Annotated in this window: 54 protein-coding genes and 1 pseudogene (2 of these 55 cut by a window edge); 30 read left to right on the top strand and 25 right to left on the bottom strand. The window is 65.5% G+C overall.

The genetic code is table 11. The features are described 5' to 3' along the window. Positions 1 to 218: the final stretch of a potassium channel family protein gene (locus tag AC1MCD_RS04920; RefSeq protein WP_498676384.1), read on the top strand. The gene continues 676 nt to the left of window position 1, outside the view; the window shows 218 of its 894 coding nt (coding positions 677–894); its start codon lies beyond the left edge, outside the window; its stop codon occupies positions 216 to 218. A gap of 84 nt (positions 219 to 302) precedes the next feature. Here the strand turns inward: AC1MCD_RS04920 and AC1MCD_RS04915 are convergent, their stop codons facing one another. The 7 genes from AC1MCD_RS04915 to AC1MCD_RS04885 all read right to left on the bottom strand — a co-directional run bounded on the left by AC1MCD_RS04915 (position 303) and on the right by AC1MCD_RS04885 (position 7,048). Further along, complete coding sequence (locus AC1MCD_RS04915) at positions 303 to 1,070, bottom strand: amino acid ABC transporter ATP-binding protein (RefSeq protein ID WP_498676382.1); 768 nt, start codon at positions 1,068 to 1,070, stop codon at positions 303 to 305. After that, entirely contained in the window at positions 1,067 to 2,104 is a 1,038-nt protein-coding gene (locus AC1MCD_RS04910) for an amino acid ABC transporter permease (protein ID WP_498676380.1), read from the bottom strand. Before AC1MCD_RS04910 ends, AC1MCD_RS04915 begins: the two co-directional genes overlap by 4 nt. A gap of 6 nt (positions 2,105 to 2,110) precedes the next feature. Further along, positions 2,111 to 3,016, bottom strand: coding sequence for an ABC transporter substrate-binding protein (locus AC1MCD_RS04905; protein ID WP_498676379.1), 906 nt, complete (start codon positions 3,014 to 3,016; stop codon positions 2,111 to 2,113). 14 nt (positions 3,017 to 3,030) lie between these two features. Continuing rightward, on the bottom strand, positions 3,031 to 4,311 hold the full coding sequence (locus AC1MCD_RS04900) for an alpha-hydroxy acid oxidase (RefSeq protein WP_498676377.1): 1,281 nt from the start codon (positions 4,309 to 4,311) through the stop codon (positions 3,031 to 3,033). A gap of 66 nt (positions 4,312 to 4,377) precedes the next feature. Further along, positions 4,378 to 4,521: an MFS transporter small subunit gene (locus tag AC1MCD_RS04895; RefSeq protein ID WP_498676374.1), complete on the bottom strand. Its 144-nt coding sequence runs from the start codon at positions 4,519 to 4,521 to the stop codon at positions 4,378 to 4,380. Between the two features lies 1 nt (position 4,522). Next, positions 4,523 to 5,914 (bottom strand): OFA family MFS transporter, encoded by a 1,392-nt coding sequence (locus AC1MCD_RS04890; RefSeq protein WP_498676372.1) that lies wholly within the window; start codon positions 5,912 to 5,914, stop codon positions 4,523 to 4,525. A gap of 138 nt (positions 5,915 to 6,052) precedes the next feature. Then, positions 6,053 to 7,048 carry a squalene cyclase gene (locus AC1MCD_RS04885; protein WP_498676370.1) on the bottom strand — a complete coding sequence of 332 codons (996 nt, stop codon included), beginning with the start codon at positions 7,046 to 7,048 and terminating at the stop codon, positions 6,053 to 6,055. Between the two features lie 127 nt (positions 7,049 to 7,175). On the opposite strand from AC1MCD_RS04885, the gene AC1MCD_RS04880 reads away from it, so the two are divergent. Next, the gene (locus AC1MCD_RS04880; protein ID WP_498676368.1) at positions 7,176 to 7,937 is read left to right on the top strand and encodes a short-chain dehydrogenase/reductase; all 762 of its coding nucleotides are present in this window, start codon (positions 7,176 to 7,178) and stop codon (positions 7,935 to 7,937) included. Here the strand turns inward: AC1MCD_RS04880 and AC1MCD_RS04875 are convergent. Beyond that, positions 7,934 to 8,440: a GNAT family N-acetyltransferase gene (locus AC1MCD_RS04875; protein WP_498676366.1), complete on the bottom strand. Its 507-nt coding sequence runs from the start codon at positions 8,438 to 8,440 to the stop codon at positions 7,934 to 7,936. The genes AC1MCD_RS04880 and AC1MCD_RS04875 overlap by 4 nt on opposite strands. 27 nt (positions 8,441 to 8,467) lie before the next feature. Then, positions 8,468 to 9,082, bottom strand: a complete 615-nt coding sequence (locus AC1MCD_RS04870; RefSeq protein WP_498676364.1) for an SOUL family heme-binding protein — start codon at positions 9,080 to 9,082, stop codon at positions 8,468 to 8,470. A gap of 105 nt (positions 9,083 to 9,187) precedes the next feature. Between AC1MCD_RS04870 and AC1MCD_RS04865 the strand changes: the two genes are divergently transcribed. Further along, positions 9,188 to 9,940: an ArsR/SmtB family transcription factor gene (locus AC1MCD_RS04865; protein WP_498676361.1), complete on the top strand. Its 753-nt coding sequence runs from the start codon at positions 9,188 to 9,190 to the stop codon at positions 9,938 to 9,940. A gap of 97 nt (positions 9,941 to 10,037) precedes the next feature. On the opposite strand, the gene AC1MCD_RS04860 is transcribed toward AC1MCD_RS04865, so the two are convergent. Both AC1MCD_RS04860 and AC1MCD_RS04855 read right to left on the bottom strand, forming a co-directional pair. Then, a complete protein-coding gene (locus AC1MCD_RS04860; protein WP_498676359.1) occupies positions 10,038 to 11,201 on the bottom strand; it encodes a methyltransferase in 1,164 nt (387 codons plus the stop codon). A 140-nt stretch (positions 11,202 to 11,341) separates the two neighbouring features. Beyond that, positions 11,342 to 12,856 (bottom strand): MFS transporter, encoded by a 1,515-nt coding sequence (locus AC1MCD_RS04855; protein WP_498676358.1) that lies wholly within the window; start codon positions 12,854 to 12,856, stop codon positions 11,342 to 11,344. Between the two features lie 443 nt (positions 12,857 to 13,299). Here AC1MCD_RS04855 and AC1MCD_RS04850 point away from each other — a divergent pair, with 443 nt between their 5' ends. The 3 genes from AC1MCD_RS04850 (at position 13,300) to uraH (ending at position 14,948) form a co-directional block, all read left to right on the top strand. Continuing rightward, the gene (locus AC1MCD_RS04850) at positions 13,300 to 13,950 is read left to right on the top strand and encodes an AmiS/UreI family transporter (protein ID WP_498676356.1); all 651 of its coding nucleotides are present in this window, start codon (positions 13,300 to 13,302) and stop codon (positions 13,948 to 13,950) included. Positions 13,951 to 14,112: 162 nt separating this feature from the next. Beyond that, a complete protein-coding gene (gene uraD, locus AC1MCD_RS04845) occupies positions 14,113 to 14,610 on the top strand; it encodes a 2-oxo-4-hydroxy-4-carboxy-5-ureidoimidazoline decarboxylase (protein WP_498676354.1) in 498 nt (165 codons plus the stop codon). Continuing rightward, entirely contained in the window at positions 14,607 to 14,948 is a 342-nt protein-coding gene (gene uraH / locus AC1MCD_RS04840) for a hydroxyisourate hydrolase (protein WP_498676352.1), read from the top strand. The genes uraD and uraH overlap by 4 nt, the downstream gene beginning before the upstream one ends. 24 nt (positions 14,949 to 14,972) lie before the next feature. Here uraH and AC1MCD_RS04835 read toward each other — a convergent pair whose 3' ends face one another. Next, the gene (locus AC1MCD_RS04835; protein WP_498678188.1) at positions 14,973 to 15,653 is read right to left on the bottom strand and encodes an SDR family oxidoreductase; all 681 of its coding nucleotides are present in this window, start codon (positions 15,651 to 15,653) and stop codon (positions 14,973 to 14,975) included. A gap of 335 nt (positions 15,654 to 15,988) precedes the next feature. Between AC1MCD_RS04835 and aceE the strand changes: the two genes are divergently transcribed. After that, positions 15,989 to 18,769, top strand: a complete 2,781-nt coding sequence (aceE, locus tag AC1MCD_RS04830; protein WP_498676350.1) for a pyruvate dehydrogenase (acetyl-transferring), homodimeric type — start codon at positions 15,989 to 15,991, stop codon at positions 18,767 to 18,769. Positions 18,770 to 18,953: 184 nt separating this feature from the next. On the opposite strand, the gene AC1MCD_RS04825 is transcribed toward aceE, so the two are convergent. After that, positions 18,954 to 19,136, bottom strand: coding sequence for a hypothetical protein (locus tag AC1MCD_RS04825; protein ID WP_498676348.1), 183 nt, complete (start codon positions 19,134 to 19,136; stop codon positions 18,954 to 18,956). Between the two features lie 375 nt (positions 19,137 to 19,511). Here AC1MCD_RS04825 and pucL point away from each other — a divergent pair, with 375 nt between their 5' ends. Further along, positions 19,512 to 20,420 (top strand): factor-independent urate hydroxylase, encoded by a 909-nt coding sequence (gene pucL / locus AC1MCD_RS04820; RefSeq protein WP_498676346.1) that lies wholly within the window; start codon positions 19,512 to 19,514, stop codon positions 20,418 to 20,420. Between the two features lie 137 nt (positions 20,421 to 20,557). Continuing rightward, positions 20,558 to 22,066 carry a nucleobase:cation symporter-2 family protein gene (locus tag AC1MCD_RS04815; protein ID WP_498676344.1) on the top strand — a complete coding sequence of 503 codons (1,509 nt, stop codon included), beginning with the start codon at positions 20,558 to 20,560 and terminating at the stop codon, positions 22,064 to 22,066. 151 nt (positions 22,067 to 22,217) lie between these two features. Here the strand turns inward: AC1MCD_RS04815 and AC1MCD_RS04810 are convergent, their stop codons facing one another. After that, entirely contained in the window at positions 22,218 to 22,973 is a 756-nt protein-coding gene (locus AC1MCD_RS04810; protein ID WP_498676342.1) for an IclR family transcriptional regulator, read from the bottom strand. Positions 22,974 to 23,180: 207 nt separating this feature from the next. Between AC1MCD_RS04810 and AC1MCD_RS04805 the strand changes: the two genes are divergently transcribed. The 5 genes from AC1MCD_RS04805 (at position 23,181) to AC1MCD_RS04785 (ending at position 30,124) form a co-directional block, all read left to right on the top strand. After that, complete coding sequence (locus AC1MCD_RS04805; RefSeq protein WP_498676340.1) at positions 23,181 to 24,635, top strand: NAD-dependent malic enzyme; 1,455 nt, start codon at positions 23,181 to 23,183, stop codon at positions 24,633 to 24,635. 37 nt (positions 24,636 to 24,672) lie between these two features. Continuing rightward, positions 24,673 to 26,286 (top strand): malate synthase A, encoded by a 1,614-nt coding sequence (gene aceB, locus AC1MCD_RS04800; protein WP_498676338.1) that lies wholly within the window; start codon positions 24,673 to 24,675, stop codon positions 26,284 to 26,286. Positions 26,287 to 26,289: 3 nt separating this feature from the next. Beyond that, the gene (locus AC1MCD_RS04795) at positions 26,290 to 27,567 is read left to right on the top strand and encodes a DUF6986 family protein (protein ID WP_498676336.1); all 1,278 of its coding nucleotides are present in this window, start codon (positions 26,290 to 26,292) and stop codon (positions 27,565 to 27,567) included. A 14-nt stretch (positions 27,568 to 27,581) separates the two neighbouring features. Next, entirely contained in the window at positions 27,582 to 28,394 is an 813-nt protein-coding gene (locus tag AC1MCD_RS04790; RefSeq protein WP_498676334.1) for a bifunctional allantoicase/(S)-ureidoglycine aminohydrolase, read from the top strand. 221 nt (positions 28,395 to 28,615) lie between these two features. Next, positions 28,616 to 30,124 carry an HNH endonuclease signature motif containing protein gene (locus AC1MCD_RS04785; protein ID WP_498676332.1) on the top strand — a complete coding sequence of 503 codons (1,509 nt, stop codon included), beginning with the start codon at positions 28,616 to 28,618 and terminating at the stop codon, positions 30,122 to 30,124. Positions 30,125 to 30,163: 39 nt separating this feature from the next. Here AC1MCD_RS04785 and AC1MCD_RS04780 read toward each other — a convergent pair whose 3' ends face one another. Further along, on the bottom strand, positions 30,164 to 31,234 hold the full coding sequence (locus AC1MCD_RS04780; protein WP_498676331.1) for a Rieske (2Fe-2S) protein: 1,071 nt from the start codon (positions 31,232 to 31,234) through the stop codon (positions 30,164 to 30,166). Positions 31,235 to 31,285: 51 nt separating this feature from the next. After that, positions 31,286 to 31,585, bottom strand: a complete 300-nt coding sequence (locus tag AC1MCD_RS04775; protein ID WP_498676329.1) for a putative quinol monooxygenase — start codon at positions 31,583 to 31,585, stop codon at positions 31,286 to 31,288. A gap of 318 nt (positions 31,586 to 31,903) precedes the next feature. Between AC1MCD_RS04775 and AC1MCD_RS04770 the strand changes: the two genes are divergently transcribed. From AC1MCD_RS04770 to AC1MCD_RS04730, 9 genes are all read left to right on the top strand, one after another. Next, a complete protein-coding gene (locus AC1MCD_RS04770) occupies positions 31,904 to 32,707 on the top strand; it encodes a hydroxypyruvate isomerase family protein (protein ID WP_498676328.1) in 804 nt (267 codons plus the stop codon). 108 nt (positions 32,708 to 32,815) lie between these two features. Next, a complete protein-coding gene (locus tag AC1MCD_RS04765) occupies positions 32,816 to 33,694 on the top strand; it encodes a 2-hydroxy-3-oxopropionate reductase (protein ID WP_498676325.1) in 879 nt (292 codons plus the stop codon). Positions 33,695 to 33,842: 148 nt separating this feature from the next. Further along, positions 33,843 to 35,621: a glyoxylate carboligase gene (gene gcl / locus AC1MCD_RS04760; RefSeq protein ID WP_498676322.1), complete on the top strand. Its 1,779-nt coding sequence runs from the start codon at positions 33,843 to 33,845 to the stop codon at positions 35,619 to 35,621. Positions 35,622 to 35,623: 2 nt separating this feature from the next. Then, positions 35,624 to 36,832, top strand: a complete 1,209-nt coding sequence (locus AC1MCD_RS04755) for a glycerate kinase (RefSeq protein ID WP_498676320.1) — start codon at positions 35,624 to 35,626, stop codon at positions 36,830 to 36,832. Further along, the gene (allB, locus tag AC1MCD_RS04750; protein ID WP_498676318.1) at positions 36,825 to 38,168 is read left to right on the top strand and encodes an allantoinase AllB; all 1,344 of its coding nucleotides are present in this window, start codon (positions 36,825 to 36,827) and stop codon (positions 38,166 to 38,168) included. The genes AC1MCD_RS04755 and allB overlap by 8 nt, the downstream gene beginning before the upstream one ends. A 104-nt stretch (positions 38,169 to 38,272) precedes the next feature. Beyond that, positions 38,273 to 38,857, top strand: coding sequence for a winged helix-turn-helix domain-containing protein (locus AC1MCD_RS04745; protein WP_498676317.1), 585 nt, complete (start codon positions 38,273 to 38,275; stop codon positions 38,855 to 38,857). Positions 38,858 to 38,910: 53 nt separating this feature from the next. Next, on the top strand, positions 38,911 to 39,411 hold the full coding sequence (bcp, locus tag AC1MCD_RS04740) for a thioredoxin-dependent thiol peroxidase (protein ID WP_498676316.1): 501 nt from the start codon (positions 38,911 to 38,913) through the stop codon (positions 39,409 to 39,411). Between the two features lie 142 nt (positions 39,412 to 39,553). Continuing rightward, positions 39,554 to 40,477 carry an NADP-dependent oxidoreductase gene (locus AC1MCD_RS04735; protein ID WP_498676314.1) on the top strand — a complete coding sequence of 308 codons (924 nt, stop codon included), beginning with the start codon at positions 39,554 to 39,556 and terminating at the stop codon, positions 40,475 to 40,477. A gap of 54 nt (positions 40,478 to 40,531) precedes the next feature. Continuing rightward, entirely contained in the window at positions 40,532 to 41,554 is a 1,023-nt protein-coding gene (locus tag AC1MCD_RS04730) for an LLM class flavin-dependent oxidoreductase (protein ID WP_498676312.1), read from the top strand. Between the two features lie 69 nt (positions 41,555 to 41,623). Here the strand turns inward: AC1MCD_RS04730 and AC1MCD_RS04725 are convergent, their stop codons facing one another. Then, positions 41,624 to 42,130, bottom strand: a complete 507-nt coding sequence (locus AC1MCD_RS04725; protein ID WP_498676310.1) for a GNAT family N-acetyltransferase — start codon at positions 42,128 to 42,130, stop codon at positions 41,624 to 41,626. Positions 42,131 to 42,329: 199 nt separating this feature from the next. Between AC1MCD_RS04725 and AC1MCD_RS04720 the strand changes: the two are divergent. Next, positions 42,330 to 42,746 (top strand): annotated as a pseudogene (locus AC1MCD_RS04720) (SRPBCC family protein); the annotation flags it as partial. 288 nt (positions 42,747 to 43,034) lie between these two features. Here the strand turns inward: AC1MCD_RS04720 and chcB2 are convergent. Continuing rightward, positions 43,035 to 43,796 (bottom strand): cis-4-hydroxycyclohexanecarboxylate dehydrogenase, encoded by a 762-nt coding sequence (chcB2, locus tag AC1MCD_RS04715; protein ID WP_498676309.1) that lies wholly within the window; start codon positions 43,794 to 43,796, stop codon positions 43,035 to 43,037. A 2-nt stretch (positions 43,797 to 43,798) separates the two neighbouring features. Further along, positions 43,799 to 45,514 (bottom strand): 4-oxocyclohex-2-ene-1-carboxylate 5-dehydrogenase, encoded by a 1,716-nt coding sequence (gene chcC2 / locus AC1MCD_RS04710; protein ID WP_498676308.1) that lies wholly within the window; start codon positions 45,512 to 45,514, stop codon positions 43,799 to 43,801. Between the two features lie 131 nt (positions 45,515 to 45,645). Here chcC2 and AC1MCD_RS04705 point away from each other — a divergent pair, with 131 nt between their 5' ends. The 5 genes from AC1MCD_RS04705 to AC1MCD_RS04685 all read left to right on the top strand — a co-directional run bounded on the left by AC1MCD_RS04705 (position 45,646) and on the right by AC1MCD_RS04685 (position 50,791). After that, complete coding sequence (locus AC1MCD_RS04705) at positions 45,646 to 46,431, top strand: IclR family transcriptional regulator (protein ID WP_498676306.1); 786 nt, start codon at positions 45,646 to 45,648, stop codon at positions 46,429 to 46,431. A gap of 106 nt (positions 46,432 to 46,537) precedes the next feature. Beyond that, a complete protein-coding gene (locus AC1MCD_RS04700; RefSeq protein WP_498676302.1) occupies positions 46,538 to 47,299 on the top strand; it encodes an SDR family NAD(P)-dependent oxidoreductase in 762 nt (253 codons plus the stop codon). An 83-nt stretch (positions 47,300 to 47,382) separates the two neighbouring features. After that, positions 47,383 to 49,065, top strand: a complete 1,683-nt coding sequence (chcC1, locus tag AC1MCD_RS04695; RefSeq protein WP_498676299.1) for a 4-oxocyclohexanecarboxylate 2-dehydrogenase — start codon at positions 47,383 to 47,385, stop codon at positions 49,063 to 49,065. A 1-nt stretch (position 49,066) separates the two neighbouring features. Next, entirely contained in the window at positions 49,067 to 49,396 is a 330-nt protein-coding gene (locus AC1MCD_RS04690) for a Dabb family protein (RefSeq protein ID WP_498676296.1), read from the top strand. A gap of 9 nt (positions 49,397 to 49,405) precedes the next feature. Then, a complete protein-coding gene (locus tag AC1MCD_RS04685) occupies positions 49,406 to 50,791 on the top strand; it encodes an MFS transporter (RefSeq protein WP_498676294.1) in 1,386 nt (461 codons plus the stop codon). A 69-nt stretch (positions 50,792 to 50,860) separates the two neighbouring features. Here the strand turns inward: AC1MCD_RS04685 and AC1MCD_RS04680 are convergent, their stop codons facing one another. Together AC1MCD_RS04680 and AC1MCD_RS04675 are read right to left on the bottom strand one after the other, a co-directional pair. Then, positions 50,861 to 51,184, bottom strand: coding sequence for a 2Fe-2S iron-sulfur cluster-binding protein (locus tag AC1MCD_RS04680; RefSeq protein ID WP_498676292.1), 324 nt, complete (start codon positions 51,182 to 51,184; stop codon positions 50,861 to 50,863). Positions 51,185 to 51,214: 30 nt separating this feature from the next. Then, the gene (locus tag AC1MCD_RS04675) at positions 51,215 to 52,492 is read right to left on the bottom strand and encodes an NAD(P)/FAD-dependent oxidoreductase (protein WP_498676289.1); all 1,278 of its coding nucleotides are present in this window, start codon (positions 52,490 to 52,492) and stop codon (positions 51,215 to 51,217) included. Positions 52,493 to 52,520: 28 nt separating this feature from the next. Here AC1MCD_RS04675 and AC1MCD_RS04670 point away from each other — a divergent pair, with 28 nt between their 5' ends. Next, positions 52,521 to 52,733 (top strand): hypothetical protein, encoded by a 213-nt coding sequence (locus AC1MCD_RS04670; protein WP_498676287.1) that lies wholly within the window; start codon positions 52,521 to 52,523, stop codon positions 52,731 to 52,733. Positions 52,734 to 53,189: 456 nt separating this feature from the next. Here the strand turns inward: AC1MCD_RS04670 and AC1MCD_RS04665 are convergent, their stop codons facing one another. From AC1MCD_RS04665 to AC1MCD_RS04650, 4 genes are all read right to left on the bottom strand, one after another. Then, a complete protein-coding gene (locus AC1MCD_RS04665; RefSeq protein ID WP_498676285.1) occupies positions 53,190 to 53,984 on the bottom strand; it encodes an IclR family transcriptional regulator in 795 nt (264 codons plus the stop codon). Positions 53,985 to 54,123: 139 nt separating this feature from the next. Further along, a complete protein-coding gene (locus tag AC1MCD_RS04660) occupies positions 54,124 to 55,377 on the bottom strand; it encodes an RNA polymerase sigma factor (RefSeq protein ID WP_498676283.1) in 1,254 nt (417 codons plus the stop codon). Further along, complete coding sequence (locus AC1MCD_RS04655) at positions 55,377 to 55,709, bottom strand: YciI family protein (RefSeq protein ID WP_498676281.1); 333 nt, start codon at positions 55,707 to 55,709, stop codon at positions 55,377 to 55,379. Before AC1MCD_RS04655 ends, AC1MCD_RS04660 begins: the two co-directional genes overlap by 1 nt. A gap of 285 nt (positions 55,710 to 55,994) precedes the next feature. Then, a protein-coding gene (locus AC1MCD_RS04650; protein ID WP_498676279.1) for a hypothetical protein crosses the window boundary here: on the bottom strand, positions 55,995 to 56,304 show its 3' end. Its footprint extends 362 nt past the window's final position; only the last 310 of its 672 coding nucleotides appear in the window; the start codon falls outside the window, past its right edge — the gene reads right to left on this strand; the stop codon is at positions 55,995 to 55,997.

The following is a 56,304-nucleotide window of genomic DNA, read 5'->3' as shown; positions in this document are numbered from 1 at the left end:
CCACGGTGGCCTACGCCCAGCAGCTGGCATCCCAGGCGCAACGCAGCGAGAACGCTGAACTGCAGTTCGCCGGACGGATGCTCCACGCGGCCCTCGAAGGACTCGCGGAGGTCCTGCGCGGCAAATTCGGCCACGCAGGAACCACATCCGCCGATGTGTTCGACAGCTACGAGCTGCACCACCGGCACGTGCGGCGCGGGGATCCGGGCGCAAAATAGCCGGCATCCGGCACCCGCGGCGCCGGTCCGTTGCCTTGCACGCGGGTTCTGGGCGAGCGGATCCTGGCGGCCGCGCAGCCGCCGTCAGAGAACCTTTGAAAGGAACTCCTTGGTCCGCTCGTGCTGCGGATTGCTGAGGACCTGCCGGGGCGGGCCGGCCTCCACCACCACGCCCTCGTCCATAAACACCAGGGTGTCCGCCACTTCGCGGGCGAAGCCCATCTCGTGGGTGACCACCAGCATGGTCATGCCGCTCTTGGCCAGTTCCTTCATCACCTCCAGCACCTCCCCCACCAGTTCCGGGTCCAGGGCACTGGTGGGCTCGTCGAAGAGCATCAGCTTCGGGTCCATGGCCAGGGCGCGGGCAATGGCCACCCGCTGCTGCTGCCCGCCGGACAGGTGCGCCGGGTAGGCGTCCCCCTTGTCCCCCATCCCCACGCGCTCCAGCAGTTCTTTGGCCCGGGCGGTGGCCTTCGCCTTGGACAGGCCTTTCACTCGCATCGGGGCAAGGACGATGTTCTCCAAGGCCGTCAGGTGCGGAAACAGGTTGAACCGCTGGAACACCATCCCGATTTCCCGGCGCTGGAACGCCGCTTCGGAGAGCTTCAGTTCGTACAGCTTTTCCCCCTTTTGACGGTAGCCAACCAGCTGGCCGTCCACGGAAAGCCGGCCGCCGTCGACGCGTTCCAGGTGGTTGATGCAGCGCAGGAACGTCGACTTGCCCGAGCCGCTGGGCCCGACGATGCAGAGCACCTGGCCGCGGCCAACCTCCAGGCTGATGCCGCGCAGCACCCTGTTCGTGCCGAAATTCTTGGAGACCTTCTCGGCCAGCACCATCGGCACACCCGTCATCCTTTTCCTCCAAAATCATTGCCGAGCGGGGCACCCGGTGTGCCGGGCTCCCCGGGAACCGCCGGCGCCGCGCCCGCCGCCGGAAGTTCCGACGTCGTCCTCTGCTTGCTGCTGCTGGCCCGCCCGGTGCCGCGGGAGAACCGCTTTTCAATGAAGTGCTGCCCCACCATCAGGACCGATGTGAAGAGCAGGTACCAGAGGGACGCCACAATCAGCAGCGGGACGGGCGTGAACGTCACCGCGGAAATGCCGCGGGACACCCCGTACAGGTCGATGCTCAAGGGGATTGCGGCCACCAGTGACGTGGTCTTCAGCATCGAGATCACCTCGTTGCCGGTGGGCGGAATGATGATCTTCATGGCCTGCGGGACCACCACGAACCGCATGGTCTGGCCCCACGACAGGGCCAGGGCCGTGCCCGCTTCCTCCTGGCCGCGGTCCACGGACAACAGTCCGGCACGCACGATCTCGGACATGTACGCTGCCTCGTTCAGGCCCAGCCCGATCACGGCGGTGATGAAAAGGTTGGTGAAGATCCCGTTCGGGATGGTGACCCACGGCTGCATGAACGGAATGCCCAGGGTGAACACCGGATAGATCAGGGACACCAGGCCCCAGAAGACCAGCTGCACGTAGACCGGGGTCCCGCGGAAGATCCAGATGTACAGCCAAGCAACGTTCTTCAGCACCGGGTTGGGTGAGAGGCGCATGATGGCCAGCACCAGGCCGATGACGATCGCCCCGATCATCGCGTAGACGGTCAGGGACAGCGTCACCCATGCCGCATGGCTGATCCGGCGGTCGAAGATGAACTTGCCCACGTCCGCCCAGCCGTAGTCCGGGCGCTGGGCGGCGTCCAGCACAAACACCGCCAGCCCGAGCACCAAGAGCACGGCAACCAGGATCCGCCAGGGGTGGCGCAGCGGAATCGCGACGATCGTCTCGGGCGGCGCGTCGTCCCCGGCGCTCCCGCTGCCGGTCCGCGGCCCCCTGTCGGGGCCCGACTCAAGCCTGTCGGATTCCGGCGCGCTCATGATCGCTTACCCCTTGGCTGCCACGTTGAGGGCGGCCGTCTTGACTCCGCCGGACTCCACTCCCCACTTGGACAGGATCTTGTTGTACGAACCGTCATCGATCAGTGTCTGCAGCGCCTTCTGCAGGGCGGGCGTGAAGTCGCTGCCCTTGGCCACGGGGATGCCGTACGGGGCCACCTCGAAGGCGTCGCCCGCGGTCTGCAGCTTGTCCTTGGTCTTGGAGATCGCGTAAAGGGTCACCGGCGAATCGGCGCTCATGGCGTCCACCTGGCCCACCGCCAGGGCGTTTGTTGCCTGGTCCTGCGCGTCGAACCGGAAGATCTCGATGGCGGGCTTGCCGGCGTCGGTGCAGGCCTTTGACTTCTTGGGCACTTCATCGGTGTCCTCGTACGTGGTTGCCTGCACGGCCACTTTGAGTCCGCAGGCGTTGTTGGGGTCAACGGTCTTGCCCTTGGCGGTGGCCCACTGGATACCGGCAGAGTAGTAGTTGACGAAGTCCACCTGCTTTTCACGTTCCAGGGTGTCCGTGAACGAGGACATTCCCATGTCATCCTTGCCCGCGCGCACGGCAGGCAGGATGTTGTCGAAGGTGCCGATGTCGAAGTTGACCTTCACGCCCATCACCTTGCCCAGGGCGTTGGTGAGGTCAACCGACCAGCCCGCCGGCGCACCGTTATCGTCCTTGAACTCGTTGGGCGGGTAGTTGTTGGCCATGCCGACGTTCAGCACGCCGGCGCTCTTGATTTTCTCCGGGAGCATCGCGGCGACGTCGTCGTTCTTTTTGACGTCAACAGCGTCGCCTGCGGATCCCGACGCCGAGCCGGTGGCGGCAGGTTGGCTGTTGTCCACGCAACCGGAGAGGGCGAGCGCCGTGACTACAGTGAGGACGGGGAGTATGTATCGGGTGCGCATGGCTTCCTTAGCTTTCAGAGATTCTTCTGGTTCGTGCCTGACTTCGTTTTTTCAAGAATTTCGCCGGAAGAGCGGATGTCACGCAGGATCTCCCCACCCCGGGCTTTCAGCTCAGGAATGCTAGAAACGCCTACCAGCGTCATGGTACGCCTGAGTTCCTCCTCCAGGATGCCGATGATGCGTTCCACGCCCGGCGTGCCGGCTGCCACCAGGCCATAGAGGTACGCCCTGCCGATGGAGCAGGCATCGGCTCCCAGCGCCAGCGCCTTGAGGATGTCGCTGCCGCGCCGGATCCCCGAGTCGACATAAATCTCCAGCGAGTCACCCACCCGCTGGCGCGATTCCTGCAGCACATCCATCGGGCTGAGCATGTGGTCGAGTTGGCGGCCGCCATGGTTGCTGAGCTGGACGGCGTCCAGGCCGATGCGGGCCGCCTTTTCGACATCGGCCGGATTGACGCAGCCCTTGAGCACGATCTTGCCGCCCCACGCCTGGCGCAGATCTTCGAGTTCCTTCCACCCGCTGGTCGCATCCGAATGGCCCAGGATGTGCTGCCACATGGACGGGGTGACCATCGAGGTGGCTGCGGGGCTGCGCGGATCCAGGTTGGGGAAACTGATCCCGTCCGACTTCAGGAAGTTGATCCACCAGGACGGCCGCCGGGCGATGTCCGCGATGGTTGAAAGCGTCAGTGCGGGAGGGGCAGTGAACCCGTTTTGGAGGTCCCGTTCCCTTGACCCGAGCGCCCGGGTGTCGACGCCGATGATCAGTGTGCTGAATCCGGCGGCTTCGCAGCGGGCCAGTTTGTCCTTGGCGGCCTGGGCGTCCGCGCCGAGCCCGAAGTTGAACCAGCGGTCCAGGGCGGGGTGGTTCCTGGCAATGGTTTCCATGGGCACGGTGCTGAGGCCCGCGAGTCCGTAAGGGATACGGGCACTTTCGGCGGCAGCCGCGACGGCGGACTCGCCTTCGGGATGGAACATCCGGGTTGCGCCGGTGGGCGTCAAAGTCAGGGGCAGGGCGCTGGGCTTGCCGAGCAGGACGGTGCTGGTGTCGGGCCCGGACACCGGCCCCCAGGTGGGCATGAGCGCCCAGGAGTCGAAGACGGCACGGTTGCGCCGGAGCGTGACCTCGTCCTCGGAGCCGCCGTCGAGGTAGTCAAAAATTCCCGCCGGCAGGACCCTCTGGGCCGCCTTCCGGTACTCGTCCACGTTGAAGGCGTTGGCCAGCACCCGGCGCCGCCGGGAGAGTACGGGGGCTTTGACCTGGATGAGTTCCCTGGCTTCGCTGATTTTCACTGATGGCCTTCCCCTGCGTACGTTCTAGGCTCAGTGTAGGAGGCGGCCTTGTCCGGGCGTGTTGGCTCAGCCGAACAGCGCCGCCACCCGTGTCAGGGTTTCGTAGACCCCGTAGGCCAGCGGCACCCCGACGAGGGCCCAGGCCACGGCCAGTCTTCCGTTGGACGCTTTCACAGGCGGGTGTGCGCCGGGAGTGTGTGCTGTGCTCATCTCAGGCCTCCATGGCAGGTTTGTACCGACCGCGTTCGGGGCGGGGTTCGTGGAATCGTGCGTCGACCGGTTTGACCAGCAGGTTGGCCACAAAGCCGACCACCAGCAGCCCCACCATGGTCAGCAGCGCCGGCTGGTAGGACGCGGCGTCCAGCTGCCCGGGTTTGCCCTGGGCGTCCAGGAAGGCGTTGACGATCAGCGGGCCGGCGATACCGGCAGCAGACCAGGCGGTCAAGAGCCGGCCGTGGATGGCACCCACCTGGAAGGTTCCGAAGAGGTCCCGGAGGTAGGCCGGAACCGTGGCGAAGCCGCCGCCGTAGAAGGAGATGATGACGAAGGCCAGCGCCACGTACAGGAACGTTGTGGTGGAACCGGCCAGGGCCAGCACCGTGTAGAGCACCGCGCCGACGCCGAGGTACACCATGTAGATACGCTTGCGGCCGGTGACGTCGGAGGTGGCGGACCAGGCGAAGCGGCCGGACATATTGCCGATCGAGAGCAGCCCCACGAAGCCGGAGGCGACGGCGGCACTGACCAGGGACACGCCGTCGGACTGGCGGAAGAAGTCCTGGATCATCGGCGCGGCCTGCTCCAGGATGCCGATGCCGGCGGTGACGTTGCAGAAGAGGGCGATCCAGACGAGCCAGAACTGCCTGGTCTTGATGGCGTTCTTGGCGGAGACGTTGTCCGTGGTGACGAGTGTGGCCGCCTTGACCTTGGCGGGATCGAACCCCTCGGGCTTCCAGCCTTCGGCCGGGACCCGGATGGTGAACGCGCCGAAGAGCATGTACGCGAGGTAGACGACGGCGAGGGTCAGGAAGAGCTTTCCCACCGCATCGCCGCTGGCCACCCAGCCCTGGGCGCCGGAGTTGGGATCGTACGCCTTTAGCAGCGCGGTGGAAACGGGGCTGGCGATCAGTGCGCCGCCGCCGAAGCCCATGATGGCCATGCCGGTGGCCAGGCCCGGCCGGTCCGGGAACCATTTGATCAGGGTGGACACCGGCGAGATGTAGCCGATGCCCAGGCCGATGCCACCCACGAAGCCGTAGCCGAGGTACACCAGCCAGAGCTGGTTGGTGAAGATGCCGAGCGAGCCGATGAGGAAGCCGCTGGCCCAGAACACGGCCGAGGTGAACATGGCTTTGCGCGGGCCGTTCGTGTCCACCCAAGTGCCCATGATCGCGGCCGAGAGGCCCAGCATCACGATGGCGATGGAGAAGATCACGCCAATCTCGGTGAGGCTGGCACCGAAGTGCTTTACCAGGGCCGTCTTGTAGACGCTCGTGGCGTAGGCCTGGCCGATGCAGAGGTGGACGGCGAGCGCCGCGGGCGGCACCAGCCAGCGGTTGAATCCCGGCGGGGCAACAGTTCGTTCACGGTCCAGCCAGCCCATATTTGCTCCTCTTGCCTGTTCGAAGACAGCGGTGTCCAGCGATCTGAAGGCGAAAAACCCTGGACGGGCGAACGCCTCCGGCAATCATGATGCAGATACTAAGCAAACGTACGATTAATGCGGTGAGCGGCAGGGAATTCACGGCAAACGGTCGTTTTGCGGCCTGGTGCTGTCCCACCAGTCCAGCACCCGGGTCCCGTGGAAGGTGAGCCACCTGGACGGTTCACCGGGGACAGCGTCCACCTCGAACCAGACCCGGCCGGGATGGCGCCGCTCCTGCAGCCACGTCCCGTCCGCCTCCCGGCCGGACCGGACCACCTCGATAGCCGCTGCCAGCCGCGGATCCGGCGCGCCGCCGTCGTGCAGTGCCGCGGCCCTGAAGTAGTCCGCCGCGTTGAGCGCGCTGTAGAACCAGCGGAACGGGTACACAAACCGGGCCACCCACGGGCCCACGAAATCCCCCGTAGACAGGGTGTAAAGCAGTTGGCGCCGCAACAGGTACTCCTCGCCGGTGCGCCGCGCGGCACGCAGCTCACTGCTGCCCCCGGTGGTGGCCTCGTAGTAGAGCAGCCCCTTCAGCGCGTTGAGCGTGGAATGGAACGAGGAACGCCCGGACCCCTCCACCCACTCACAGTTCCAGCCGCCGTCGGCCAACTGATGGTCCAGGAACCACTGCCCGAGGCCGGTCACCTCCGCTCCCAGCCACACCCCGTTGGCCAGCGTGAAGGCGTTGATGCAGCAATCCACCTCGCCGCCCCAGTAGGGCAAGTTCTCATACTCCCAGCGGCTGTTCGCCGCGAGGAGCCCGGCGGTCCCGGTGAGGGCGGCGGCGTCCAGGCCCCAGTCGCGGAGGGCATTCAGGGACCAGGTGGTGGCGGTGTACGGCTGGCCTGCGCCGTCCGCAGCTTCCGGGCCCTCGAAATCGAAGTCCTGGGGGAAGTACGCCCCGCCTGCCCACTGGCCGTCAGGGTCCTGCAGTGCGAGCAACCGGGCTCCGAACCCCTCGGTGGCAACGCGGGCACGTGTGGCCTCCCAGACCTCCGGCGGCTCGCCGGCAAGGTCGCGCTGGACCTGCCAGCGCAGCGCGGGGTCGGAGTCAAGCATCCAGTCGAGAAGGGCGGGATCCACGGCCATAGCGGGGAGACTAGCACGGGGTTGGTACGTGGGACAGGAATACTGAGAACCACCGGCACCCCGAATACGGTGCGTGCAAAGGCCGGACCCAGGCTCAACAACACCAACCAGAGGAAACAAGCACACGATGGAGCTACACCTGCAGGGAAAGACGGTCCTGATCACGGGCGCCTCACAGGGCATCGGCCGGGAAACAGCACTGGTGCTGGCGGAGGAAGGCTGCAACCTTGTCCTGGTCAGCCGGAACGCCCAGCGCCTGAACGAGCTGGCCGGTGCCATCCGCTCACGGCACGGCGTCTCGGTCAGCGTGATGGCTGCAGACCTGTCCTCGACGGCTGACGTGGAACGTGTGGGCTCCAGCGTGGGAGACATCGACGTGCTCGTGAACAATGCCGGCGCCATTCCGCCCGGAACGCTGCAGGACATTGACGACCGGCAATGGCGGGACGCCTGGGACCTCAAGGTCTTCGGCTACATCAACCTGACCCGCGCCCTGTACGCCAACCTCAAAGAGCGGCAGGGCGTCATCGTGAACGTCATCGGCGCCGGCGGCGAGTCCTTCAACCCGGGCTACATCGCCGGGGCCGCGGGCAACGCCGCACTCATGGCCTTCACCCGCGCCCTCGGAAAGTCAGCCGCACAGGACCGGATGCGCGTGGTCGGCATCAACCCCGGGCCCGTGTCCACGCCGCGGAATGAAACGATGCTTCGGAACAGAGCCCGGGCGGAATTCGGTGACGAGAACCGGTGGGTGGAACTCAACGCTGCGATGCCCTACGGGCGGGCCGCCACCCCCGGGGAAATCGCCAGCGCCGTCGCGTTCCTCGCATCCTCCCGGTCCGGCTACACCAACGGCACCATCCTGACCATCGACGGCGGCCCCGCCTAGGGCAAGCTCGGGCCCGGCCGGACCATCCTGAGCTGGGGCAGCTCCTCCCACTCCGGCGGCAGCAGGCCGCTCGTCCCGTCGGGGCGGAAGCCATGCTTGGCGTAAAACGCCTGCGCCCGGGGATTGTCCCGGAGCACCCACAGATAGGCGGGGGAATCGCCGACGGCGGCACTCAACAGTGCCGCGCCCAGTCCTGTTCCATAGGTGTGCCGGAGCGTGAAGATCGAATACAGTTCCAGTTCCTCGGGGCCGGGATCATCCCGGCCCGGGCCGGCGTCCGCCAATCCCACGATGTGGTTGTCGCCGTCAACGGCAATGATCCGCGGATCGGCTACTGCGAGGTGCGGACGACGCCGTTCCGCGCGTTCGCGGATGCTGGCCCGGCGGTCGCGGAAGAACTCCGGCGAGAGCAGGTGCCCGTAGCTCTCCTCATGGGCGATTGTGTGAAAGAGCACCACGGCCATAGCGTCCTCGGGAGTGGCCTGGCGAAGTTGAAAGTCCATCCGGTCAGACTAAGCTCTGCGGGGCGCCTAGGCCGGCGTCATGCCAGGCGTTTCCGGAGCGGTGGAGGGTTCCTGCACGTCCTGGATGACCTCGTTGTGCCGCAGGAACCATGGCTTGAATGGCGGGTCAAAGCGGGCGAACCGCGGCGGGCCCACGGCCGTCAGCCCGGCGAGCGTCAGCGCCGCCTCCAGCCCCGTGGTGCGGCGGGCAAAGGCCGCTCCGGTGCCGCTTCCCGAGAAGCGGACCACGGCGGCAAGCGAACCCGGAACTTCCCGGAGCACAACGTCAGGGTTCGTCGGAGCCGGAGCTGTTTCCGCCGTCGTGCCGTCGGGGAGCACAAAGGCGATCACAAAGTCAGCGGGCTCATCGCTGCCCGGAAGCGGACCGCTCTGCAGCACTGGCGCGGTCATCGCCAGCTTCTGCGAACCTCGGGATTCTTGGATGACCGGGGCCGTCATCGCCAGCTTTTGCCGGGCCGTGTTGCTGCCGCTGATGTAGTTGAACAGGTGCCGGAAGGCAGCATTGCCGGCGCGGTCAAACGTCGCGTTGACGTGCACTTCGGCGACAACGTGCGCTGGATAGCGGCGCAGCTCGAAGTGCGGGTAGCGGTGAACCAGCTCGTAGGGTTGCTGTTCGGTCATGGCTCCAGACCCTACGCCGGTCCGGCGTGGGCGGCTAGAGACCGGACTACCCTCTGGCTTCGAAAACCCTAGACATGTGACCATTTAGTCACCTATTCTTGAACTGTGGACGCCGTATTCAAGGCCCTCGCCGACCCCACCCGCCGGGACCTGCTTGATGAGCTCTTCCGGGAGGACGGGCAGACCCTCCATGCACTCGAGGCCCGCTTCGCGATGACCCGCTACGGGGTCATGAAGCACCTCAAGCTGCTGGAGGATGCCGGCCTGGTGGTCACCCGCCGTCGGGGCCGCGAGAAACTCCACTTCCTGAATCCGGTGCCCATCCGGCTGATCCACGACCGCTGGGTGAGCAAATACGCCGAACCATGGGCCGCTGGCCTCAGCGACCTCAAAACCAGATTGGAAAGTCCCATGGAAAAGATCTTCGAAATCTACATCAAGACCACCCCGGAACGGCTCTGGGAAGCCATCACGGACAGCGAGATCCGCAGCAAATACCAGTTCGGAAACTCCCTCGAATCCGACTGGACCCCGGGCGGACGGTTTGAAATGGGCAACCCCAAAGCCGGCGAGCTGCTGGGCGAAGGCGAAAACCTCGAAGTCGACCCGCCACGCAAGCTCGTCCAGACCATGACCGCGCTCTGGGGCGAGGACGTCAAAGCCGAAGGCACCTCCCGCATCACCTGGGAAATCGAACCCGTGGGCGACTCCTGCCACCTCACCGTCACCCACGACCAACTCCGCGAAGGCGCCAACGAACAGCTCTACGGCGGCTGGCCCATGATCCTCTCCGGCCTCAAAACCTGGCTCGAAACCGGTGAAAAGCTCACCACCCCCGGCTCCCTCATGTACACCTGACGCGACGGTCGGCACCCCACCCGGGTGCCGCCGTCGTAATGCCCGACGGCGGCCGCTGGCCAGGTGCCCGTCCGCGGGCGTGCGGGGAAGCTTGCGTCTAGCGGGGAACCAGTCGCCACAGGGACGTGACCTCGGCCGCGCGCGCCTCGAACAGAGGATCGTCGCGGTCCGATGGCTTCGAATGCGTTGGCCTGGTGTCGAGCCGTTCCACCACCTTGAGCCCGGACGCCTCGATGGCGGTCAGCAGATCATCACGCGACCGCAGGCCAAGGTGCTCGGCCAGGTCGGAGAGGACAAGCCAGCCCTCACCGCCCGGCTCCAGGTGGTCGGAAAGTTCGTTCAGGAAGCGGAACAGCATCCTGCTCCCGGGGTCGTAGACGGCGCTGTCCAGGCTGGAATGCGGCGTGGCCGGAATCCAGGGCGGGTTGCACACAACCAGCGGTGCCCGCCCGGGCGGGAACATATCGGTCAGGACGGCCTCAGCGCGGTCCTGGACACCGAGGTTCCGGAAATTCTCAGCGGCGCAGGCGATGGCGCGCGGTTCATTGTCCGTCGCCACCACGCGTCGGACGCCGCGGCGCGCGAGGACGGCAGCGAGCACGCCGGTGCCGGTTCCGACGTCGAACGCCAGCGTGTCAGAGGGCAGCGCAGCGGCGGCCACGAGGTCCACGTACTCACTCCGGGTGGGGAAGAACGTGCCATAGTGCGGGTGGATGCGGTCCTGCAGGGCATCGACGTAGACGCCGTTCCGCCGCCACTCGTGGGCGCCAATGGCCCCGACCAGTTCGTGCAGGGACACCACGGAAGGATCGCCGATGTCACCGTACGCTTCCGCGGCGGCCTCCCGGATGTCCGGTGCGCGGCGCAGCGGCACCGCCGGGCCCGGATCAAGCGGAATCAGCACCAGGCCGAGAATGCGGGCACGGTGCGAGCGGGACTGGCGGTGCCGGTAGAACTGATCGGCCGGAGTTCCTGTGCTCTTCTTTCCGGCGCCTATCCGCCGGTCCAGGGCGTTGAGGATCTGCCGTGCGTTGTGGAAGTCACCGTGCCAGAGCATCGCGATCCCCTGCGACGCCATCCGGTTCGCATCGTCGGCCGTGAGGGAGTCGTCCACCACTTCCACGCGCGTCGGCGCCGGCCGGCCGTTCGCCGAACGCCAGCGCGCGGTCCTGCTTCCGCCGTCCTCGACCCAGGTGACGACGGCGGGATCATCCACCGCAGCTGCGCTCGAGGGCTTGGGGGCCGCCGTCGGGATGTCCACGGGAGCTGGCGTGTCAGTGCTGATAAAGGATCCATTCGAAGAGTTTTGGGGGGCCGATCGGAGACTGACGATTGCGGCGGCGATTCCGGCCGGAGGACTTCAACCTGCCTTGTCAGGATACAGGGGCGGCTCCTGCCGCCTCACCGCTCCCCCGCCCCGCGCTCAGGTCCCGAATGCGCCGCCTTGGCGGCCTCATAGCCGGTGCCGAAAGGTAGCGTGGCCATGTCCAGCATGGGGTTATCGTCCTGGGTTGCCACCAGTTCGCGGGCAGCTTCCTCCGAATCCACGCTGGGCATCGACCCGGGCAGGTGCCTCCGGGCTGATTCCGGCAGGAAGTAAATGGTGACCGCGGCGATTGCCGAGGTGGCCATGAGGTAGTACGCGGGCATCATGTCGTTGCCCGTCAGTTGAATCAGGCTCGCAATAATGAACGGCGTGGTGCCGCCGAAGATGGCCACGGCGAAGTTGTAGGCGATGCCCATGGCCCCGTAGCGGTGGGCCGTGGGGAACAGCGCCGGCAGCGCCGAGGCGAGATTGGCAACGTAGAACGTGACGGGGAAGGCCACCAGGGCAAGGCCCGTGATGGTGGCCGGGACGGTTCCGATGGAGATCAGAATGAACGCGGGAAGCGACAGAACCACCGTGCTGATGGCACCGATCCACAGCACGGGGCGCCGGCCAATGCGGTCCGAGAGATGACCGGTCAGTGGAATGCACAGGGACATAACCACCAGGACCGGGATGGTGAGGAGGGTCCCGTGGATCTCGTCGTATCCCTTGTTGGTGGTCAGGTAGGTGGGCATGTAGGACGTCAGGGCGTAGCCCACCGTATTGGCAGCGGCCACGAGGATCAGGGCCAGCACTATCCTCTGCCAGTAGGCCTTGAAAATACCCACCGGGCCCATGGGGCCGAGCACCTCACCGGTTTCTGGGTGCCTGGCGATTTGGGCCTCGGCGTCGAGTGTTGCCTGGAACGCGGGCGATTCCTCGATCTTCATCCGGAAGTAGATCGCAATGATGCCGAGGGGCCCGGCGATCAGGAACGGAATGCGCCAGCCCCAGGCCTCCATCCCCGCCTGGCCCAGGCTCAGCTGGAGGACCGACACCAGGCCCGCGCCCAGGGCAAAGCCCAGGTAGCTGCCCATATCCAGGAAGCTGGCGAAGAAGCCGCGGCGGTGGTCCGGGGAGTGCTCACTGACGAACGTCGTGGCGCCTGCGTACTCGCCGCCGGTGGAAAAGCCCTGGACCAGTTTGGTGACCACCAGCAGCACGGCGGCCCAGATGCCCAGCACCGAGTAGCCCGGGAGCAGACCGACGGCGAAGGTCGCCGCGGCCATGAGCATCAGGGTCATGGCCAAGACCTTCTGGCGGCCGATCTTGTCGCCCAGCCAGCCGAAGAAGACGCCGCCCACGGGCCGGGCGATAAACGTGGCACCGAAGGTTCCCAGCAGGAACAGGTTCTGCACGGCTTTGTCCGCTTCAGGCAGGAACACCGGCCCCATGGTGGTGATCAGATAACCGAACACCCCGACGTCGTACCACTCCATCGTGTTGCCCACGATCGTCCCGCCAAGCGCCTTCCTCAGGGTCCGGGGGTTCACCACATTGACGTCTGAAACGCGGAGCCGGCGCTTCCTGAGAGGTTGCTGGGTCATACCCGTCCCACCTCCAAATTGAGGTGGCGCGTCCGCTGGCGTACCGGCACTTTGGTTCCTCCCATGGAGGTCGCAACGCCACCGACGGATGGCGCCGCCTTTGGCGTTGGACTCACGGCTGCGGTGAGACCCACGTGCCCGGCAACCGTGCCGGGCTGTCCAGAAGATTGAATGTCCGACTCTGCGGACAGAACCCCCGGGCTCTGTCCTGCCCGGGATCATGCCAAGCTGTTTGTGCTGCTCCGACCAGTCTGGCACCGGCCCGCGGGCACAGCAATGGATTTCGGTAACCCCGATCACCCGCTCCGGGCAGCTGTGGGCAGGCTTGGTGGCCCCGATTATTCCGTAGAGTAATATTTAAATTCCACAGTCTGGAATCCCCGAGGGCGAGGTGGACGCCAGCCGGGCGTCACGCGCCCCGAGCCCCACCTACATAGGAGTAGATGACCATGCTTTACCTGGGCCTTCTTTTGTCCGGGGCGGCGCTCCTGATTAACGGGCTGGGGCTGTTGGGTTGGGTACCCCTCCGGGATTCAGCAATATTCAGCATGCTCATCGGCGGGGTCCAGCTCGTCCTAGCGGTAACTTTCACGGCCACCACAGGCGCCGGATCCCAGACCCTCCTCGGCGCTGCCGGCATGTTCCTTTTCGCATTGACGTATGTATACGTGGGACTAAATACGATTCTGCGGCTCGGATCCCGGGGACTGGGATGGTTCAGCGCCCTGGCCGGGGTGCTAGGTATTTTGCTCGCAATAACCTGGCTTCCAACCGACCCGCTTCTGGGCGTTCTCTGGCTGGCGTGGGCCGTCCTCTGGGCCCTGTTCTTCATCCAGATGGTGCTGGGACGCGATGACGTTGTTCCCTTCATTGGCTGGTCACTGGTGCTGATGAGCCAGGTGACCGCCACGGCACCGGCGCTCCTGGGACTGACCGGAAACTGGCCGCAGAGCCCGGCAGTGGCCGCCGCAGCCGCCACAACCTTGGCCGCGCTCTTTCTGCTGGCCGGCCGCCTCGGCTGGCGCAAACACCGGCCGGGACAGCCAACGCCCCGCATAACCAACAGAACCGCGTCAGATCCGAGCGCCCGCTGACCACCTCTTCACCGGCCGCAGTCGCAATGAGCAGCGCCACCGGCTAAGTTGACACGAAATACTGCTTGCGCTTCACTGTTTGCATATGTTGAAATAAAATTTCCACGATACGAAATAGCTTATAACGGTGCCGTGGATGACCGCACCAGTAAAGGACCGGCAATGATGCTCCAGAAATTCAACGAGGCTGACCGCGCTGAGATCGTCTCAGCGCTGCGCCCTTGCCTTGATATCCCGCGCTGGGCCGATCAGATCGCCGATGCCCGGCCTTTTTCCTCCGTGGACGATCTCCTCACCTTCGCCGGCCGCGCAGCCAAACCGTTCACGGACCAGGAAGTTGAGTCGGCACTGGCCCATCATCCGAGGATCGGTGAACGCGCAGCCGGCGACAGTTCCGAGGCCCGGCTCTCCCGTGCCGAACAGGAGGCCCTGGGTGGCACCACGCCGGCTGTGGCCGCCGCGCTCCTTGAAGGTAACCGCAGCTACGAAGAGAAATTCGGCCGGGTCTTCCTGATCCGTGCCGCCGGCCGCAGCAAGGAAGAGATCCTCGAGGCACTCCAGGTAAGGCTCTCCCACAGCGCCTCAGAGGAAAACCCGATCGTGCAGCAACAGCTCCGCGAAATTGCCGTACACAGGCTTGAAGGAATGATGAGCGAATGACCACGTCCCACATAACCACCCACGTCCTGGATACCTCCACGGGGAAGCCGGCCGCGGGAATCCCGGTACGGCTGGAAGCCGAGACCCAAGGCTCCTGGTCCGAGGTTGCGGCTGCCACCACTGATGCCGACGGGCGGGTCAAGGACCTCGGCCCCGAGGTCCTGGAATCCGGAACCTACCGGCTGCAGTTCACCACCGCCGGGTACTTCGCGAACAGCAACACCGCCGCATTCTTCCCCGAAGTGGTGCTGGTGTTCACAGTGGCCCGCGACGAACCGCACTACCACGTCCCGTTGCTGCTGAGCCCGTTCTCCTTTTCCAGCTACCGCGGAAGCTGACCCGCCCGGGCGCGGCAGCGAGCTCTAGCCGCGCCCGATAAACGGCATTCCGGCCGCCGTGATGACCACGGAGCCCACACTGGCCGACGGCGGCATCCCCGCCATCATCAGCACCGCCCGGGCCGCATCCTCCACCGGGAAGGTCGGCTCCACCTTCCGGCTGCCGTCCGCCTGAAGCGCACCGGAACCGACACCCAAGGTGTCCATGATTTCCGTCGCCGTGTTGCCGATGTCGATCTGCCCGCAGGTAATGCCGAAGCCGCGCCCGTCCAGTTCGATGCTCTTGGTCAGCCCGGTGATGGCGTGCTTGCTGACCGTGTACGCCACGGTGCGCGGCCGCGGCGAATGCGCGGCGATGGACCCGTTGTTGATGATCCTGCCGCCCTGCGGCGACTGCGCCTTCATGGCCCGGACCGCGGCGGCCGCGCACAGCATGGAGCCCGTCAGGTTCACCGCCAAGGTGGCCGCCCAGTCCGCCGGGCTGATCTCGTCCACCGCGGCCGCGGGGCCGGCCACGCCGGCGTTGTTGAACAGCACATCCACTCTCCCCCACCGCCGGAGCGCCGCGGCGAAAAGCCGCTCGACGTCGTCGGGCACCGTAACATCGCACGGAACCGCGTACGCCTGCTTATGGCCGTTGGCGGCCTCCTGCAGCTGCGCCTCCCGCCGGCCGGCCAGCACCACCCGGTAGCCCTCGGCCAGCATGAGCCGCGCCACCGCGCGGCCGATGCCGGAACCTGCTCCGGTCACGACGGCGACTCTCACGTTGGGTTCTGGGGTGGCAGCGATAGGGTCCTCCTGAGTACAGACGGCCACTCCGGCCGCCGGTGTGTAGCCTACGACGCCGCCCATCAACTGTCAGTCCGGCAGTCCACCCCCGCAGTCACAATCGGTGCGCAGACGCGCCCGGAGCACCCGTCGCCGTCGTCGACCACTTCATCTTGACTGCCCGCACACCTCTCGGTAATCTCGAACAGCAAGAAAGTTTTCTCACAATATGAAAACTTGGCCAAGACATTCAAAGATGAAACGAGGCTGCCGTGGCTGCAGGAGAAGATACCTCCCATATCCTCAGCGGGTTGACTAACCAGCTGCCTGATCGTGATCCGGAAGAGACCGCCGAATGGGTTGAGTCCCTGGACGCGCTGATCAGGGAACAGGGCACCGAACGTGCCCAATACATCATGCGGAGCCTGCTGCAGCGCGCTGGCGCGCAAAGCGTCGGCGTGCCGATGGTGACCACCACGGACTACGTGAACACCATTCCCGTGGACCAGGAAGCACAGTTCCCCGGCAACGAGGAATACGAGCGCCGCTACCGCGCATACATGCGCTGGAACGCTGCCATCATGGTGCACCGGGCGCAGCGGGCGAACATCGGCGTCGGCGGTCACATTTCCACCTACGCGGGTGCCGCGACCCTGTACGAGGTGGGATTCAACCACTTCTTCCGCGGCAAGGACCACCCGGGCGGCGGTGACCAGGTCTTCTTCCAGGGCCACGCGTCCCCCGGCATGTACGCACGTGCGTTTATGGAAGGCCGTCTTACCGAGGAGGACATGGACGGCTTCCGCCAGGAGAAGTCCAAGGAAGGCCATGCGCTGTCCTCCTACCCGCACCCGAGGCTGATGCCGGAGTTCTGGGAATTCCCCACGGTCTCGATGGGCATCGGTCCCATGAATGCGATCTACCAGGCGCAGTCCAACCGTTACCTGCACAACCGCGGTTTGAAGGACACCAGTGACCAGCAGGTCTGGGCGTTCCTGGGCGATGGCGAAATGGACGAGCCCGAGTCCCGCGGCCTGCTCCAGCTCGCCGCGAACGAAAATCTGGACAACCTGAACTTCGTGATCAACTGCAACCTCCAGCGCCTGGACGGGCCGGTGCGTGGCAACGGCAAGATCATGCAGGAACTCGAAGCGTTCTTCCGCGGCGCGGGCTGGAACGTCATCAAGGTTGTCTGGGGCCGGGAGTGGGATGACCTGCTCGCCAAGGATGACGACGGCTCGCTCGTGAAGATCATGAACGAGACCGTCGACGGCGACTACCAGACCTACAAGGCCGAGTCCGGCGGATTCGTCCGGGAACACTTCTTCGGCCAGACCCCGCAGACCAAGGACATGGTCGCGGACCTCTCCGATGATGAGATCTGGAACCTCAAGCGCGGCGGCCACGATTACCACAAGGTTTACGCCGCCTACAAGGCCGCGACCGAGTTCAAGGGCAAGCCGACGGTCATCCTGGCGCACACCGTCAAGGGCTACGGCCTCGGACCGCACTTCGAGGGCCGCAACGCGACCCACCAGATGAAGAAGCTCACGCTCGATGACCTGAAGAAGTTCCGCGACCACCTGCGGATTCCGGTCACCGACGAGCAACTGGAGAAGGATCTGTACCAGCCGCCATACTTCCACCCGGGCCCGAACGCCCCCGAGATTGCCTATCTCCTGGAGCGGCGAAGGATGCTGGGCGGCTCCGTGCCCGAACGGCGTCCGAACCATGATGCCGTTGACATGCCGGAGGCCAAGACCTTCGACGTCGCCAAGCGCGGTTCCGGCAAGCAGCAGGCGGCCACCACCATGTCCTTTGTGCGGCTCCTGAAAGACCTGCTGCGGGACAAGAAGTTCGGGCACCGGATTGTGCCCATCGTGCCGGATGAATCCAGGACGTTCGGCATGGATGCCTTCTTCCCCACCGCCAAGATCTACAACCCGGGCGGCCAGAACTACCTGTCCGTGGACCGTGACCTGGTGCTCGCCTACAAGGAATCGGCGCAGGGCCAGCTGATCCACCCGGGCATCAACGAAGCAGGCGCCGTGGCAGCGTTCACCGCCGCCGGCACCGCGTACGCCACCCACGGCGTGCCGCTGCTCCCGGTCTACGTGTTCTACTCCATGTTCGGCTTCCAGCGCACGGGTGACGCGTTCTGGGCCGCGGCGGACCAGATGACCCGCGGCTTCATCATCGGCGCCACCGCCGGCCGGACCACCCTGACCGGCGAAGGCCTCCAGCACGCCGACGGCCACTCGCCACTGCTCGCGTCCACCAACCCGGCCGTGGTCACCTACGACCCCGCCTACGGGTACGAAATGGGCCACATCATGCGCGACGGCATCGAGCGCATGTATGGGCCCGGTGCCAACGGCGACGGAACCGGACCAGCCTCCGATAGAAACCTGATGTACTACCTGACGGTGTACAACGAGCCCATCACCCAGCCGGCGGAACCCGAGAACCTCGATGTCGAGGGTGTGCTGAAGGGCATTCACCGGGTGTCGTCGTCGGGCATTGAAGGGGCCGGCGCTGAAGGCCCGCGCAGCCAGATCCTGGCCTCCGGTGTCTCGGTCCCTTGGGCCATCGGAGCCCAGCGGATCCTGGCCGAGGACTGGGGCGTCTCCGCCGACGTCTGGTCCGTCACATCCTGGAACGAACTGCGCCGCGACGGCCTCGCCGCCGAGGAGGAAGCGTTCCTCCACCCCGGCGAACCTGCCCGGATCCCGTTTGTGGCCAAGCAACTGGCCGACGCCCACGGGCCCGTAGTGGCAGTCTCCGACTACATGAAGGCAGTCCCGGACCAGATCCGCCAGTTCCTCCCCCACCAGTTCGCCTCCCTCGGCGCCGATGGCTTCGGCTTCTCCGACACCCGCGCGGCAGCCCGCCGCTTCTTCAAGAACGACACCCACTCCATCGTGGTGAAGACCCTGCAACTGCTCGCAGCGAGGGGTGATGTGGAGGCGGGCGCACCACAATACGCCATGGACCGCTACAAGCTCCTGGACGTCAACGCGGGCACCACGGGCGGGGCGGGCGGAGACGCCTGACCCACCCCTGTGAGTTTTTGTCCAGATAACACCACCAATTGGCCCTGATCGGCCCTTTATCTGGACAAAAACTCTGCGAAACAAAAACTCTGCGACGGACATAACGACGACGGCGGCCCCCACCGAAAGGTGAGGGCCGCCGTCGTCGTTTCCGTTGCCTTTGTTTGCGTCCCGCCGGGGCCCATCAGCGGCGCGAGCGGCCGAAGACCGGCAGTGCTTGGATCCAGCGTGAGAAGCGGCTGGCCCGTTGCACCCTGTCGGCCGGCATAAACAGGTCCGGATCAACGCCGCCGCCGTGCGGGAAGTAGAACTCCTGCCTGGGCGCTGCCTCCACCGGCACCTGTGCCTTATCGTCCTGCTGGTACATCTGGGCCTCCTCGGGCTACGGGCTCTCATCAACCATATGATTCCACCTTGTGGAAACTTCTTTCTGCTATACGAAATTGTAGAATCGCAGCCCTGATCGCGTCAAGGGCCCCCGGCACAGGCCTCCGGCCCTCGCAGTCACAAACGCAAAATAAGGAAAGTGATGTACAGCACCCCTTTCCTGCGCTACGCTTTTTCCTACATCGTGGCCCGGGTCACGAAACCTGGGAGCAGCAGGCAGGGTCGTAATGAGCTGACATCACATCGATGTCGGCTCATTTTTTGTTGGGTCGACGGAACGGAAACGCGTGGGAAACACGCGCTTAATTTCTATGCGGGACTGTGGTCCCACATACCTGAAGTTGGGAATCTGACCATGAGCAGCAAAATCATCCTCGGCAGCAACCAGTTCGGCAAAGCGGAAGTCCGGGTCGTCAAAGTCACCCGCGACACCGAACGCCACCAGATCGAAGACCTGAACGTCACCTCGCAACTGCGCGGCGACTTCGAAGCGGCACACCTCCAGGGCGACAACAGCCATGTGGTGCCCACCGACACCCAGAAGAACACCGTTTACGCCTTCGCCCGTGAAGGCGTGGGCTCTCCCGAAGCTTTCCTGCTGCGTCTGGGCGAGCACTTCACCTCCAGCTTCGACTGGGTGGACGGGGGCCGCTGGGAAGCCGAGGCCTACAGCTGGAGCAGAATCCAGGCACACGGCGCCGAGCACAACCACAGCTTTGTCCGCAACGGCCAAGACGTCCGCACTGCGGTGCTGGTCCGTGACGGCGCCACGGAACACCTGATCTCCGGCCTGAAGGACCTCACCGTCCTGAAGTCCACCGAGTCGGGCTTCACCGGGTACCCCAAGGACAAGTACACCACCCTCCAGGAGACCACGGACCGCATCCTGGCCACCGACGTCTCCGCCCGCTGGCGCTTCAAGGCCGGAACGGATTTCGACGGCTACGACTTCAACAAGAACTACGACGACGTCAAGAGCCTCCTGCTCGAAGGCTTCACCGAGAACTACTCCCATGCCCTCCAGCAGACCCTGTTCGACATGGGAACCAAGGTCCTGGAAGCACACCCGGAGATCGACGAAATCAAATTCTCCATGCCCAACAAGCACCACTTCCTCGTGGACCTGTCCCCCTTCGGCCTCGACAACCCCAATGAGGTCTTCTTCGCCGCGGACCGCCCGTACGGCCTGATCGAAGCCACGGTTCTTCGTGAAGACGCCGCAGGTGCCGAGAACGCCTGGAGCGGCATCGCCGGCTTCTGCTGATCCGACATTTGGTGCCGGCCGGCTCAACCACCCGTGGTTGAGCCGGCCGGGAACCCTACCTTCCATGAAGCACAAACCATTGTTAGCCAGACACGTTAGCCAGACGATGACGTCTGCCATGAACCAGAAAGTCTGCCATGAACAGCAAAAAGAATTCAGCCGCGGCAGTTGCCGGCAAACGCCATCAGGAATCGGGGCGGCCGGAAGACCAGCGCCTCTCCATCGGCAGTAGCTTCGCCTACGGCTTCCAGCACGTCCTCACCATGTACGGCGGCATCATCGCCGTTCCCCTGATCGTGGGCCAGGCGGCCGGCCTCTCCCCCGCCGACATTGGCATCCTGATCGCCGCGGCCCTCTTTATGGGCGGCCTGGCCACGCTCCTGCAGACAATCGGCATCCCGTTCTTCGGCTCGCAGCTTCCGCTGGTCCAGGGCGTTTCGTTCGCCAGCGTGGCCACCATGGTGGCCATTGTGACCGGCGGCGGCGGGCTGCCTGCGGTCTTCGGTGCCGTGATGGTTTCGGCCGCCATTGGCCTGCTGATCGCCCCGGTCTTTTCCAAGATCGTGCGCTTCTTTCCGCCGGTGGTCACCGGAACCGTGATCACCACCATCGGGCTGACGCTGATGCCCGTCGCGGCCAACTGGGCCATGGGCGGCAACCGCAAGGCCGAGGACTACGGCAGCATGGCCAACATCGGGCTCGCCGCCGTCACGCTGGCCCTAGTGCTGCTGCTGAGCAAGCTGGGCAACGCCACGCTGTCCCGCCTGTCCATCCTTTTGGCAATGGTGGTGGGCACCATCGTGGCCGTGGTCACCGGCATGGCCGACTTCTCCAAGGTGGGCGACGGCCCCATCGTGGCCTTCCCCACCCCCTTCCACCTGGGTGCCCCCACCTTCGAGATTGCCGCCATCATCTCCATGGTGATTGTGGTGCTGGTGATCCTCACCGAAACCATGGCCGACATCCTGGCCGTCGGCGAAATCGTGGGAACCCGCACGGACTCCAAGCGGATCGCCGCAGGCCTGCGCGCAGACATGGTCTCCAGCCTGGTGGCACCGGTATTTGGTTCGTTTACCCAGAGCGCCTTTGCCCAGAACGTCGGCCTGGTGGCCGTCACCAAGATCAAGAGCCGCTATGTGGTCGCCGCCGGCGGCGTGATCCTGGTCCTGCTGGGCCTGCTGCCGGTCCTCGGCCGGGTAGTGGCCGCCGTCCCCACCGCCGTCCTGGGCGGCGCCGGCATCGTCCTGTTCGGAACCGTGGCCGCCAGCGGCATCAGGACCCTCGCCAAAGTGGAATACAAGAACAACATGAACCTGATCATCGTGGCCGCGTCCATCGGCTTCGGCATGATCCCGATCGCCGCCCCCACGTTCTACGACAAGTTCCCGGCCTGGTTCGGCACCATTTTCCACTCCGGCATCAGCTCGGCCGCAGTCATGGCCATCCTGCTGAACCTGCTCTTCAACCACCTCAAGGCCGGCAACTCAGAAAACCAGTCGGTGTTTGTGGCCGGCACCGGACGCGTGGTCCGGGAAGAGGACCTCAAGTGCCTGGCCCACGGCGACCGCTACGAGGACGGCAAGCTGATCGACTGCGACGGGAAGGAAGTGCCGGTCCAGTCCTCCGAGAAGGCATCGGAGCACTAGCACCGGCGCCCGGATGACAGCTCGCGGCAGTGTTCCCCAAGAACATTGCCGCGGACTGCCATCCCGCGGTTGGGGAACGACGGCGGCCCGCTCCAAAGGGAGGGACCGCCGTCGTCAGCGTCTTTTGGGTCAGTCCGGAACTGCGGGTGCGTCAGTTCCGGTTCAATTCGTCCGAGATGGCCTCGGCTGCTTCGCGCAGCATGGGCACCGCACGCTCGGCAAAGGATTGGTCCACGCGGGACACCGGCCCGGACACGGAGATGGCCGTGGGAGTGGGAGCGTTGGGGACGGCCATGGCAAAGCACCGGACGCCGAGTTCCTGCTCCTCCTCATCGATGGAGTAGCCGCGGTCGCGGATCAGCTTCAGGTCGGCCATCAGGGCTTCGACGTCGCCGATGCTCTTGGGTGTGGGGGTGGGCATGCCTTTACGGGCAACGATGCCCCGCACCGTCTCATCGTCCAGCTGGGCCAGGATCGCCTTGCCCATTCCGGTGGCGTGCATGAAGCCACGGCGGCCCACTTCGGTCATCATCCGCATGGAATGCAACGACGGGACCTGGGCCACGTACATGACCATGTCCGAGTCCAGCACCGCCATGTTGGCCGTCTCCCCGAGCCGCTCCACGAGCGACTGGAGCTGCGGCCGGGCCAAGGCCCCCAGCTGCTTGTTGGCAGCTTCGCCAAGCCGGATCAGCCGCGGACCCAGAGCGTACCGGCGGTTGGGCAGCTGGCGGATGTACCCCAGGGTGACAAGGGTGCGCAGCAACCGGTGGATGGTGGGGAGCGGCAGGTCAGTGGAGGAGGAGAGTTCACTGAGCGTGACCTCTCCGCCGGCATCCGTGATCAGTTCCAAGAGTTCAAAGACGCGCTCTACCGACTGCACGCCTCCCGAGGCTTTTTCAGCCATGTACCAGTCTCCTGAGGGCTCGATTTCTGACAACTCGTTTTCGCATCGTGAAAAGAATTGTCCCAGATCTCCCAAGATACCTCACCGCCGCATGGCCCCCAATGGGCTCAAGAGACTTGTATTTCCACAAAGTAGATAATAATATCCATCATACGAAATAGTTTGATTGATCAGTGCCCGTCAACGGGCCTAACAGGAGGACATTCAATGGCGAACCCCAGCCCCGGAAACTCGATCACCCTGCGCGTGGAGGCACCGTCCAGCTTCACCGCCACCAGCGAACTCGCCGCCGCCGTGGGAGCCGCCGGCGCCGCCATCACCGCCCTGGACGTTACCGAGTCCCACCACGAGACACTGGTTGTTGACGTCACCTGCAACACCACCGACGACGAACACGCCGCCCGCGTCAAGGATGCCCTGAACGCGCTCGACGGCGTCACCGTCCAGCATGTCTCGGACCGCACCTTCCTGATGCACCTCGGCGGTAAGCTGGAGGTCGTCCCCAAAGTAGCCCTGCGCAACCGCGACGATCTCTCGCGTGCCTACACTCCCGGCGTCGCGCGCGTCTGCCTGGCCATCGCCGAGGACCCCGCCGCTGCCCGCAACCTGACCGTCAAGCGCAACACCATCGCCGTCCTCACCGACGGGTCCGCCGTCCTGGGCCTGGGCAACATCGGCCCTGCCGCCGCGCTCCCCGTCATGGAAGGCAAGGCCGCACTGTTCAAGCAGTTCGCCAACGTGGATGCCTGGCCCGTCTGCCTGGACACCCAGGACACCGAAGAGATCATCATGATCGCCAAAGCCATTGCCCCGGTCTACGGCGGCATCAACCTCGAGGACATCGCAGCCCCGCGTTGCTTCGAGATCGAAAACCGCCTCCGCGAGGAGCTGGACATTCCGGTCTTCCACGACGACCAGCACGGCACCGCAATCGTTACCCTCGCAGCCCTGGTCAACGCCCTGCGCGTGGTGGGCAAGAAACTCTCCGAAGTCCGCATTGTGGTCTCGGGCGTTGGCGCTGCCGGCTCCGCGATCATCCAGCTCCTGAAGGCCCAGGGCGCAGAACACATCGTCGCCGCAGGCCGGTCCGGCGCCATCCACGCCGGCGAGGAATACAGCGATGAGCACCGCGCCTGGATCGCCGCCAACACCAACCAGGAAGGCTTCTCGGGCACCCTGCACGAAGCCATGGCGGGCTCCGATGTCTTCATCGGTGTCAGCGCCCCGCACGTCATCGGCGAGGAGCAGGTGGCTTCCATGGCCCCCAACGCGATCGTGTTCGCCATGGCCAACCCGACGCCGGAAATCGACCCCGTCATCGCCGCGAAGCACGCGGCCGTGGTGGCCACCGGGCGCAGCGACTTCCCCAACCAGATCAACAATGTGCTGGCCTTCCCGGGCTTCTTCCGCGGCCTGCTGGACGCAGGCGCAGCCGACATCACGCCGGAGATGCTGGTGGCCGCCGCGGAGGCCATTGCCAACCGGGTGGCTGACGACGAGCTCAATGCCAGCTACATTATCCCCAGCGTGTTTGATCCCCATGTGGCCGCTGATGTGGCCGCCGCCGTGGCAGCAGCCGCCCACGCTTCGACCGCAACAGCCACTCCGGGCGAGTCAAAGGAGGCAGCCACGGTTGCCGCCGCTGCCTTCGCCAACGCCTGATTCGCTGCGAGACCCACAGCCAAGGAAAGGACCAGAAATGGCCATCACTCTTACAGACCCGCGGCCGATCGATCGCGCGGAGGAAATCCTCACCCCGGAGGCGCTGGCGTTCCTGGAGGAACTCCACGTCCGGTTCGCCCCTACCCGCAACGAACTTCTTGAAGCCCGCCGGGTGAAGCGGCAGCGGGTGGCCGATACCGGCAAGCTGGACTTCCTGCCGGAAACGCAGGACGTGCGCGACGGCGACTGGCAAGTTGCGCCCGCACCCGCACCGCTGCAGGACCGCCGGGTTGAAATGACCGGACCCGCCTCACCCGCCAAAATGGCCATCAACGCCCTGAACTCCGGCGCCAAAGTCTGGCTCGCCGACCTCGAGGACGCCAGCACCCCCACCTGGGCCAACGTCATCGACGCCATCCTGAACCTCCGCGACGCCGCGCGTGGCACCCTCAGCCACACCTCGCCCGAAGGCAAGGAATACACGCTCCGCACCGACGCACCTTTGGCGGTGGTGGTGGCCCGCCCGCGCGGCTGGCACCTGCCGGAAAAGCACGTGCTGCTCGACGGCGAACCCGCCGTGGGTGCACTCGTGGACTTCGGCCTGCACTTCTTCCACGTGGCCAAACAGCTCCTTGAGAACGGCCAGGGCCCGTACTACTACCTGCCCAAAATGGAGAGCCACCTCGAAGCCCGGCTGTGGAACGACGTGTTTGTGTTCGCCCAGGATTTCCTGGGCCTTCCGCAGGGCTCCATCCGCGCCACCGTACTGATCGAAACCATCCCGGCTGCCTTCGAGATGGACGAGATCCTGTACGAACTGCGGGACCACGCCTCCGGTCTGAACGCCGGCCGCTGGGACTATCTGTTCAGCATCATCAAGTACTTCCGCGATGCCGGCGAGGAATTCGTGCTCCCGGACCGCGCGTCCGTGGTCATGACGGCCCCGTTCATGCGCGCCTACACCGAACTGCTGGTCAAGACCTGCCACCAGCGGGGTGCGTTCGCGATGGGCGGGATGGCCGCCGTCATCCCCAACCGCCGCCACCCGGAGGTCACCGAAGCGGCCTTCGCCAAGGTCCGCGCCGACAAAACCCGGGAGGCGAACGACGGGTTCGACGGGTCCTGGGTGGCCCACCCTGACCTTGTCCCCACCTGCCAGGAGGTGTTCGACGGTGTACTCGGCGACCCGGGAAAGGGCGGCCGCCCCAACCAACTGGACAAGCAGCGCCCCGACGTTTCCGTCACCGCGGAGCAGCTCCTGGATATTGCCTCCGCGCACGGCCAGGTCACCGAAACCGGCCTCCGCCTGAACCTCTACGTCGCCGTCGCCTACACCGCCGTCTGGCTCTCCGGCAACGGCGCGGTGGCCATCCACAACCTGATGGAAGACGCCGCCACCGCGGAGATCTCCCGCTCCCAGGTATGGCAGCAGATCCGCAACAAATCTGTCCTCACAGACACCGGAAACACCGTCACCCGGGAACTGGTGGAACGGATCCTGGGCGAGGAAACGGAACGGCTCCGCACCGAATTCGGCGACGAAGCGTTCCGCCGCTACTACGAGCCTGCCAGCCAGCTGATCGGGGACATCTGCCTGTCCGAGGACTACACGGAGTTCCTCACCACCCCGGCCTACGAACTGGTGGACTGAGGCATGGCCAGCTCCCCCAAACCATCGCTCACCGCGGCAGACACCGCACACATCGACGCCCAACTGGCCGCCACGGACCGCCTGCTGGACCGGAACTACCCGGGCGACGACGGCTCACGCCAGCCCGTCCACACGGTCTACGTGCCCGCGGACCGGTTCACGCCGTCGTTCGCTTCCGACTGGGGCGCGCAGGCACTGACGACCGCGGACGCCCACGGCGGCCTGGCCCGTTTGGGACAGTTGCTGGGCCAGGACGCCGGACTCACCGCGGCGGTGGCGTCCCGCGTGGAAGCGAAGCTTGCCTCGGAACCCATCGAGGACCTCCGCCTCGACTTCGAGGACGGCTTCGGGGACAGGGGCGACGACGCCGAGGATGCCGCCGCTGTTGCTGCGGCCTCCTCGGTTGCCGCCGCAGTTGCGGCCGGCTCCGCGCCGCCGTTCATCGGGATCCGGTTCAAGTGCTTCGAAGCGGCCACCCGCGCCCGCGGCCTGCGGACCCTGGACCTGTTCGTCTCCGGCCTGGCCGCCGCGGGCGAACTCCCGGATGGCCTGGTCCTGACGCTGCCCAAGGTCACCACCGTGGCCCAGGTCCAGGCCATGGACTATGCGGTGTCCCGGCTGGAGGAAGTGCATTCCCTGCCTGCCGGCCGGCTGCGGTTCGAGGTGCAGGTGGAAACCCCGCAGCTCATCCTCGGCCCGGACGGCACCTCGCCCGTGGCCCAGCTGCCGCACGCGGTGCCGGGCCGGATCAGCGGCCTGCACTACGGCACCTACGACTACTCGGCGTCCCTTCAGATCTCGGCCGAGTACCAGTCCATGGAACACCCCGTGGCCGACTTCGCCAAGGAAGTCATGCAACTGGCCGTCGCCGGTACGGGGATCCGGCTCTCCGACGGTTCCACCAACATCATTCCGGTGGGCGACAACGTGGAGAACGCCTGGCGGCTGCACGGACGCCTGGTCCGGCGTTCCCTGGAACGCGGCTACTACCAGGGCTGGGACCTGCACCCGGCCCAGCTGCCCAGCCGCTTCGCCGCCACCTACGCCTTCTACCGGCAGGGGCTTCCCGCCGCAGCCGCCCGGCTCCGCAACTATGTGGAACAGACTCAAGGCGGCGTTATGGATGAGCCGGCAACGGCGCGCGCCCTCGCAGCGTTTGTGCTCCGGGGCGTCCAGTGCGGCGCCATCGGTGCCGATGAAGTCCTGGCGAGTGCCGGCGTCGACCTCGCGCAACTCACCACACTCGCGCACCCGCGCCTGGCCGCCAAATCCAACTTCTAAGTAAGGATCCCCGCATGGGAAAGTACTACTCCCCCGAAGGCGGCCTGCCCCCGCAGACCCACCTCACCACCGAGCGGGCCATCGTCACCGAGGCCTACACGGTGATCCCCAAGGGCGTCATGACGGACATCGTGACCAGCAACCTCCCGGGCTTTTCCAACACGCGGTCCTGGATCATCGCCCGGCCCATTTCGGGGTTCGCCACCACGTTTTCGCAGCTGATCGTGGAGATCGGCCCGGGCGGCGGTGCCCCCAAGGCCGAGTTCGAGGCCGGCGTTGAAGGCGTTGTCTTCGTTACCAGGGGCAAGGTCAACCTGACCCTCGACGGCGAACTGCACCAGCTCGCGGAGGGCGGCTACGCCTATCTGGCCGCCGGTTCACAGTGGGGCCTGGAGAACGTCTCAAACGACGTCGTGTCCTTCCACTGGATCCGGAAGGCCTATGAGCGGCTTGAGGGGTACGAGGCGAAGTCCTTCGTCACCAGCGACCAGGAGGTGGAGCCGGGCGCAATGCCGGACACCGACGGCGTCTGGAAAACCACCCGATTCGCGGACCCGAACGACCTCGCGCACGACATGCACGTGAACATCGTGACGTTCCAGCCCGGTGGCGTGATCCCCTTCCCGGAAACCCACGTCATGGAACACGGCCTGTATGTCCTGGAAGGCAAGGCCATGTACCTGTTGAACAACGACTGGGTGGAAGTGGAGGCCGGCGACTTTATGTGGCTGCGAGCCTTCTGCCCCCAGGCCTGCTACGCCGGCGGTCCCGGGCCGTTCCGCTACCTGCTGTATAAGGACGTCAACCGGCAGATCCGCCTGACGTAGGCTGCACTGTGCCGGGCGGTCGCATGGCCGTCCGGCTCTTGCTTGGCTGGCTGGCTGGCTGGCCGCCTGGCCGCCTGGCCGCCTGGCCGCCTGGCTGGCTGGTTGCTTGGCTGGACGCTTTTCTGCTATTCCGGTGTTCCGGTGTTCCGGTGTTCCGCTGTTCGGCTGTTCCGCTGTCCGGTGTTCCGGAAAATGTCAGACCCTCCCGGGATGATATTGGTATGGGATACAGCGCGAGGGCAGCAAGGGAGATGGACGTGGTTCACGCGTCCCTGGCTGCCATTGATGCGCTGTACCGCGACTATGAAAGTTTGGATCCTGCTTACGGCGGGGATGGCAGGACTGACGCACTGCAGCGTGGATACGACAATCGCCTGGCTCGGCTTGCCGCTGTGTCGCGGCTGGAAGCCCAGCTCGCCGCGATCAAGGCCAGGGACACAGCGGACTGCATTGAACTGCAGGAAGCCATGACCCCACCGGAGACTTCGGCGCAGGAGCGCGGATACAGGAAGATGTCGGTGGTCGAGGAAGTCGCGGGCGTGTTGACAGTGAGCGCGGGGACCGCGGGGGCGTTGGTCGACCAGGCCGGGCAACTGCGCTCGCTTCCGCTGGCCATGGAAATGTTGTCTTCGGGGAGCATACCGTGGCAGCACGCCCGGATCATCGCAGACGAGACCGTCGGCCTCGACGCCGCCATGGCCGCCGCGCTGGAGGCCCACTTCCTGGACCCGGACACTCCGGCTGCGGTCCGGGCATGCCCGGCCGGGGAGCTGGTGCCCTCAAGGTTCCGGTCAAAGGTCCGGACGTGGCGGGAGCGCCACCACCCGGATTCGATTGAGAAGCGGCATGCGAAGGGGGTGGCGGACCGGCGCGTGGAGTTTGCCGCGGACCGCGACGGCATGGCTTGGATTTCTGCTTTTCTTCCGGCCGACACGGCTCTGGCCATTTGCAACCGAACCACGGCCCTCGCCCGGGGAATCCAGAGCCCGGACGAGTCCCGCACGCTGACCCAGATCAAGGCCGACATCTTTTCAGCCGTGCTGCTCGGCAACAGGCCCTGCCGCACAAAAACTGCCGAGGAGGATCAAGGACCCTTCGTCGATGGTGCGGATGCGCAATTTGGCGCCGCCATTTCGGGGAGCGCAGATACTGACTTCAGCAAAGTTCCGCCGCCAAGGGCGGAGGTGCTGGTCACGGTACCGATATTCTCTCTGCTTGGCGTCAGCGACGAAGCCGCACTCCTCGACGGCTACGGACCGATCCCTGCCTCCGTCGCCAGAAAGTTGGTAGCTAACGGCGCCGGCTCCTTCTACCGGGTGTTGGTTGATCCCCGCGACGGTGCACCCTTGGAGATCGGCCGGACCAGCTACCGGCTGACGAAAGCAATGAGGCAGTGGCTTCGGTTGCGGGACGGCAAATGCCCGTTCCCCGGTTGCAGCAATAACTCTCTGGATAACGAGGCAGACCACCTGCTGGCATGGAATCAGGGCGGGAACACCGGGATCAGCAACCTTGGCCAGCCGTGCCGCAAACACCACCACCTTAAACACAACATGCCTTGGATACCCACCCCCGCCACGAAGGGTGAACCACCCGGTTGGATTTCGCCGTCGGGCAGACGGTACAAGAGCGAACATCAGGACTGGGAACCACCACACTGGCCGCCAGGGTTCCTGCCGGAGAAGATGAGCCTCTTAGAACAAGCCATCCTGCCGTATCTGACCGGGTGACTGGCCGGGTCCCGTCGCGCGCGCCTACTTAGCACCCGCCTACTCAGCACCCGGCAGGCAGACCTCCACAAGCCCATCCCTGACCCGGGTGCTGAACAGCGGCTGCCGGGCGGTGGCCGGGCCGGCAAGCACCTCGCCGGTCCGCAGCGCGAAAGTGCTCTTGTGCCAAGGGCACACCACACACGGCTGGTAGTCCGAAGGATCTCCGCCGGGGAGATCTGCAGCGCTCTCAAGTTTGCCCTCGTGCAGCGGTCCGGAAAGGTGGCTGCACACATCGGACAGCACGTTTACATTGCCCCCTTCGCGGTGGACGAGCAGCGGAATCCCGGCAACGACGCGTTCGTGGAGCTGTCCGTCCGGCAGGTCCGCGAGCGGGGCCAGGTGATGCCAACCAGGCGGAAACCGGTGCGGGATCTCCTCGCTGTGGTTAACACCGGCCGCCTGACGGTACGTGAGGTGCCCGCCCAGGAACCCGCCGGCACTCACGGTGGCCAGCCCCAGATAGGCCAGCACCTTGCCGCTGGCCTGCCTGCCCCGGGAGCGCTGCACCAGGGACACGGAATACAGCACGGTAGCCGCAATGTTGGCGGCAGCGTGAACCAGCCCCACCCGCTGTTGTTGGGGATGCAGCTCGGACCAGTCCGTGAAACCCGCCAGGGCGGCCGGCGCCGCGGTTAATGTTCCGACCCCGATCAGGACGTTTGCCGCCTTCTCGATTCCCGCCCAGTCACTTCCCGCGCGGTCACTTGCCGCCCAACCGCTTCCGCTCCGGCCGATTCCCGCCCAGCAGCCGCTTCCGCTCCGGCCGATTCCCGCCCAGCCGCTTCCCGCCCAACCGCTTCCCGCCCAACCGCTTCCGGCCCGGCCACGTCCCGGGCCGCCTCGTCCACTCATCGCGTCCAAGACTGCCACGGAAATCCAAGCTCCCATCGGCACCTGTACCGCCAGCGGATGCACGGGATGCCCAACGGGGACACCGTGCAGAATGTCGCGCGCCCACCGGGGCCTGACTATGGCGTTGACGGCGTTCCGTCCCCATTTGGCTAGCGGATCCAGCCAAGCGGCATCCTCGAGGCGGGCAACAAGTTCCAGCGTAGGCAACGGTTTCATACCCGCCACGTACCCCTTTTTCCAGCGCCCAGTCGCGACCCGTGCAAAGCCTCAGCGGAGCGGCGACCCCACCACCGTGAAGCGAGTGCCGCCCATCTCCCCTGAAAGCAGCGGCATGGCCTCAGCAATGGCAGCCCGCACGCTGTCCAACTGCAGCGAGGCCTGGTGCGCTTCCGCGGATTCCCAGAGCTCGCTGACAAACACGGTGTCCGGCACCTCGGGGTTGATGCCAACGTCGTACTGCAGACACCCGGCCACCTCAAGTCCTGCCATCGGCCGGACCAGTATCGCCACTAAAGCGTCCTGCTGGCCGGGTTTGGTTCCAAGGCTGCCCACATTCGCGAAAGTCATAAAGACAGTGTGCTGCAGGGGAGCCGACAACACGGGAAGGACCTCGCACGATGCCTCCCCCTTCGATCATTGGCGGAGTAATCGGGCCCCACACCCCATCCGCACCATGCCTTCACGCGGCAGCGCAACGTGCCCCCGCATGCTCCGGCGTCCGCTGGCTGTCGCGCCGGCTGTCCCGCCGTCGTCTCCCCCTTGACTCCCACCCTTACCCCTCTCTACACTTTTCATAAAGCAGAATCTAAATTCCACAAGGCGGAAACGGTAAACAGCCGGAAAGCACTGGAGATAGATCAAAGCCCCTCCTCCGAAGGACCTACGATGACGTACACAGTGAACTGCTCCATCCTCCTGACAGAGCTTCCCCTGCTCGAGCGCCCCGCAGCTGCAAAGGCTGCCGGTTTCGACGCCGTCGAGTTCTGGTGGCCCTTCGAAACCTCCGTCCCCACCGACGCCCAGGTCACCGAGTTCGAGGACGCCATCACCGATGCCGGCGTCCAGCTCACCGGCCTAAACTTCAACGCCGGCAACATGCCGGGCGGCGACCGCGGCCTCGTCTCCTGGAAGGGACGCTGCTCCGAGTTCAAGGACAACATCGACGTCGTCACCGGCATCGGCCAGCGCCTGGGCTGCAAGGCCTTCAACGCTCTCTACGGCAACCGGCAGGACGAATTCACCCCTGAGGAGCAGGACGAGCTCGCCGTCAAGAACCTGGCGGCAGCAGCGGAAGGCGTCGCCCGCATCGGCGGCACCGTCCTCCTCGAACCGGTGAGCGGCGCCGCCAAGTACCCGCTCCTCAAGGCCCAGGACGCCCTGAACGTCATCGCCCGGGTCAAGGACGAAACCGGCGTGGAGAACATCAAGCTCCTCGCGGACTTCTACCATTTGGCAGTCAACGGGGACGACGTCGGGGCCGTCATCGAAAACCACGCCAAAGACTTCGGCCACATCCAGATTGCCGACCACCCCGGCCGTGGGGCTCCCGGAACCGGCGGGCTTCCCCTCGGCGAATGGATCGCCCGCAGCCGCGAACTCGGCTACGACGGCTCCATCGGCCTCGAATACAAGGAACCGCAGGAAACGGCCTTCAGCTGGGCCATCCGCCAGCGCGCCGGCTCTCGCTAACCCGCCCCGCCCAACTGAGTAGCGCTAACTGTCGTTTAGAGCCCTCATAACGACAGATAGCGCTACCTAGTTGGGACACCACGCACAGACTTCAGAAAGAGAACCAACATGAGCAACGTTGCAGTCATCGGACTCGGAATCATGGGCCTGCCCATGGCCATCAACCTGGTCAAGGCCGGCCACGCCGTCACCGGCTTCAACCGCAGCCAGGACAAGATCGACAAGCTGGTCTCCGAAGGCGGCAAGGGCGCCTCCAGCATCGCCGACGCCGTCAAGGAGGCCGACGTCGTCATCACCATGGTGCCGGACTCCCCCGATGTTGAGGGCGTGGTCAGCGGCAAGGACGGTGTCTTCGCCAATGCCAAGCAGGGCACCTTGTGGATCGACGCTTCCAGCATCCGCCCGGACGTTGCCAAGCGCCTCTCCGACGACGCCCGTGAAGCCGGCATCCGCCCCTTGGACGCACCGGTCTCCGGTGGCGAACAGGGCGCCATCGACGCCGTCCTCTCCATCATGGTGGGCGGCGACAAGGCAGACTTCGACGCAGCCCAAGACGTCCTGAACGCCGTCGGCAAAACCATCGTCCACGTGGGCCCGTCCGGCTCCGGCCAGACCGTCAAAGCTGCAAACCAGCTGATCGTCGCGGTCAACATCCAGGTCCTCGCCGAAGCCGTCGCCTTCCTTGAAGCCTACGGGGTGGACACCGACGCCGCCCTCAAGGTCCTTGGCGGCGGCCTCGCCGGTTCCAAGGTCCTGGACCAGAAGGGCCAGAAGATGCTGGACCGCAACTTCGACCCCGGCTTCCGCCTGGCCCTGCACCACAAGGACCTCGGCATCGTCACCTCCGCCGCCCGGGAAGCGAACGTCGCGGTCCCCCTCGGCGCCGTCGTCGCCCAGCTCGTCGCCGCCACCGTCAACCAGGGCGACGGCGCACTGGACCATTCCGGGCTCTTCAAGCAGGTCCTGAAGCTCAGTGGCAGGAAATAGAGCAGGCCGGGAGTAAGCCACCGCGCCACGGCGCGCATCACGCAGAACCGGGACACCGCCGTCGTACCCCGAACGACGGCGGCTCCCTCACCACACCCATTTTCTGCCCCGAACGCGGGCGAACCACATATTTAAGTAGGAGCACACCATGAGCAAGATGCGTACCGTTGATGCAGCGGTGGCCATCCTGGAAAAGGAAGGCGCCATCGAGGCGTTCGGCCTGCCAGGTGCCGCCATCAACCCCTTCTACTCCGCCATGCGGGCCCACGGCGGCATCCGCCACACGCTGGCCCGCCACGTGGAAGGCGCCAGCCACATGGCCGATGGGTACTCCCGCGCCAAGGACGGCAACATCGGCATCTGCATCGGCACGTCCGGCCCCGCCGGCACGGACATGATCACCGGCCTCTACGCCGCCTGGGCGGACTCCATCCCCATGCTCTGCATCACCGGCCAGGCGCCCGTGGCCAAGCTGCACAAGGAAGACTTCCAGGCCGTGGACATCGAGTCCATCGCCAAGCCCGTCACCAAGATGGCCATGACCGTCCTGGAGCCCGGCCAGGTTCCTGGCGCCTTCCAGAAGGCCTTCCAGCTGATGCGGTCCGGCCGTCCCGGACCCGTGCTGCTGGACCTGCCCATCGACGTCCAAATGGCCGAAATCGAATTCGACATCGAGACCTACGAGCCCCTCCCCATCGAAAAGCCCAAAGCCAGCCGCAAGCAGCTGGAAAAGGCCCTGGACATGCTCACCGCCGCCAAGAACCCGCTGATCGTGGCCGGCGGCGGCATCATCAACGCCGGCGCCTCCGCCCAGCTGGTTGAACTGGCCGAAACCCTGAACGTCCCGGTCATCCCCACGCTGATGGGCTGGGGCACCATCCCGGACGACCACCAGCTCATGGCCGGCATGGTGGGCCTGCAGACCTCCCACCGCTACGGCAACGAGACCTACCTGCAGAGCGACTTCGTGATCGGCATCGGCAACCGCTGGGCCAACCGCCACACCGGTGGCCTGGAGACTTACACCGCGGGCCGCAAGTTTGTTCACATCGACATTGAGCCCACGCAGATCGGCCGCGTTTTCTCGCCGGACCTGGGCATCGCGTCCGACGCCGGCGCGGCGCTGACCGGGCTGCTTGAGCTCGCCAAGGAGCGCAAGGCAGCAGGGTCCCTGCAGGACTACAGCGCCTGGGTTGCCGAGTGCCAGGACCGCAAAGCCTCCCTGCACCGCAAGACCCACTTCGAGAACATCCCCATCAAGCCGCAGCGCGTATACGAGGAAATGAACAAAGCGTTTGGCCGGGACACCACGTACGTCTCCACCATTGGCCTGTCCCAGATTGCGGGTGCGCAGATGCTGCACGTTTTTGGTCCCCGCAAGTGGATCAACGCCGGCCAGGCAGGCCCGCTGGGTTGGACCGGACCGGCTGCCCTCGGCGTGGTCCGCGGCAAGCCGGACGAGACCGTGGTGGCACTGTCCGGCGACTACGACTTCCAGTTCATGATCGAGGAACTCGCCGTTGGCGCCCAGTTCAACATCCCGTACATCCACGTGGTGGTGAACAACTCCTACCTGGGCCTGATCCGCCAGTCCCAGCGCGGCTTCAAGATGGAGCAGAACGTCTCCCTGGCGTTCGAGAACATCAACTCCCCCGAGACGAACGGCTACGGCGTGGACCACCTCAAGGTCGCCGAAGGCCTGGGCTGCAAGGCCGTGCGTGTGCAGGACCCGGCAGACCTGCCGGCCGCGTTCGGCAAAGCCAAGGCGCTGATGGGCGAGTTCCAGGTGCCTGTGGTGGTGGAAGTGATCCTGGAAAAGATCACCAACATCTCCATGGGTTTGGAAATCAACGCGGTGAACGAGTTCGAGGAACTGGCCGAGACCGCCGCTGACGCCCCCACGGCCATCCTGGCACTGCAGGCATAACCATGCGGATCGTCATTGCCCCGGATAAGTTCAAGGGATCGCTCTCCGCGCCGGAGGTGTGCCGACACCTGGAAAAGGGCCTGCACCTCGGTGCCGGCACGGCAAAATCCAGCACCCTTGAGGTCCTCCGGATTCCGGTGGCCGACGGCGGCGAGGGAACCCTCGATGCCGCCGTCGGCTCCGGTTTCACCCGCAGGAGTGCCCTAGTCAGCGGCCCCACCGGTGAACCTGTCGCAGCGGACTTCGCTGTCCGTGGCCACGAGGCGGTCATCGAGATGGCCACCGCGTCCGGTCTCGCCCTGGTGCCCCGGGTAAAGAACAGCGGCCAGCCGGATTCGGCCGCGGCCACGACGGCAACCAGCCTGGGCACAGGCCAGCTGATCCGGGCGGCACTGGACGAGGGCTGCCGGCGGATTGTGTTGGGGGTCGGCGGCAGCGCCAACACCGACGGCGGCGCCGGGCTTTTGCAGGGCTTGGGCGCCAGGTTCCTGGACGCCACAGGCAGGGAACTTCCGTCCGGCGGGGCCGCCCTGACCCAGCTGGACAGCATCGACTTCACCGACTTTGAACCACGTCTGGTGGATACACGCTTTGTGCTGGCGTCTGACGTCGACAACCCCCTGCTGGGCCACCATGGCGCCGCGGCGGTTTTCGGCCCGCAAAAGGGCGCCACACAACAGGACGTCGGCTTGCTCGACGCCGCCCTGGCCAGGTTTGTCGAAGTCTTGGCCAGGGAAATCGGATTCCGTGCCATCAAAGCGGCGGAAGCCCCCAGTGCCGGGGCCGCCGGGGGCGTGGGCTACGCGGCCATCGCCGTCCTCGCGGCAACGCGGCGGCCGGGAATCGACGTCGTGCTGGAATTCACGGACCTGGCACACCGGCTTGGCGGCGCCGATCTGGTGATCACCGGGGAGGGCAGCCTGGACGAGCAGAGCCTGCTGGGCAAAACACCCATGGGTGTTGCCCGGGCTGCTAGCGCGCTGGGTGTTCCGGTCATCGCAGTGTGCGGCCGGACCACGCTGACACAGGAACAGACCATAGCCGCCGGCTTCGAGGACGTTTACGCTTTGACCGAGCTTGAAACCAATGTAGACAGGTGCATGGCAGAGGCAGGACCGCTTCTGGAGCAGCTGGGCACGCAGATCGGCGGCAGGCTGGCAGCGAACAGGCTGGCCCGCACCGCTGACACAAAGGAGGACCTCCATGTCTGAAGAACGCTACGACCTGGTCATCCGCGGCCGGCGCATCCTCACCACCGCGGGCATCGCTGCCCGTGAAGTGGGCGTCCGGGGCGGAAAGATCGCGGCCATCGAGCCGCTGGGCAACGGCCTGGCCGGCTCCGACGTCATCGAACTGGCCGACGACGAAACCCTGCTTCCCGGCCTCGTGGACACGCACGTGCACGTCAACGAACCGGGCCGCACCGAATGGGAAGGGTTCGCCTCCGCCACCCGCGCCGCCGCCGCCGGCGGCGTCACCACCATCATCGACATGCCGCTGAACTCCATCCCGCCCACCACCACTGTGGAAGGCCTCAAGCTCAAGCGCGAGGTGGCCGAGGACCAGGCTTTTGTGGACGTCGGCTTCTGGGGCGGCGCCATCCCCGGCAACAAGGCGGACCTCCGTCCGCTGCACGATGAGGGCGTCTTCGGCTTCAAGTGCTTCCTGCTGCACTCGGGCGTGGACGAGTTCCCGCACCTCGAAGCAGACGAGATGGAAGAGGACATGGCCGAGCTGAAGTCCTTCGACTCGCTCATGATCGTCCACGCGGAGGACTCCCACGCCATCGACCGCGCACCCCATCCCGGCGGCGACCACTACTCCACGTTCCTGGCCTCCCGCCCCCGCGGCGCCGAGAACAAGGCCATCGCCGAGGTCATCGAACGGGCGCGCTGGACCGGTGCACGTGCGCACATCCTGCACCTCTCGTCGTCGGACGCGCTGCCCATGATCGCCACCGCAAAGCGCGACGGCGTCAAGCTCACCGTGGAGACGTGCCCGCACTACCTCACGCTGATGGCCGAGGAAATTCCGGACGGTGCCACCGCGTACAAGTGCTGCCCGCCCATCCGGGAGGCCGCCAACCGCGAGCTGCTGTGGCAGGGCCTGCTGGACGGCACCATCGACTGCATCGTCTCGGACCACTCACCCTCGACCCTGGACCTGAAGGACTTGGAGAACGGTGACTTCGCCGTGGCCTGGGGCGGCGTGTCGTCGCTGCAGTTGGGCCTGTCCCTGGTGTGGACCGAAGCCCGGCACCGCAGGATCCCGCTGGAGCAGGTCGTATCGTGGATGGCCGAGAAGCCGGCCGCACTGGCCCGGTTAAGCAACAAGGGCCAGCTTGCCCTCGGCTACGACGCCGATTTCGCCGTCTTCGCCCCGGACGAGGCGTTCGTGGTGGACGTCTCCAAACTCAAGCACAAGAACCCCATCACCCCCTACGACGGCAAAGCCCTCTCCGGCGTGGTGCGGCGCACCTACCTGCGCGGCAGCGTGGTGGACGGCCAGACACCCACCGGCAAGCTCATCCGCCGCGGCGGGATCTAACCGGGTCAGTGGCAACTGAATCCCCCCTTTCGAGCTGCCCACGTTCTCCGGCGCTTCCGGCGCGGGCACCCGCGCCCAAGGCCCGGGGCCTGGCTGTCTGGGTCGTGCCCGGCGCCAACCAGGAACCAGATGATGCGCTGATTGCCTGCGCCGCCCAGGAACTGCTCGAACGTGCCCAGAGAATTGCCCCGGAGGTGGAAGTCCATTTTTGGCCTGCCGCCGGGGACGCAACTTCCGCCGCCGGCGTGAACCCTGGGGAGGGTACATGCGACGGCGGAAATCCGGAGCCGTCGTCGTCCCCTGCGGAGGACTCCCCGCAAGCGGACGACGGCGGTTCCTCCCACCTGCCGCTGCGGTGGTCTGCCCCCGGCCTGCTGTCAGTGGACCTTCGCAGGGGTCCCGTGCTGCTGGACGGGACGCCCATCCAGTTGACCGGGGTGGAGTACCGCGTGCTGCAGTATCTGGCCGAGAACTGTTCCCGTCCGGTCGGCCGGAAGGAACTGCAACGCGTTCTGGAGTCACTGGAATTTCCCGGCTGCACGCCGCGTTCGATCGACGTTTATGTGGGCCGCCTGCGCCGGAAATTCGGAACGGCACGGCATGCGATCGCCACCATCCGGGGCGGCGGCTACCGGTTCACGCCCGGCTCCAGGGTTACCATCCGGAACCCGTCCGAATACGCCATCTAACAGCAACAGCTACCCGCCGTCCCGTTCATCCCACCGATAAGGATCATCCAACCATGAACCCGAACCAGCCGCATTCCCTCCGTCTCCAGCCTGGCAGCCAAGCGCCGGACTTCACCCTTAGCGATGCCACCGGGAACCCGGTGTCCCTCGCGGATTACCGGGGCACGAATGTCATCGTGTACTTCTACCCCAGGGCGGCCACGCCGGGCTGCACCACCGAAGCGTGCGATTTCCGCGACAACCTTGCCTCATTGCAGCGTGAAGGATACGAGGTCCTGGGGATCTCACCGGACGCTCCCCGAGCCCTGGCGGAGTTCAGCGACGATTTCACCCTCACCTTTCCCCTCCTCTCAGATGGGGAACATTCCGTAGCCATGGCCTATGGCGCCTGGGGCGAAAAGCTCCTCGATGGGCAGGTGGTTGAGGGTGTTATCCGGTCAACTGTCGTTGTTGACCCCCAGGGCAGGGTGACCCTGGCGCAGTACCATGTGGACGCAGCAGGCCACGTGGCTGCGCTCAGGGAAGAACTCGCGACGCCGACGCTTCGTCGGTAGGCGGTAAAGACCGACGCCGGCATCCAGTGGAGCGACGCACTCTCGGCCATGTGCCGAAAGCCAACTGCTCCTTGTTGCGCCCGTTCGCCGTTGGCATCATGAGAACACCGATCATGCCGCCAGCTTAGAAGGGAAGAATGCCGTGAAGGCTGTCCAATTTGCCGAGTATGGCGGGCCGGAGGTCCTCAAGGTCGTCGAGGTCGAGGAGCCGCACCCAGGGCCGGGCCAGATCCGGGTGGCCGTTCGCGCGGCGGGCGTGAATGCCTTCGACTGGAAGTTTCGACGCGGGGACCTGGCTGCCTTCATGCCGGTCAATTTCCCTGCGGGGGTCGGCCTTGATGCCTCGGGAGTCGTGGACGAGGTCGGCGGGGGCGCAATGGGCGTCGCTGTCGGAGACGAGGTCTTCGGCAGTATCCCCTTGGGTAGTTCAGCCAACTGGGCGACAGCCGAGTATGCGGTGCTGGCTGAGTGGGCGCGGAAGCCGGAGGGTCTCTCGTTCGAGGAGGCTGCCGGATACCCGATGTCAACCGAAGCGGCACGCCGGGCGTTGAACGTGTTGCCCCTGGAGTCCGGGCAGACTCTCCTCGTCAATGGGGCTGCCGGCGGAGTGGGCCTGGCCGGCGTCCAATTCGCGCTGGCTGCCGAAGCCATCGTGATCGGCACCGCCAGTGAAGGGCATCACCAGTATCTACGCTCTCTTGGTGCGATCCCAACGACGTATGGCCCCGGCCTGGTCGACCGTGTGCGCGGGCTTGCCCCGCGCGGTGTCGATGTCGCCTTCGATGCGGTGGGTTTCGGAGTCCTGCCGGAACTTATTGAGCTCACCGGCAGTGCCGGGAAGGTCATCACCATAGCCGACAACAGGGCCGCCGAGTATGGCGTGCGGTTCTCCGGCGGCGCAGGCGCGGATCGTGCGCCCGAAGCCCGCGCTGAAGCGGCGGCGCTGTTCGAGCAGGGAAAATTCCGGCTGCCGGTCGCGGAAACCTTTTCCTTGGACAATGTCGCGGCCGCGCACGCGAAAAGCGAACAGGGCCACGTGCTTGGCAAGTTTATTGTGACCGTGTAGTCCACAATCATTTCCGGCTTCAGCCGGAATGCGACTAGTACTACAGTTTCCGGTGTGAAGAACATCGGCTTCCTGTCCTTCGGCCATTGGACCGACCACCCGGAGTCCGGCACGCGCAACGCGTCGGACGCGCTGTTGCAGGCGATCGACCTGGCCGTCGCGGCCGAGGAGCTGGGTGCGGACGGGGCCTATTTCCGCGTCCACCACTTTGCGCAGCAGTATGCTTCCCCGTTCCCCCTGCTCGCTGCCATTGGAGCACGCACAAGCCGCATTGAGATCGGTACCGGCGTGATTGACATGCGCTACGAGAACCCGCTCTACATGGCGGAGGACGCCGGCGCGGCCGACCTGATCTCGGGCGGCCGATTGCAGCTGGGCATCAGCAGGGGTTCACCCGAGCAGGTCATCGACGGGTGGCGCCACTTCGGCTTTGTCCCGGCCCAGGGCGAGTCTGACGCCGATATGGGCCGCAGGCACACCGAGCGTCTGCTTGAGGTGCTCACCGGCGAAGGCTTCGCGGCACCGAGCCCCCGCCCGATGTTCCCGAACCCTCCGGGGCTGCTGCGCGTGGAACCGCACTCTGAGGGCCTGCGTGATCGCATCTGGTGGGGTTCGGGCTCGAACGCCACGGCTGTCTGGGCGGCGAAGCTCGGCATGAACCTGCAGAGCTCCACCCTCAAGGATGACGAGAGCGGTAAGCCGTTCCACGTCCAGCAGGCCGAGCAGATCGACCTCTACCGGCAGGCATGGAAGGAGGCCGGGCACCAGCGGGAGCCGCGCGTCTCGGTCAGCCGCAGCATTTTTGCACTGACGGACGAGCGCGACTGGCAATACTTCGGCCGCGACCGCTACAGCTCCGACCAGGTGGGCAACATAGACGAGAAAACGCGTGCGGTTTTTGGCCGCTCCTACGCGGGCGCCCCGGACGAGCTGGCCGCGAAGCTGGCCGAGGACGAGGCGATCGCCACAGCAGACACCCTGCTGCTCACGGTCCCGAACCAGCTCGGCGTCGACTACAACGCCCACGTCATTGAGTCGGTCCTGAAGTATGTGGCGCCCCAGCTCGGCTGGCGCTGAGGAAACAGGCAAACGATGGATCTACACCTGCACGGAAAGACGGTTCTGACCATCGACGGCGGCCCTCGACTAGCGTACGCTCCGGCCTGGCCGGAGCATCCTGAGCTGCGGCAGTTCTTCCCACTCCGGCGGCAGCAGGCCCTTTGCTCCGTCGGGGCGGAAGCCATGCTTGAGGTAAAACGCCTGCGCCCGGGCATTGTCCTGCAGCACCCACAGATAAGCGGGTGAATCGCCGACGGCGGCACTCAACAGTGCCGCACCCAGCCCCGTTCCGTAGGTGTGCCGGAGCGTAAAGATCGAATACAGTTCCAGCTCCGCGGGCCCCGGATCATCCCGGCCCGGGCCGGCATCCGCCAGTCCCACAATGTGGTTGTCGCCGTCAACGGCAATGATCCGCGGATCGGCTACTGCGAGGTGCGGACGACGCCGTTCCGCGCGTTCGCGGATGCTGGCCCGGCGGTCGCGGAAGAACTCCGGCGAGAGCAGGTGCCCGTAGCTCTCCTCATGGGCGAGCGTATGAAAGAGCACCACGGCCATAGCGTCCTCGGGAGTGGCCTGACGAAGCTGATAGTCCATCCGGTCAGCCTAAGCTTTGCGGTGCACCCAAGCGGGTCAGGGGCCGGGCGTTTCGGAGGTAGTCTGCCTCTTTTGGTCAGCAGGAGCTGGACGAGCTGTTCACCGGCTTGGCGCAGCAGTTCTCGGATTGCAGGTCACACGCTTTCGAAAAGACCGGGTAACCCAAATCCCCGTGTTGCTGCAGTCCGCAGTAAGTCCTACCGTTGCGGAACGGCTCTGGGAAGCCATCACGGACAGCGAGATCCGCAGCAGCTACCAGTTCGGAAACTCCCTCGAATCCGACTGGACCCCGGGCGGACGGTTTGAAATGGGCAACCCCAAAGCCGGGGTGCTGCTGGGCGAAGGCGAGAACCTCGAAGTCGACCCGCCACGGAAGCTCGTCCAGACCATGACCGCGCTCTGGGGCGAGGACGTCAAAGCCGAAGGCACCTCCCGCATCACCTGGGAGATCGAACCCGTCGGCGACTCCTGCCACCTCACCGTCACCCACGACCAGCTCCGCGAAGGCGCCAACGAACAGCTCTACGGCGGCTGGCCCATGATCCTCTCCGGCCTCAAAACCTGGCTCGAAACCGGCGAGAAGCTCACCACCCCCGGCTCCCTCATGTACACCTAGGCGCGCTAGCGGGGAACCAGCCGCCACAGGGACGTGACCTCGGCCTCACGCGCCTCGAACAGCGGAGAGGACAAGCCAGCCCTCACCGCCCGGCTCCAGATGGTCGGAAAGTTCGTTCAGGAAACGGAACAGCATCCTGATATCTTCACCGTAACCGGCAATGGGTCCAAATGGTGAAGACCGTGAACATTCACTGTTTTTGCTGAAATGTTCCCGATGTTCACCACCGCCCCACGCGCCGGTGGCACCCAACCGGGTGCCGCCGTCGTACTTCTGCTTCCGGTGCCACTAAGCGGCGGTGTATCCGCCGTCGGCATTGATGATGGATCCGGTCAGGGCCGACGACCCCTCGCCCGCGAGGAACAGCACCACGTTGGCGATCTCCTCGGGCCGAAGCAGCCGCCCGATGGGCTGCCTGGAAATCATCTGCGAGCGTGTCTCGTCCGGCAGCCGGGCCAGCAAGGGGGTGTCCACGTAGCCCGGAGACACAGCGTTGAACCGAATGCCCTCCCGTGCGTATGTGAGGGCAGCCGAACGGGTGAAGTTGGCGACGGCTGCCTTCGCTGCGGAATAGGCGTTGCTGTTCGCCTGCCCCACATGGGCCAGGATCGACGCCATATTAATGACGGAGGCTGTCCGCGGTTCCGCCTTGTGCCGCCAGCCTTCGAGGATGGTGGCCACAGCCCATTTGTTGCACACGGCAACACCTGTGAGGTTGACGTCAATGACACGTTGCCACTTCGACAGGTCGAGTTCGTGAAGCGGAGCCTTGACTTCGGGAACCCCGGCATTGGCCACCAGGACGTCCAAGCCGCCAAAGATACGCGCCGCTCCTTCCATCAGGCCGCGCACCGAGTCTTCGTCGGTCACATCCGTGTGGACGAACTGGGCCCTTCCACCGCGAGCGGTAATCTTCTCGACAACCTGCGAAGCGGCACTTCCGATGTCCCCGATGGTGACTGCATACCCCGCATCCGCAAGCTTCAGGGCGATGGCTTCCCCGATCCCGGAACCACCACCCGTCACCACAGCGGATCCTGCATCTCCCACGGTCAGACCAGTTCGGAACGCTTGCCGCGCTCAGCCGCGAGTTTGGCAATGTCCCGCCCGGCCCGGTAACCGAAGACGAGGGCCGGGCCAATGTGGGAACCGTAGCCCGGGTAGCCGCCGCCGAACACGCTGACTGCGGCCGCCCCGACGGCGATCAGGCCGGGAATTGCCGTCCCCTCCTCAGTCTTGACCTCGGAGCGATCGTTAACGCCGATCCCTGCGAAGGTGCCAAGATCGCCCATCTGGATCTTGGCCGCAAAGTACGGTCCTTTGCCCACCGTGGCCAGGTTCGGGTTGGGCTTGTGCTCCATGTCGCCGCGGAAGTGGTTGTACAACGTGGAACCCCGGCCGAACGCCGGGTCCTCGCCGCGTTCGGCGGCCGGATTGAACTCCGCCACGGTCGCTTTCAGGCCTTCTGCATCGATGCCGCGCTTGCCGGCCAGTTCCTCCAGGGTTGCCCCCTTGACCAGGTAGCCCGTCTTGTAGAAGTAACCTCGCGGCATGGGCCAGGGCTTGGCGTAGCCGATGCCGTACTTGTGCATGGTCCTGGCATCACCGATCACATAACCGAACGTCTTGTCCTCGTCCTGGTTGTGGCCGATCATCGCACCGCCGAAGTCGTGGTAACTCAGGGCCTCGTTGCCGAAGCGTTTGCCGTGACGGTCCACGGCAATCAGGCCCGGCAGCCCGATCGCGCGAAGATGCGGGAAGAGCCGCTCCTTGCCGTTGAGGTACTTGAAGACGGTCACCGGCGCCCAGGAGCCCACGCTGAACACGGAGTTGTCGATGTGTCCGCCCGCGCTGATCGCCAGGTTCGCGGCGTCGCCGCCATGGCCCAGGGTGGGGGTGAAATGGTCGTCGCCCTCCGCATCGTGCGGGAAGTACTGCTTGCGCAGTTCCTTGTTCCCGGAGAATCCGCCGGCGGCGAGGATGACGCCCAGTTTTGCCGTTACCGTGGCGGCATGGTCTCCGCCGATGACCGCGCCCGTCACGGTGCCGGCGTCGTCCCGGGTCAGCGACAGCGCCGGTGACGAGTTCCAAAGCCGCACACCCAAATCGTCGGCGCTCTTGACCATGCGGGTCATCAGCGCGTTGCCGTTGGACCGGAGCACGGGGCGCTTGTACCGGGCGGCGTCCGCCCAGGTGCGTAGCAGCTTCTTCGCCACATAAACGAAGGACTTGACCGACTGGTTGACGTGGAAGAACTCGTTGATGTCCGGGCCAACCTGCGGCATGTAGCCGAACACCGTGTAGGAACTCATGTACGGCTGCATCAGGAGGCGCTTGTCACCGAGTACGCGCGCGTCAACGTCCCGGGGAAGGATGGCCCGGCCCGAGAGCTTGGCCCCGGGGAGGTCCATCTTGTAATCCGGCGACTTCTCCGGGTACGTGAACTTCACGTCGGTTTCGTTTTCGAAGAAGGCGATGGCCTCGGGCACGGTATCCAGGAAGGTCCGGACGCCGGCCCGGTTGAACGTCTCCGGCGCGAGGTTCTTCAGGTACGTTTCCGCTTCCTCGCGGGTGTCCCCCTGGGCCACCCCCTGTTTGTTGCCCGGGACCCAGGCCCAGCCGGCGGAAATCGCCGTGGTGCCGCCAAAGTACCGGTCCTTCTCGGCAACGATCACACTCAGGCCCTGCGATGCAGCCTTCAACGCCGCAGCCATTCCAGCCACACCAGAGCCGATCACCAGGACATCACACACAACGCTCTTACTCATGCTTCTTGCCCCGTTCAGTGGCTGCACGCGTCGGTGCGGCAGCCGGATGGAATGCCAGCCACCAGTAGAACGGGTGCGGGGAATCATCACGACCGCGATTACCATTGAACGGGAACTCATGAGGAGGTTCAGTGGCAAATTCCGGATCAGGCGAGTCGATTATCGCCCGCTTCGTCAGGATTCTGAGCGCCTTCGATGACAGCCACCAGACCATGAGCGTCGCCGAACTGGGCCGCCGGACAGGGCTTCCGGTCACCACTGCGTACAGGATTGTCAACGAACTGCTCCTCGAACGCCTCCTGGAACGCGAACCGGGAGGGGACATCCATATCGGCACCCGAATGTGGGAACTTGTGTCCCGCGGGTCAAAGATGGTTGGCCTGAGGGAGGCTGCGCTGCCATTCATGGAGGACGTCCAGTCCGTGGTCCAGCACGCCACCACCCTGGGCATCCTGGATTCCGACGAGGTCCTCTACATCGAGCGGATCGGTACGCATTCAACTGTTGTGGACATTTCGAAAATCGCTGGCCGGCTTCCGCTGCACGCCACATCCTCGGGGTTGATCCTGCTTGCTCACTCCCCCGCCGCGTACCAGGACATGATCCTTGCCAGGCCCCTGACAAAGTACACCGACACCACACTCACCGAGCCGGCCGTGCTCCGCCGCCACCTGGCCGACATACGGCAACGCGGCTTCGCCGCCATGCCCGGGGTCATCGTTCCCGAGACCACCGGCATTGCCGTGCCGGTCTTCGGACCTGACAACACCACCATTGCAGCCCTGAGCGTGATCGTGCCGCGGACCGAAGAGCACACGGCCACCCGGGTCCCGGTGCTCATGGCCGGGGCCCGCGGGGTTTCCCGCGCACTGGGCTGGCGGGGCGAACTCAAGGGAACGGTCCGCAAAAGCCAATAAAATCCGCCATTACCGTTCATCGGTAATCTTGTGGTTTCGCTCACACCTCCCCTGTCACCGTAGCTAAGGCGCGGCAACGAGGCTGCGGAGTTACAAGGAGCGGAACATGAACAACACACTCGGCCGTGTCGCCGGCAAGACCGCGGTCATCACCGGTGGCAGGGGGGATCTCGGCAGCGCCACGGCGGCGCTACTCGCCGAACACGGCGCAACCGTTGCAAGCCTCGACATGGCAGGGGCACCGGCCGCCGTCGTCCATAACAACGTTCGGGAGTACGACGTTGACGTCACCGACGAAGACAGCGTTTCCGAGACAATCCAGCGCGTCACCGAGGACATGGGCGCCCCGGACATCCTGGTCAACGCGGCAGGAATCATCGGACCGGCCGGGGCCTCCCACACCGCCTCCGTCACGGACTTCGACACGATCTTCAACGTCAACGTCAAAGGCGTCTGGCTCATGACCAAGCACGTGGTGCCCGGCATGATTGCCAAGGGCGCAGGCAGCATCATCAACTTCTCCTCGATCCACGGCCTCACCGGTGGCAGCTCCGTCCCCCTCTACCACGCCACCAAAGGCGCCGTCCGGCTGCTGAGCAAGTCGGATGCGGCCGCCTACGGAGCCCACGGCATCAGGGTCAACTCCATCCACCCCGGTTCCATGAACACCCGGATGAGCCGCCGCTCCGCGGAACAGTCAGTGGTGGGCCCCGAGGAGTACTACAAGCAGCTCCTCGGCTCGAACCCGCTGCCCCGGCAGGGTGAACCGGAGGAAATCGCCTACGGCGTGCTCTACCTCGCTTCGGACGAATCCCGCTTCACCACCGGTTCGGAGCTCGTGATCGACGGCGGCTACACCGCGGTCTGAGCCACGCTCCCGCTCCCGCCGCCGGCGCCGTTACAGGTGCACGGCGGCGCATTCAACCATCTCCCGAAAGGCATCAACTAACCATGAAATTCGTCAGTGGAACCGCAGCGGAAAACTACGACGTCGTCGTCGTCGGTTCCGGAGCCGGCGCACTCACCGCCGGGGCTACTGCTGCCCGCGCCGGCAAGTCCGTCATCATCCTTGAGAAGAGCGACCTGCTGGGCGGCACCTCGGCCGTGTCCGGCGGCATGCTGTGGGTGGCGGACAACCACCACGCCCGCGACGCGGGCATCGCCGACTCCAAGGAGGCAGCGGCCCAGTATGTGCGTGCGGTGGCACGGGGCCGCGGCCGCGAAGAACTGCTCGACGCCGCGCTGAACTACGGCGACCAGATGCTGCAGTTTGTGGAAGCGGAGTGCGGCGTCCGGTTCATCTTCCTGGACAACTTCCCGGACTACCGCCAGGACCTGCCCGGCGCCCTGGCGGGCGGCCGCACGGTGGAGCCGGAGCTGTTCAACAGCAAGGAAGCCCTCGGGTCCCTCACTGCGCATGTCCGCACCGACGGCCGTGCACCCTTCACGATGCAGGAATACGAAACCTGGGGCGCTTTCACCAAATTCCCCTGGGACGAGTTGGACCTCCGCCAAAAGGAGGGCCTCGTGGCGAAGGGCCAGGCCCTGGTCTCCATGCTCCTGGCCAGCCTGGTCCACAGCGGAGCAGCGCTTGTCACCGGAGCCGGGGGGCACCGCCTGCTCACCGACGGCGGCCGGGTGACCGGCGTCGAGCTCGAATCCGGTGAAATCATCCGGGCCAACGACGGCGTGGTCCTGGCCACGGGGGGTTTCGAATGGGACAAAGCGCTGGCCGACTCGATGCTCGCGTCGCGGCTGCACACCATGTGCTCACCGCCCTCAAACACCGGCGACGGGCTGCGGATGTCCCAGCGGATCGGCGGCCAGACCCGCGGCACCCGGGAAGCCTGGTGGGCCCCCATGTCGGTGACCGGCGACACCCGTGACGGGCAACCGATCGGCACCCTGCTGCGCTTCGAACGCCAAGGCCCGGGGTCCATTATGGTGAACCGCCACGGCCGACGCTTCGCCAACGAGTCGCAGAACTATAACGACCTCGCCCGGAGCCTGCAGTCCTGGGACTCCGCCGCAAACCGGACCCTGAACACTCCGGCCCACGTGATTGTGGACCACGCGTACATGGAGCGCTACGGCATCCTGGCCCACCGCGCCGGCCAGCCCACCCCCGCCTACCTGATCGAGGCGGCAACGCTGGAGGCACTGGCGGAAAAGATCAACGTGCCCGTGGAAAACCTCGCCGCAACCGTGGCGCGTTTCAATGAGTTCGCCGTCAAGGGCGAGGACCCGGACTTCGGCCGCGGCGAAAGCGCGTACGACAAGTACTGGGGCGACGAGGAAAACCTGTACCCGAACCCGTCCCTGGGACCGCTGCAGACCGGACCCTTCTACGCCATGGAAGTGGTCAACGGCGCCTTCGGCACCAACGGCGGCGTGGCAACCGACGGGCTGGCCCGCGTGCTCGACGTCGACAACCACCCCATCGAGGGACTCTACGCAGCCGGAAACACCACCGAAAACGCCTACGCAGCCGGGTACCCCGGCGCCGGCGCCACGCTGGGCCCCATCATGACCATGGGCTACCTCGCCGGACGGACCATCGCCGGACAGGACCCCAACTATGCAGCCGGGCAGTTGGCCGGCGGCAAGCCGGCAGCGGAACTGGTGGGTGCCTGACATGATCCGCCACACCGTACTTTTCAAGTTCAAGCCGGACTTCCCGGCCACCGACAAACAGGCCTGGATCGCCGGACTCAACAGGATGAGGGGCAATATCCCGGGCATGCTCACCCTGACGCACGGACCCGACATGCTCAGCACCGAGCGCTCCTTCGACTACGCCATCGTGGCGGACTTCGAAAACGTCGAGGACATCGCGGTGTACAACGCGCACCCGCTGCACGAGCCCCTGAAGGCGTACTCGTTTCCCAACAGCCAGCAGATCCTCTCGGTGGACTTCCACCTCCAGGATCTCCAGCCGGCTTCCACCAAGACACCGCTGTCTTAAGGAGATTCCATGGACACTGCAACTGCACACCCGGCCGCACCCAAGACCCCAGGAAAGGCAGCCCTGGCCTCCTTCCTGGGCAGCACGCTGGAATACTACGATTTCTTCATCTATGGAACTGCCGCCGCCCTGGTATTTCCGCACCTGTTCTTTCCGTCCGCTGACCCCGCCATCGGACTGATCGGCGCCCTCGCCACTTTCGGTGTCGCCTATGTGGCGCGGCCTGTTGGCGGTCTGGTCATGGGACACTTCGGCGACAAACTGGGCCGCAAGAAGATCCTGCTGCTCACGCTGGGCATTATGGGCCTGGCCTCGCTGGGCATAGGCTGCCTCCCCGCCTACGAGCAGGTGGGGGTCTGGGCCCCCATCCTGCTGGTGGCCGGTCGCCTGGCCCAGGGATTCTCCGCCGGGGCTGAATCCGCCGGCGCCTCCACGCTCACCCTGGAACACTCCCCTGAAGGCAAACGCGCCTTCTTCACCAGCTTCGTGATGATGGGCTACGCCTCGGGCATGGTCCTGGCCACCCTGGTCTTCATTCCCATCACTGCCCTGCCCCAGGAAGCCATGATGAGCTGGGGCTGGCGTGTCCCGTTCTGGCTCTCCATCGTGGTCCTCGCCGTCGCCTACTGGGTTCGGACACACTTGGACGAAACGCCTGTCTTCGAAGCAGCCCAGGAGAAGGACCAGGTGGCCCCCATGCCTGTCAAGGAGGTCCTCAAGTTTCAGGCGCCTGACGTGGCGCGCGTTGCGGGCATGTCCATCATGGTGGTTATGCAGACAGTGTTTACTGTCTTTGGGCTGGCCTACGCCACCTCCACCGCGGGCTTCGACCGCTCCTCCATCCTGACTGTCAACGCCGTGGCCATCGGCTTGTCGATGCTCGTGATGCCGTTCGCCGCCCGGCTCGCGGACAGGATAGGACGCCGGCCCCTGCTGCTGGCTGCCGCGATCGGCTGCTCCGCCACAATTTTCCTGTACTTCCTCGCGCTGTCCTCGGGCAACATTGTGCTGGTCTTCCTGGCGGCATTCCTGAACATGACCGTGCTGTACTCGGCCTACAACGGTGTCTGGCCAGCGTTCGTGGCTGAGCAGTTCGCCACTCCCGTGCGCTACACGGGCATGGCACTGGGCAACCAGCTCGGCCTGGTCCTCGCCGGGTTCGCACCCATGATCGCCAGCATGTTGCTGGCGCCGGGAGTCACTGGCTGGCTCCCCGTTGCCATTTTTGCGACCGTCTGCATGTTGATTGCCGGCGTCTGCGTGCTCTACTCCCGTGAGACGTTCAAGACGCCGACTGAGGAACTGGGGGCACCGTATCTTGCGGGAACCGCCCTGCGCCGGGAACAGCACGCCGCCCGGACAGCCCTCGATGAAGTGGACCATCCGGTCCGTTAGGAACCACCGGCAAAATGACAGTGCCCCCGTCGCCAGACCGGCGTCGGGGGCACTGTCATTTGTTCGGGCCTACTCTTCCGGCGCGAGGGTGACGGTCATACCGTCCAGCCGGTCTTCAAACGCGACCTGGCAGGACAGCCGTGAGCAGTCCTCGCTGAAACCTTCGGCGTCCACCAGAAGCTCGGCCTCGTCCTCGCTGCGTCCGCCGAGGCTTTTGACGATGTCATTGTCCAAAAAGACGTGGCAGGTGGCGCAGGATGCCGTTCCGCCGCAGGAAGCCAGCACCGGCAGGTCGTTATCCCGCAATGCCTCCATCAGGCTTTGCTCCGGCTCCCACTCCACAGCGTGCTGCTGCCCGTCACGGTCCAGTACGGTCAGGGTGTTGTTACTCATCAGGGCTCTTTTCTTAGGATTTTGGGTGATTTAGACCAGTACTGCTGCGGTCTCGTAGGGTTCGGGCCCGGTACCTGCACCGGTCGCAGCGTCCTCAAGCTTCACTGCCGGGTCCTGAACCAGGAAGGGGTCGAGCAGCGCGCCCGTAGGAATCAGCTTCTTTGCCGGGCGGAAATCGGCCAACCCGCCCACGGTGTCGACGGCGGCGAGGCGGCCCTCGCGCAGGTAGACGACCGAGAACTTCCCGGTGGCCGGATCACCGCGCACAATGACCTCATCGTCGGGGTGCATCACGCCGGCGGTCTGAAGGCGCACACCATGCTGGACGGTCCAGAACCAAGGGGTCTCTGTTGGCGATACCTCACCAGCGAGGATGTCATTGACCACAGCCTCGGCCTGGGCATTGGCATTCTGAATGGATTCCAGCCGCTGGCTTGCGCCGCTGAACGGGCTGGTGAACCGGGTGACGTCCCCCGCAGCGTAAATGCCAGGGACGCTTGTCCGGCACTGTTCGTCCACCAGAACACCATCCCCACAGGTGAGCCCGGCAGCCTCGGCCAGCTCCTGGTTGGGCAGGACCCCAATGCCCGCCACCACGACGTCGGCCTCAAAGCTCCGGCCGTCAGAGGTCAGGACCCGTTGAACGCGGCCATTGCCCTGCAGTTCGGTCACCGCGGCCCCAAACTCCAGAACCACGCCCTGGGAGCGGTGGAGTTGCTCGAAGAAGGCAGACACCGGCTGGGAAGTCACCCGTTTCATCACACGGTCCTGGAACTCCAGCACCGTGACGGAACAGCCGTTCTTTACCGCTGCCGCGGCCACCTCCATCCCGATGAAACCGGCACCGATGACTACCACCTTCGCGCCGGGAACCAGAGCCCGCTTGATGGCCACGCCGTCCTGGTGGGTGCGCAAGGCGAGCACCCCGTCAAGGTCTGCCCCCGGCACGGGCAGCTCACGCGCCCGTGAGCCCGTGGCGAGCACCAGCCGGTGGTACGGCAGCCGGCTGCCGCCAGCGAGGACCACGGCGCTGTCTGCCGGGTCGATCGATCTGACGGTTTGACCCGGCAGGCGCTCGATCCCCTTGGCCTCGTAGTAGTCCTCCTTGCGCAGCAGCGGGGTCCGGTCCCCGGAACCCGGCGCCAGAAGGTCCTTCGACAGCGGCGGCCGCTCATAAGGTACGTCGTCCTGGGCGTCGACGACGACGATGCGCCCGTCCCAGCCCCGGGTCCGCAGGCCAGCTGCCACGGCCACCCCGGCGTGCCCGGAGCCGACAATTACGATGGGTTCCAAACCCTGTTCAGTCATTCTGTTCCTCCAGGAAAACGCTCATGCGGTGGGGACCCGCGTTGGTCAGGTTATTGCCGCGGACCCACTCAATCGGGTGGGCCGGATCCAGGGTGACCGAGGCCAACCGCTGGGCAAGCACTTCCGCGGTGACCGTGGTCTCCAGGAGGGCCAGCGGCTGGCCCAGGCAACTGTGCACACCGTGGCCGAAGCCGAGGAGAAGATTTTCGGTGCCCGGAAGGCCTTGCGGACGTCATCGTAGCGGGAGATGAAGTAGACATCTGAGACCGGTGACCAGCACCGGAGGACGGGTGCGTTCTCCCGCATCCAGGTGTAATGCGCGTAGGGATCCTCTTGGGAACCATCGTCAACAACCTTGAACGGCTCCAGGCCATCCGGCCATTGCATTTCATGGGAGTAGGGAAGGCTGCCCTCCTCACTTCGGGGAAGTGGCGTGTCGAGCGTCGTTGCTGCGAGCATCGTGGTCCTCTCATCATGTAGGGCCGTCGTCACCGCCAGCCGCGCCGGGGAGATCGAAAGCCGAGAAAAAGGTGAGGCAGAACCTTCGGGGACGTTCCTTCCAGGCACCGCAAAAGACAACATCCTTCACGCGTTCCGCCGGTTCATGCCTCGCTTCCACTGTGAGGGCCATCACGACATGAAGAGTCGAGGCGTCCATTCAATGGACGCCAAACCTTCGATAAATATTTCGGCGCGGCTAGCCGTCGTTAACAGCGGAGGGCCGGATAGCGGAGGGCCGTGGCCCCTGAGTGAGAGTCCGGGAAATTCCGTGGGCCGCGGTAAGCAGAGCTGGCACAATGAGCGGCACGTCGCCCTGGTCCCGCGGCACGATGGCGCTCAGCGCGGCGACTACAGTGCGTCGGGGCCCGAACACGGGAACGGCGATGCCCAGCCACTCCGAAACCCCGATTCCCGGCAAGGCAACGAACCCTCTCTGCCTCACTTCCGCGAGATGCCGCCGTATGAGCCCGGGATCGACCGGTGTTTCGTCGGTGAGCTTCGTCAAGGGCCCCGATAAGAAGCTCTCCTGGAACGCTGACGGCGAGTGGGCCAGCAGCACCAGGCCAGGCGAACAAGCGTTCAGTGGAAGGCGGTCAGTGATGCGTGCTGCATCCAGGACGGAGTCCGGTGCCGACATGCGCTCGACGTAGAGGGCGGACTTCCCGTCCAGCACGGCGAGGGTGGTGTGCTGGCGAACAACCGAGAGGACATCGTCCATGAAGGGCAACGCGGCCTCGCGCACGTCCATGGCAGCCTGGGACCGGGTGGCAATTTCCCACATGCGCAGCCCGATCTGCAGTTCGCCGGAATCGGAGCGGCGGATCAGGCCGTAGCCAATGAGTTCCTCAACGAGCCGGTGCGCCGTGGACCGCGGCACGCCGGCCCTGGCAGCCAGGCTCGACAACGTCATAGTCTGCCGGTCGCGGTCGAATGCCTCAAGGACACGGACCACCCGGCCGATCACCGAATCTCCACTGCGAGAATTGGCCACGCCATTGCCCTTTCCACGGACAGATTTGGGCCCCGCCGGCGGAAGACCCCGGGCAGGGAGCATTCAACTATACGTTGACCGCGTGCCTCAACATTGCACCGCCCGCACCCAACCCGGGCGCCGCCGTCGTGCTCCGCGCTCAGCCTGCAAGTTCGTTCAGGCGGGTCCGGAGGTAGCGCCGTTCGGTTTCATTGTCGGTCAGGATCAACGCCTCCTCGAAGGCGACCCGGGCCTCGCCGAGACGGCCCAGCCTGGCCAGGAAATCGGCTCGTGCGGCGGCCAGATAAGGGTAGCGGGCCAGCTGGGGCTCGGCTCCGAGTGCATTCAGCTCTGCCAGGCCTTCCTCCGGGCCCACCGCGAAGCCGAGCGCTATGGCCCGGTTGAGCTGGACAACGGGAGAGGGCCATGTCTCCATCAGCACGTCGTAGAGCCCCAGGATCTCCTGCCAGTCAGTGCCGGACCACGACTCGCTCTCGTCATGGACGGCCGCGATGGCCGCCATGACGGCGAAGCGGCCAGGCGGCCGCGCATTCAACGCCTCGCGCAAGAGCGCCACCCCCTCCTCGATGGCCGGCCGGTCCCATTTGGACCGGTCCTGGTTCTCCATCAGGACGAGTTCGCGGTGTTCATCGAGCCGCGCGCCCCTGCGTGCGTCGGTGAGCACCACGAGAGCCAGGAGGCCGGCGACATCGCGGTCGGCGGGAAGCAAGGCCCGGAGCATTCTCGCCAGCTCTAGCCCGCGCTCCGCGAGATCCCGGCGCATGAGATCCGATCCCGACGGGGCGGTGTGCCCGGTGGTGTACACGAGGTACACGACGGACAGCACGCCGTCGAGCCGCTCCCGCAGTTCCGACGCCGCGGGCACGCGGTAAGGGATGTGCGCGGCCGTGATCTTCTTCTTCGCCCGGGTGATCCTCGCCGCCATCGTGGCCTCGGGCAGCAGGAACGCCCGCGCCACATCAGCGGTGGACAGGCCGCACAGGAGCCGCAGCGTCAGGGCGGCCTGGGCGTCACGCGCCAGGGCCGGGTGGCAGCACGTGAAGATCAGCCGCAGCCGGTCATCGGGAATGTCTTCCGACTCCCGGCCAGGCTCATCGTCTATGTACGCCTCCCGGTCGAGAAGCTTGGGGAGCGCCCGCTGAGCCGTCGCGGCCCGGCGGTGCATATCCAAAGCCCGCCGGCGCGCGGTCACGGTGAGCCACGCCCCAGGGTGCTTCGGGATCCCGCGCGGACCCCACGTGGACAACGCACTGGCGTACGCGTCCTGAACGGCCTCTTCGGCTGTGTCGATATCACCGGCAACACGCACGGTGGCCGCCAGCACGAACGCCCACTCCCTTCGGTGCGCATCCGCAACCGCGGCAGCAACCTCCGAACTGGCGGCCTGCGGCATCAGCTGACCATTCGCACGGGCCGGACCTCTACCCCGATGCCGGCGGGAACCTCCTTGGCGATCTCCAGCGCCTCATCGAGGTCGCCTGCCTCAATCAGGTAGTAGCCGCCCAGCGTTTCCTTTGACTCGGCGAAGGGACCGTCTGTCACCGAGAACCCGCCGGCTCCGTCGCGTCGGATGGACGTCGCCGTCGAGGGCGGCTGCAGTGCGGCCCCGTTGAGCAGGGACGCGCCGCGGCGTTGCTGGAATTCCTGGTAGGGGGCGCTCATGGACTCGCCTTCGGATTGTTTCGCCGCTTCATCCTGGAAGATCAGGACCAGATACTTTGCCATTTTGTGCTCCCGTCGTCGTAACTCTGTTGTGTGCTTTCACTGCATCGACGCCGAAGTCCTCGCCGTCGCAAAGGCCGTTCGTTCCGGCCCTTACTCATACGACGCCCGCCGGAAGCTCAGATCGACAACTACGACCAGAATTCCAAAAGAAACCGCAACATGCCAAGGCTTTTGTCTGTGGGACCGCGGGGATACTCGCGCGCAAGAACCGCGGGCTGACCTCCTTCAGAGCGCCCGGGACGCCATGGCGTACAGGTCGAGAAACGACGCCGTAGGCCCGCCAACCTATTCTGAGGCGCGTGGCGCGTTCAGTTCGCCTGCAATCTTCGCTTCCAGCGCCGCTAGCGTGGCCTCGGGCAGGACGATGAGACCGTCCAGTTCCCGCCGGGCGCGCTTGTACGCGGTTTGCCGTTCGGCAGGGGTCGCGGCGTTGTCGGAGGCGAGGTTGAGCAGCTTCCGGGCCGTCGAAAGGCGTTGGCGTTCCAGCTCGGTGAAGTTGTGGTCCTTGATCCGCTTGGCTTCGCGTTCTGCGACGTCGAAGGCCAGCTCAAAGCCGTGCACGGCCGTGCGGTACTCCGCCAGCCGGGCCGGCGTC

The organism is Arthrobacter sp. BF1 (genome assembly GCF_056680215.1).
This window is presented reverse-complemented; position numbering and strand designations above follow the sequence as displayed.

Coding starts and splice junctions, on each gene's coding strand:
- AC1MCD_RS04915 (WP_498676382.1), bottom strand. CDS start 1,070: ATGACGGGTGTGCCGATGGTGCTGGCCGAGAAGGTCTCCAAGAATTTC.
- AC1MCD_RS04910 (WP_498676380.1), bottom strand. CDS start 2,104: ATGAGCGCGCCGGAATCCGACAGGCTTGAGTCGGGCCCCGACAGGGGG.
- AC1MCD_RS04905 (WP_498676379.1), bottom strand. CDS start 3,016: ATGCGCACCCGATACATACTCCCCGTCCTCACTGTAGTCACGGCGCTC.
- AC1MCD_RS04895 (WP_498676374.1), bottom strand. CDS start 4,521: ATGAGCACAGCACACACTCCCGGCGCACACCCGCCTGTGAAAGCGTCC.
- AC1MCD_RS04890 (WP_498676372.1), bottom strand. CDS start 5,914: ATGGGCTGGCTGGACCGTGAACGAACTGTTGCCCCGCCGGGATTCAAC.
- AC1MCD_RS04885 (WP_498676370.1), bottom strand. CDS start 7,048: ATGGCCGTGGATCCCGCCCTTCTCGACTGGATGCTTGACTCCGACCCC.
- AC1MCD_RS04880 (WP_498676368.1), top strand. CDS start 7,176: ATGGAGCTACACCTGCAGGGAAAGACGGTCCTGATCACGGGCGCCTCA.
- AC1MCD_RS04875 (WP_498676366.1), bottom strand. CDS start 8,440: ATGGACTTTCAACTTCGCCAGGCCACTCCCGAGGACGCTATGGCCGTG.
- AC1MCD_RS04870 (WP_498676364.1), bottom strand. CDS start 9,082: ATGACCGAACAGCAACCCTACGAGCTGGTTCACCGCTACCCGCACTTC.
- AC1MCD_RS04855 (WP_498676358.1), bottom strand. CDS start 12,856: ATGACCCAGCAACCTCTCAGGAAGCGCCGGCTCCGCGTTTCAGACGTC.
- AC1MCD_RS04850 (WP_498676356.1), top strand. CDS start 13,300: ATGACCATGCTTTACCTGGGCCTTCTTTTGTCCGGGGCGGCGCTCCTG.
- uraD (WP_498676354.1), top strand. CDS start 14,113: ATGATGCTCCAGAAATTCAACGAGGCTGACCGCGCTGAGATCGTCTCA.
- uraH (WP_498676352.1), top strand. CDS start 14,607: ATGACCACGTCCCACATAACCACCCACGTCCTGGATACCTCCACGGGG.
- AC1MCD_RS04835 (WP_498678188.1), bottom strand. CDS start 15,653: ATGCTGGCCGAGGGCTACCGGGTGGTGCTGGCCGGCCGGCGGGAGGCG.
- AC1MCD_RS04825 (WP_498676348.1), bottom strand. CDS start 19,136: ATGTACCAGCAGGACGATAAGGCACAGGTGCCGGTGGAGGCAGCGCCC.
- pucL (WP_498676346.1), top strand. CDS start 19,512: ATGAGCAGCAAAATCATCCTCGGCAGCAACCAGTTCGGCAAAGCGGAA.
- AC1MCD_RS04815 (WP_498676344.1), top strand. CDS start 20,558: ATGAACAGCAAAAAGAATTCAGCCGCGGCAGTTGCCGGCAAACGCCAT.
- AC1MCD_RS04810 (WP_498676342.1), bottom strand. CDS start 22,973: ATGGCTGAAAAAGCCTCGGGAGGCGTGCAGTCGGTAGAGCGCGTCTTT.
- AC1MCD_RS04805 (WP_498676340.1), top strand. CDS start 23,181: ATGGCGAACCCCAGCCCCGGAAACTCGATCACCCTGCGCGTGGAGGCA.
- aceB (WP_498676338.1), top strand. CDS start 24,673: ATGGCCATCACTCTTACAGACCCGCGGCCGATCGATCGCGCGGAGGAA.
- AC1MCD_RS04795 (WP_498676336.1), top strand. CDS start 26,290: ATGGCCAGCTCCCCCAAACCATCGCTCACCGCGGCAGACACCGCACAC.
- AC1MCD_RS04790 (WP_498676334.1), top strand. CDS start 27,582: ATGGGAAAGTACTACTCCCCCGAAGGCGGCCTGCCCCCGCAGACCCAC.
- AC1MCD_RS04785 (WP_498676332.1), top strand. CDS start 28,616: ATGGGATACAGCGCGAGGGCAGCAAGGGAGATGGACGTGGTTCACGCG.
- AC1MCD_RS04780 (WP_498676331.1), bottom strand. CDS start 31,234: ATGAAACCGTTGCCTACGCTGGAACTTGTTGCCCGCCTCGAGGATGCC.
- AC1MCD_RS04775 (WP_498676329.1), bottom strand. CDS start 31,585: ATGACTTTCGCGAATGTGGGCAGCCTTGGAACCAAACCCGGCCAGCAG.
- AC1MCD_RS04770 (WP_498676328.1), top strand. CDS start 31,904: ATGACGTACACAGTGAACTGCTCCATCCTCCTGACAGAGCTTCCCCTG.
- AC1MCD_RS04765 (WP_498676325.1), top strand. CDS start 32,816: ATGAGCAACGTTGCAGTCATCGGACTCGGAATCATGGGCCTGCCCATG.
- gcl (WP_498676322.1), top strand. CDS start 33,843: ATGAGCAAGATGCGTACCGTTGATGCAGCGGTGGCCATCCTGGAAAAG.
- AC1MCD_RS04755 (WP_498676320.1), top strand. CDS start 35,624: ATGCGGATCGTCATTGCCCCGGATAAGTTCAAGGGATCGCTCTCCGCG.
- allB (WP_498676318.1), top strand. CDS start 36,825: ATGTCTGAAGAACGCTACGACCTGGTCATCCGCGGCCGGCGCATCCTC.
- bcp (WP_498676316.1), top strand. CDS start 38,911: ATGAACCCGAACCAGCCGCATTCCCTCCGTCTCCAGCCTGGCAGCCAA.
- AC1MCD_RS04725 (WP_498676310.1), bottom strand. CDS start 42,130: ATGGACTATCAGCTTCGTCAGGCCACTCCCGAGGACGCTATGGCCGTG.
- chcC2 (WP_498676308.1), bottom strand. CDS start 45,514: ATGAGTAAGAGCGTTGTGTGTGATGTCCTGGTGATCGGCTCTGGTGTG.
- AC1MCD_RS04700 (WP_498676302.1), top strand. CDS start 46,538: ATGAACAACACACTCGGCCGTGTCGCCGGCAAGACCGCGGTCATCACC.
- chcC1 (WP_498676299.1), top strand. CDS start 47,383: ATGAAATTCGTCAGTGGAACCGCAGCGGAAAACTACGACGTCGTCGTC.
- AC1MCD_RS04690 (WP_498676296.1), top strand. CDS start 49,067: ATGATCCGCCACACCGTACTTTTCAAGTTCAAGCCGGACTTCCCGGCC.
- AC1MCD_RS04685 (WP_498676294.1), top strand. CDS start 49,406: ATGGACACTGCAACTGCACACCCGGCCGCACCCAAGACCCCAGGAAAG.
- AC1MCD_RS04680 (WP_498676292.1), bottom strand. CDS start 51,184: ATGAGTAACAACACCCTGACCGTACTGGACCGTGACGGGCAGCAGCAC.
- AC1MCD_RS04675 (WP_498676289.1), bottom strand. CDS start 52,492: ATGACTGAACAGGGTTTGGAACCCATCGTAATTGTCGGCTCCGGGCAC.
- AC1MCD_RS04660 (WP_498676283.1), bottom strand. CDS start 55,377: ATGCCGCAGGCCGCCAGTTCGGAGGTTGCTGCCGCGGTTGCGGATGCG.
- AC1MCD_RS04655 (WP_498676281.1), bottom strand. CDS start 55,709: ATGGCAAAGTATCTGGTCCTGATCTTCCAGGATGAAGCGGCGAAACAA.